We start from the raw sequence: 57,334 nt of genomic DNA on the forward strand, positions 1-57,334 counted from the left end.
GCCTCGGCACGCTGCGTCGCCGCCACCAGTTCTTCCTCGCCGGCATTGTCACGCCCGAACAGGATGTTCTCGCGGATCGAACGGTGCAGCAGCGCGGTATCCTGCGTCACCATACCGATCTGCCGGCGCAGACTTTCTTGGCTCACCTTCGAAATATCCTGGCCATCGATCAGAATGCGGCCGCTCTCCACATCGTAGAAACGCAGCAGCAGATTGACGAGTGTCGACTTGCCGGCACCTGAGCGCCCGACCACGCCGACCTTTTCGCCCGGCCGGATTTCGAGAGACAGGTTGTCAATGATGCCCTTGCCGCGCCCGTAATGAAAACTGACATTGTCGAACACGATGCCAGGCTGCTTCACCGACAGCGTGGCCGCGTTCGCCGCATCGACAAGACCAATCGGCTGCGAGATCAGTTCGGCGGCGTTCTGCACGACGCCGAAATTGCGCATGATACCGTTGAACTGCGTCATCAGCCGGCCGAGCAGAAAATTCAGCCGCAACACCAGGGCCAGCGTGAAGGCGACGGCACCCGAGGTGATCTTGCCCGACAGCCACAGATCGATGCAGAGCGCCGCCATGCTGGTGATCATGATGCCCGACAGAAACGCCATGGACGCCCTCACTCCGGTGATGAAGCGGGTGAACATGATGGTCGTTTTCTGAAAGGTCTCGAAACCCTGGAGCATGTAGCGGTCATTGGCGTCATCATGGCCGAACAGACGCAGCGTCTGGATATTACTGTAGGCATCGACCATGCGGCCGTTCAGCATGGAGGCAGCTTCTGCCGTCTCGCGTGAATGATAGCGGATGCGTGGCACGAAATAGCGCGCCAGCAGCCCGAAGACGGCCACCCAGACGCAGACAACAACGGCCAGACGCCAGTCGAGACTGCCGACCAGAAACAGCATGGAAACGGAATAGATACCGACAAACCAGACGCTTTCCATCAGCGAGGTGACAAGGTCGCCCGCAGATTGGCCGCCCGACCAGACCTTGTTGACGATGCGGCCGGAAAAATCGTTCTGGAAAAAAGACAGCGATTGCCGCGCCACATGCATGTAGGATTGCCACCGCACCATGTTGTAAAAACCGGGCGTGATGATCTGCTGGTCGGTGAGCGCCGTCAAAAGCGTTACCACGAAGCGCACGACGCCGATCAGCACAAGCATGCCGGCCAGTTCCCAGCCGTGCTGCGCAAGAAGCCCACCCCAGCCGTCTTCCGGCTTGATCGTCGCCAGAATGTCGATCAGCCGCCCCACGAACCAGAACAGTGCCGCTTCGATGGCGGCCGTCAGCCCGCCCAGAACCAGCATGGCAAAAAACGGCGCTTTCGCCTGGTTGAGATAGAACCAGATGAATCCGAGCGTCGTTGCCGGCGGACGCAGATCGTCTTTCCGGGCAAAGGGGGAAATCCAGTTTTCGAAAAAGCGGAAGAGACGGGTAATGGCCATGCCAGCGATATAGCGGCTGTACGGCTGCTGGCAAAGGTCAGGACGGCTTACATTTCGGTAAGGTCTAAAACTCTTTTCCTCAAACAGAAACGCCGGCGCGAGGCCGGCGTTTCCCTATTCCATATTGCCGTTCTTAAAAATCCGACCATTCCTGCTTGATCGCCGCATTACCGTTGAAGGCAGAAGCGATGCGGGCGCCAATGGCGCGGGCCGGCGAGGTTACCGGACGCGAGGCCGGGCTGGCGCTACGAACGGTCGACCGTCCCTCGTCCAGCTTGAACTGCCCCAACAATTCCGTCAGCTCAGCGGCCTGCTTGGCAAGGCTGTGGCTCGCCGCCGTCGTCTGTTCAACCATGGCGGCGTTCTTCTGCGTGCCCTGATCCATCTGGTTGACGGCGGTGTTGATCTCGGCAAGGCCGGTCGACTGTTCGCGTGCCGACATCACGATCGTGCCGACATTCTGGTTGATCTTCTGCACGTCGGTGACGATCGCTTCCAGCGCCGTACCGGTCTGGCCGACCAGATCGACACCGTCGCGCACCTTATCACCAGAGGCGCCGATCAGTGTCTTGATCTCGCGGGCAGCGGTCGCCGAACGCTGCGCAAGTTCGCGCACTTCCTGAGCAACGACGGCAAAACCCTTGCCGGCTTCACCGGCGCGTGCGGCTTCGACACCTGCATTGAGGGCCAGAAGGTTGGTCTGGAAAGCGATGTCATCGATGACACCGATGATATTGCCGATCTCGTCCGAGGATTTTTCGATCGCTTCCATGGCGGCAACCGCCTGACGAACGACATCACCGGAACGCTCGGCACCAACGCGTGTGTGCTCGACCAGCTTGCCTGCTTCGCCGGCACGCACAGCCGAATCCTTGACCGCCGTGGTCACCTCTTCCAGAGCCGCCGCGGTTTCCTCGACGGACGACGCCTGCTGTTCGGTGCGCTTGGACAGATCGTCGGCGGCAGCACGGATCTCGTTGGCACCGGCATCGATCATGCGGGCATTGTCGCCGACGGCACGCAGCGCGCCCTGCAGCTTGGCAACGGACTCGTTGAAGTTGAGGCGCAACTGATCGAGTTGGCCGGCAAACGGCTGCTGCAGGCGGAAGGTCATGTCGCCATCGGACAGGCTCTTCAGGCCGCTCGCCAGACCATCGACGGCAAAGGCCACATCGGCTGCTTCGCGTGCCTTCTGTTCCTCGCGGGCAATACGTTCGCGCTCGCTCATGGAACGGTTGGCTTCGGTTTCCTGCTCAAGACGTTCGCGCTCCAGGGCGTTGTCGCGGAACACGGCGACGGCTGCGGCCATATCACCGATCTCATCCGTATTGCCGGCATAAGGAATTGCGACCTTGTTGTTGCCGGCGGCGAGCGTGTTCATCGACGCCGTGATGGCGCTGATCGGACGGGTGACGCGGAAGACGCTAGCGATGGCAGCACCGATCGAAACCAGAACGGCAAACACGATGCCGACCAGTGTCGCGGAGAAGGCGAACTGCGCAGCACCCTTTGCTGCCGCACGGTCATCCTGACCACGCTGGTTATTGTCAGCGATCAGCTGCTGCAGGCCTTTTCCAACATCACCACCCTTGTCGGACATCCGCGCGACAACGGCACGCGCTTCCGATATTCTGGTAGCGGCAACATGGGCGGAAAACTCCTCACCCAGCCGGTCGAAATCGCTAGCCAGCTTCTCCAGTTCGGCAAACTTCGCCTTCGCGGCCGGGATCTTCATCGAGGCCGAATAGGTGTTGAATTCAGCTGCGCGCTTGGCCGTCGTCGCCTCGATCTCACTGAAGAGGGTGGCGCGCTCGGATGCACTGTCGGTCGCCAGCACCATCAGGTAGAGGCGTCTTACATCACCCATTGAACTGTACATGTCGGCGACCATCAGCGACCGTTCCATGCGGCGGCTGATATTGTCAGCCTGGGTTTCCAGCTCCGAAACAGACCGCATGCCCTGCACCCCCTGAAGGACGATCAGCAAAACGGTCAGAGCGAAAAGCGACGGTAGAAGAATTTTGATTTTTACAGATTTCAACATGTGGCGACCCCCGTGTAGATAAGCTCGAACAATTGGAAGTCGGGCTTTTCTCAGGGCCGCCTAAACAAAAAATTACCGATAAATCTAGGCGTTGGATGGTTAACGCTAGAATTCGATGAAATTGCGGTCCTCACAAACGTCAAGCCTGCAGAAACCACCCAAAAACAGGCCAGTAACGATGAAACCTGCATAAACAAAAGTTTAATGCGACAAAACGCCCCCACTTGGCAGTGGAGGCGTTTTGCGTACTTATATTCCGATAGATGGTTACAGCCGGAGCGGGTTACATGAAGGAGACTTCACCCTCTCGAGACAGGTCAGAATTCCGACCAGTCTTCGCCACGTGGTGCCGCTCCGCCAAAGCTGGCCGCAACTTTCTGGCCAAGCGCACGCGCTGGCGAAGGTGACGGGCGCGATGCAGGGGAGACCGGAGCCACCGCCCGAACCGAGGCCTGCGGCGCCGTATCACCGAGACGGAACTGGCCAAGCAACTCGATCAGGCCCGATGCCTCGCGGGCAAGGCTGTGGGTCGCGGCAGTGGTTTCCTCGACCATGGCGGCGTTTTTCTGCGTGCCCTGGTCCATCGTGTTGACCGCGGTATTGATCTCCTTAAGGCCTGTCGCCTGCTCCTGTGCGGTAGTGACGATCTCGGCCACGAGACGGTTGATGTGTTGCACCTCGGAAACGATTTCCTTAAGCGCCATGCCGGTTTCACCGACAAGGGCAACGCCGTTGCGAACCTGCTCGCCGGATCGGTTGATCAGCGTCTTGATCTCCTTTGCCGCATTGGCGGACCGCTGGGCCAGTTCACGAACCTCCTGCGCAACCACCGCAAACCCCTTGCCTGCCTCGCCTGCCCGCGCAGCTTCTACGCCCGCGTTGAGTGCCAAAAGGTTGGTCTGGAAAGCGATGTCATCGATGACGCCGATGATATTGCCGATTTCGGTCGAGGACTGCTCGATCTGCTCCATGGCCGTCACCGCGTCGCGGACGATGGCACCGGAATGTTCCGCACCCGTCTTGGTCTTTTCGACCAGCTGACCGGCTTCTCGGGCCCGGCGGCTGCTATCGCTGACGGCGGTCGTCACCTCTTCGAGCGCAGCGGCAGTTTCTTCCACGGAGGCGGCCTGTTGTTCGGTGCGGCGTGACAGATCATCTGCGGCACTGCGGATTTCATTCGTGCCGGCACTGATCGCATGGGCATTCTCGCCAACCGACACCATCGTCGCCTGCAGCTTGCCCATGGAAGCGTTGAAGTTCGTGCGAAGGATTTCGAGCTCGCCATAGAATGGCGTGGCAATGCGGAAACCGAGATTGCCGTCGGCGAGATTGGACAGGCCGGAACCAAGTCCATCGACCGCCACCTTCACATGACCGGCTTCAACCATCTTCTGCTGTTCGCGAACGCCGCGCTCATGTTCCATCAGGTCACGATTGTCGTCAGCTTCACGCTCCAGACGGATACGCTCGAGCGCATTGGCACGGAAGATTTCGACAGCAGCCGCCATCGAACCGATTTCGTCGCGGCGCTCGATAAAGGGGATCGGGCGTTCATTGTCACCGCCGGCAAGCAACCCCATGGAACGGGTGATGGCATCGATCGGCTTGGCAACCCGGAAGAAGGAAATGCAGGCGGCACCGATGGCGATGATGGCGGCCAGCGCAAGCGCCACATAGGTGCTTGCCAACGCCTGGTCATAGGCGACATCCGCTGCTATCAGCGCTTCATCACTGATTGCCTGATTGTTGGCGGCAGTCGTATCGAGCGCTTCGGTCATCAGTTTTGCAGCATCACGCATCGCGCCGCGATAGACGGTCTGCGCTTCCTCGTGACGGCCGGCCTCGACCAGTCCGACCAGCGTTTTGGCGGCAGCATCGTAAGCGACCACGCCGTTTTGCAGCGTCGCAAACAGCTCACGTGTTTTCGGCAACGTGATCATGTCAGAATATTGTTTGATCAGCGCATCACGCTCGTTCATGCGCGTTGCGATCGTCTGCTCGTTCGCCTTGATCTCCTCGGCATCATTGGCCAGCAGAAGATCGGCGTAGGAGCGTCGAATGACATTGATGGAATGATCCATCTTGGCGATCAGCGTGTTGCGCGGCATGCGCTCGCGGCCGATCTCGTGCACCTGCTGTTTCAGCGTCGCAAGTGAAAAAAGTGCCATGCCGCCCTGGGCAAAGGCAATGACGATAACCAGCCCGAACAGAGCCGGAAGAAGAACCCGAATGCGCATCTGTGACAGGTATCGCATGATCATCCCCTGGAAACGCCAAGGGCGCCGGGACGTTGGGGGGAAACGTCGCGACGCCCTATGGCATGCGATTGCAAAAATCAACGAAGCAAAACCATGCGTTGATATAAGGATGTTCAAATATAAGACTTAATGAATGGATAATGGGGATGACGAGAAATTGCAGATGATTTCGATAAAATCAAAAGTAGTAAAATATTGACATGTAATCACGTCGAGAAAAACGGCTGTATTGTCGAACGTGAAACGCAAAACGGCGGCCGAAGCCGCCGTTTACGTTCAATGCGTTAGCAATAGATCAGAACTCCGACCATTCCTGTCTGGCAGCGGCCGAACCGCCACCGAAAGCAGCAGCGATGCGGTTGCCTATAGCGCGCGCTGGCGACGAGACCGGACGCGCATCGACGGCCGCCACGCGCACCTCCGCCCTACCCTCATCCAGCTTGAACTGCGCCAGTAGCTCGTTCAACGCGGCCGCCTGCGACGCCAGACGATAACTCGCCGCCGTCGTCTCTTCGACCATGGCGGCATTCTGCTGCGTACCCTGATCCATGTGGTTGACCGAGGTATTGATCTCGGTCAGGCCGTTTGACTGTTCGCGGGTCGAGGTCACGATGGATGCGACATTGCCGTTAATCCGCTGCACGTTGGCAACGATCGTTTCCAGTGCCTCGCCGGTCTGATCGACAAGCTTGACACCGTCACGCACCTTTGCGCCTGACGTGGAAATCAGGGCCTTGATCTCACGCGCCGCGTTGGCGGAACGTTGCGCCAGTTCACGCACCTCCTGCGCCACGACTGCAAAGCCCTTGCCGGCATCACCGGCACGCGCAGCCTCGACACCCGCATTCAAGGCCAGAAGATTGGTCTGGAAGGCGATCTCGTCAATCACACCGATGATGTTGCCGATCTCGTTCGAAGACTTCTCGATCGCCTCCATGGCCGTGACTGCCTGTTTGACGATCTCGCCGGAACGTTCGGCGTCAGCGCGGGTATGGTCGACAAGCGCACCAGCCTCCCCGGCACGCAAAGCCGAATCCTTAACGGCCGTCGTTACCTGCTCCAGCGCCGCCGCCGTTTCCTCGACGGACGAAGCCTGCTGTTCGGTGCGCTTGGAAAGATTGTCGGCAGCCGAGCGGATCTCGTTGGCGCCGGCATCGATCATGCGGGCATTTTCGCCAACAGCCCGCAGGGCATGCTGAAGGCCCGAAACGGATTCATTGAAATTCACGCGCAACTGGTCGAGCTGGCCGGCAAAAGGCTGGGCCAGACGATAGGTCATGTCACCACCGGCAAGGCTCTTCAGGCCATGGCCGAGACCATCGACGGCGAAGGCGACATCGGCCGCTTCCTGCGCTTTCTGTTCTTCCCGCGCGATCCGCTCGCTCTCGCTCATGGAACGATTGGCCTCGGCCTCGCGCTCCAACTGCTCGCGCTCGATCGCATTGTTGCGGAACACGGCAACGGCTGCAGCCATCTCGCCCACTTCGTCATGGCGACCGGCATGCGGGATCGGCGCCTGCGTATCGCCAGAGGCAAGAACGTTCATGGCCTTGGTGATGTTGTCGATCGGACGGGCGATGCGGAAAACGCTGAGAGCAGCCGCAGCGACAGCAACGAGCACTGCAAGCACAATGCCGGCCATGGTGGACATTGAAGCAAACTGCGCGGCTGCATTCGCGGCCTGTCGGTCCGCGTTGCCGAGCGCATTGTTCTCTTCGATCATCTGCGTCAGGATGGTGCCGGCCTCGCCGCCCTTCGGCACCATCTGCGCGATGAGCGTCTTTGCTTCATAAACGCGCGACGTGCTGATCAGCTCGATGAATTTTGAGCCCATCGCATCATATTCGCCGACGACCCTCTGCAGATCATCAAACTTTGCCTTGGCGGCGGGCTCGGTGATCTGCGCGCCGAACGCGGTGAAGGCCGCCGCCCGCTCCTGGGTCTTTTCCTGAAGCTGACCAAGCCATTTCTTCTGTTCACCGGCATTGCTGCCGGACAGCGCCATCAAAACCAGACGGCGCACGTCGGCCAGCAAACGATCCATGTTCGCCATGGCAACGGACTGTTCCATACGTCGGCCGAGATTATCCGCCTGCGTATCCATCTGATTGACAGAACGCATGGCCAGACCGCCCTGAAGAATGGCGACGAGCACGACCGAACCGAAGAGAATAGGCAGGAGAAGTTTGATCTTGAGGGATCTGAACATGTAAAAACCGTAGCGTGAGACACAAAAGGAATACACGTTCAGTTCTTTCACCATTCCATAAACAAAGACTTACTTTTTCACTTAGCTTTGGTTGCGGAAAAGCATTTAAGCAACCTCGAAATTACTGCGCAATACAAGACCCGCCGACGTCACGCTCAGCCGCGTCAGATGGAAACGAAAAGGCTCGCAACACTGGAATGTTGCGAGCCTTTCTTCAGGCATGATGTGAAGCGAAATTTACTCCGCGGCCGCATCCTCGGTATGGTCGCCCAGAAAACCGCCGGACTGCCGATGCCACAGATCAGCATAAATGCCGCCGCTGGCGGACAGCTGCTGATGCGTGCCGGTCTCGATGATCTTGCCCTTGTCGAGCACGACCAGACGGTCCATCTCGGTCAAGGTCGACAGTCGGTGGGCAATCGCGATCACCGTCTTGCCTTCCATCAGCGAGAACAGGTTCTCCTGAATGGCCGCCTCAACTTCGGAATCGAGCGCCGAGGTTGCCTCGTCCAGCACCAGGATCGGCGCATCCTTGAGGAAAACGCGGGCAATGGCGATACGCTGGCGCTGGCCACCGGACAGTTTTACGCCACGCTCGCCGACATGGGCATCGAGACCAACCCGGCCCTGCATGTCGGCCAGCGTCTCGATAAACTCCCAGGCCGAGGCGCGTTTCGCCGCGACAATGATCTCCTGATCCGAAGCGCCCGGATGACCGTAAGCGATGTTGTCACGGATAGACCGGTGCAGAAGCGAGGTATCCTGCGTCACCACGCCGATCTTGGCACGCAGGCTTTCCTGCGAGATCCCCGCAATATCCTGCCCGTCGATGGTGATGCGCCCGCCTTCCAGATCGTAGAAACGCAAAAGCAGGTTCATCAGCGTCGTCTTGCCCGCACCCGAACGACCGACCAGACCGACCTTCTCGCCGGCAGCCACATTCAGCGTCAGGTTTTCGACGACACCCTTGTTCTTGCCGTAGTGGAAGCGGATGTTGTCATAAGCGATCGCACCCTCCGGCACTTTCAGTTTTGGCGCGGCCGGCTTGTCGGTAACGTCATGCGGCTTGGTCATCATCTCCATGCCGTCATAGACCGTGCCGATATTCTCGAACAAAGCCGAGACTTCCCACATGATCCACTGCGACATGCCGTTGATGCGCATGGCAAGACCGATGGCGATTGCGATCGCTCCGATGGAAATGGCGCTGTCCAGCCAGAACCATATCGAAAGGGCTGCCACGGCAAACAACGCCGCGCAGTTGTAGAAATAGACCAGCGCCTGGAACATCGTCACTTTACGCATCTGGTCATGCACGGTTGCCAGAAAGCCCTGCATGGCATCACGCGCATAACTTTCCTCGCGACCGGTATGCGAGAACAGTTTGACCGTGGCGATGTTCGTGTAGCTGTCGACCACGCGGCCGGTCATCATCGAACGCGCATCCGCCTGCTGCGCCGAGATTTTGCGCAGACGCGGCACGTAATAGGCAACCGTCAGGCCGTAGACGATGATCCACACGACGAGCGGAATCGCCAGCCGCATGTCGGCGGCCGCGACAACCACAATCATCGAGACAAAGTAGACGGCAACGTAAACGAAGACGTCCAGGATCTTCATCACCACTTCGCGGATGGCAAGCGCCGTCTGCATCAGCTTGGTCGAGACACGGCCGGCAAACTCGTTGGCAAAGAAGGTCATCGAGTGGCGCAGCAGATAACGGTGCATCTGCCAGCGGGCGACCATCGGAAAATTGCCCATCATGATCTGGTGCATGATCAGCGAATTCAGCGTGGCAACGAGCGGCAGCGCCACGAGCACGACCAGCGCCATCATGACGAGTTTCATGCCTTCACGGGCCAAAAAAGTCTCGCGGTCGGCGGTCGACAGCCAGTCGACGATATCGCCGAGAAAGCGGTAAAGCGCCACTTCGCCGAGTGCGATCAGCGTCGTGAGGACCGACATCAGCACCAGCCAGGGCCAGACCGGCTTGGTGTAATGCCAGCAGAAGGCAAAAAGCCCCTTTGGCGGGACGGTCGGGGCGGCATCCGGATAGGGATTGATGCGCCGTTCGAACCAGGAAAACATAAAAAACTCCGTCGGTCAGACGGCTGTTCCGCTTTTTTTGCGTCATCGACGCATGCAAAAGTCGGACAGCCGGAAAGTCAGATATCGTGGCGCTATGACGGCCACGCAACGATCAGGGGGATGAGAAAGCTCGGATGAACCGCGAAACGCTCAGGCGAAAAATGTCCGGACCAGAAGGCGTGTGCGCACGGTCATATCCATGTGGGCCTCCTTGGCTGGCGTTTCGGTTGGCGCAACTTGTACCGACAACACGCGAAAATGGGAAGAGCAAAGCGGTCGCGATTGGCTAAAAAACAACCATCTGCCCGCGTTCGAACCGAAAAACCTGCATCATCAACGATCGCATCGCACGCCCCGCGCAGACACCGCTTGAGCGGAAACACCGTTTTCGCTTAAGGACACTTCCATGACAAACCTGCGCATCGCCCTTTATCAGCCCGACATCCCCGGAAACACAGGCACGATCCTGCGGCTCGCCGCCTGCCTCGGTTTTGGCGTGGACATCATCGAGCCGGCCGGGTTCGATATTTCCGACCGCAATCTGAAACGCGCCGGCATGGATTATCTCGGTTCGGTCTCGCTGGTGCGTCACGTCAACTGGCAGGCGTTCGACGAATGGCGCCGCACCGAAAACCGCCGCCTCGTGCTTGGCTCCACCAAGGCCGCCCTGCCCTATGTCGATTTCACCTATCAGCCCGGTGACATTCTGCTGTTCGGCCGCGAAAGCGCCGGCGTGCCGGACAATGTGCATGACACGGCGGACGCCCGCATTCTGATCCCCATGCGCGAGGGCCAGCGCTCCATCAACGTCGCCATGTCGGCGGCAATGATTGTTGGAGAAGCGTTGCGGCAAACGGGCTTTTGACGATCAATCAGCGGTCGGCAGGCGCCGCATGGTGAATTCGATCTGGTCGCCTTCAAGCTGGCGCCAGCTTTCCACCTCGGTCCAGTAGGCGGCCTTCGGAAAGGCATCGAACCATTCCTTCGCCTTCTCGCGGGCGGCCAGTCGCGAGAGGCAAAAGGTCTCGCGCACGAAATGACCATTTGTCGCAGTCGCCTTTCCCAGGCGATGGCGATCCATCCTGCGCTTCAGGCCGTCGAGCGGCGGGACTTTCATTGTCGTCATGCGCGCTACCTCTGAAATGCAAGGTAATGCGCAATCGCAGGCTTTGCGAGTCGATTCTGAAAGGGTTATAGGCTGCGCAACGATGTTTTCGCGCAGCGCCTTCCGGGCAGCAGCACAGCCGAAAACCGAATAGGACTGCACCGAAAGGAACGACATGGAACGGCCGCAACTCGCAAAGGGCCTGCCCGAGGGCATCGAGGACAAGAAGGCGACCGCGAGAGCGTGGTTCGAGAGCCTGCGCGACACGATCTGTTCCACCTTCGAGGCGCTGGAAGACGAAGTCTCCGGCCCCCTCGCCGACCGCACACCCGGCCGTTTCGTCGGAAAAGACTGGCAACGCGATGGCGGCGCCGGTGGTGGCGGCCGCATGTCGATGATGGAAGGCCGCGTTTTCGAAAAGGTCGGCGTCCACACCTCGACGGTCCATGGCGAGTTTTCGGAGGATTTTCGCAAGCAGATGCCGGGCGCCGACGAGGACCCGCGTTTCTGGGCCTCGGGCATTTCGCTGATCGCCCACCCGGTCAATCCCAACGTGCCGGCCGTGCACATGAACACCCGCATGGTGGTGACATCCAGCCAGTGGTTCGGCGGAGGCGCCGATCTGACGCCGGTTCTCGACCGTCGCCGCACTCAGGAAGACACCGACAGCCAGCTTTTTCACGACACCTTCGAGAAGACCTGCAACAGCCATGCCGGCGTTGCCGATTACGATCGCTATAAAAAATGGTGCGACGAATATTTTTTCCTGCCCCACCGCAACGAAGCACGCGGCATCGGCGGCATCTTCTTCGACTGGCTGACGCCGCAGCAAAGCAACGGCGGTTGGGATGCAAACTTTGCTTTCGTGCAGGATGTCGGTCGCAGCTTTGCAGCCACCTACCCGCAGATCGTCCGCAACAATTTCAACACGGAATTCACACAGGCAGATCGCGACGAGCAACTGGTTCGCCGTGGCCGTTATGTCGAGTTCAACCTGCTCTACGATCGCGGCACGCTGTTCGGCCTGAAGACCGGCGGCAATGTCGAAGCCATCCTGTCGTCACTGCCGCCGATGGTGCGCTGGCCTTGATCAAGATGCTTTGATCATAATTTAGCGATCAATTAACAAAAGCGATATTCAAATCACATCTTCCGGTGCTAGGTTCCTGACGGCTGTCAAAGCCGGTAGCACAGGGAGGATGTCGCCATGGTCGCATCGCAGAGCATACCGCAGCAGCATACAAAGACGGAACGCAACATTGCCACCGAGGAACTGATCAACCGCATGGCGGCTGATCTGAGGGCCAAGGGCGATCCGGATTTTCCGCATTCCTATTACGTCGCACAGGTCCGCCGCCAACTGGCCGGCAAGCCGTCACATCTGCCACCCGCCAATGACGTGCCAAAAGTGCCGGTTGCGCCGACACATGGCTCCGTATTCCACGCATGGGCGCTGGCGGAATAAACCGAGGTAGTTTCGAAACGTCTGCGGCCGGAAACTTCCGGCCGCCTTCGGCGTTTCTACAGCGGGCAAGGTCGTTAAGTCAGTGCCCTGCCCCACCAAGGAGGAAACATCATGAGACTGTTCGAATGCGGAACGCTGGTTCCCGGATGCGAGTGGCATACGCGGGCTGACGAGGATGCCGAAGTGGTGCGCCGTGCCGTCCAGCACATGCGCTCCGCCCATGGCGAAACCGTCATCCGCGAAAACATGGTCGACAATATCAAAGCCCGCGTTCGCGACGAACCGGGTACGAAGGCGGCTTAATCCGCCTTGTCCACCATCTCAGCCAGCCGGGCGGTCAGTGCTGCCCGGTCGAGTGAAAAATTACGCTCGACCCAGAGCGTTTCCAGTTCCGCCAGTAGCGCCCCGACCTTCGGCCCCGGCTCCATTCCCGCAGCGATCACATCGCCGCCACTCAGCGGAAACACGGGCTTCTCAAAGTTTTCGGCTCGCTTCAGCAACACGGAAAGACGCGCCGCCTTGCGCATGGCAACCGGATCGCCCTCGGCATTGGCCCGCACTGATGCCATCGCCAGCTTCAACCGCATCACCAGACCATCGCGGCCGGCGCGGTAGAGAATGCGGTCAAAACCGACATCGGTCACTTCATCGGGCAAAACAGGCGCCGTCGCCCAGCTTTCCAGACGTGCAGCTTCGGCATTGGCCATGCGCAACCGTTTTGCCATCTCGGCAAGGCGCGGCGCATCCACAGGCACGATGGAGGCCAGCCGCAGCAACGGATCAGGTTTCCAACCGAGCGCTGTTTCCGCTGCCACCACGCCATGGATGGAATCGATGCCCCATTTTTCCGTCTCGGGCAGGATTTCCGTCAGCACACCGGTCTGACGCATCCACAACAGCGCACGCGACGGATCGGTGGCGGTCAGCAGCTTTTTCGTCTCTGCCCAGATGCGCTCGGCAGACAGCGTCGACAGCTTGTCCTTGGCGCGGGCAACGGCACGCAGCCCATCAGCATCGGGACGACCCGAACCGTAATAGGCAAAAAAGCGGAAGAACCGCAGACTGCGCAGATGGTCTTCAGCAATACGCGTCGCAGCATCGCCGATAAACCGGATGGTGCGCGTCTCGATATCCTTGAGACCCTCGACCATATCGACGACATGACCGTCGCGATCGGCATAAAGCGCATTGATGGTGAAATCGCGCCGCTCCGCATCGGCCTGCCAGTCGGTGCCGAAAGCGACCTCGGCATGACGTCCGTCGGTGGACACGTCCCGCCGCAGCGTCGTCACCTCAAAAGGCTGGCCATCGACCACCAACGTCACCGTGCCATGCGCAATGCCGGTCGGCACCGACTTGATGCTGGCAGCTTCCGCCCGCGCCTGTGTCTCCGCCGGCAGCAATGTCGTCGCCAGATCGACATCCTGGATGGCCAAGCCCATCAACGCATTGCGCACGGCACCGCCAACGATGCGCGTTTCGCCACCATCGCCATTCAGAAGATCGAGCACACGGACCAGCGCCGGATTGTTGAACCAGTCCTTGTTGGCGATGTTTTTTGGGGTCGGACCGGTCATGCATAAAGCCTTTCGTAGAGCGTGCGCAAAATCCCGGCCGTAATGCCCCAGATATTGCGTTCGCCATAGGGCATCAGGAAAAAATGTCGTTCGACGCCATCGAGAACACGACTGCCGCGCTGGTGATTGGCCTCATCCATTAGAAACGGCAGCGGTACTTCGAACACGTCATCCACCTCGGCCGGATTGAGCTTTAGCTCGAAACCGCGCTTCACCACGGAAAGGATCGGCGTGATTCGAAAACCGGTTGGCGTAAAATAGGTCGGCAAACGTCCGACCGGCTCCACGAACATCCGCGACAGGCCGATCTCTTCCTCCGCCTCGCGCAAAGCCGCCTCTTCCGGCGAATTGTCTTCAGGGTCGATCGAGCCGCCCGGAAAGGCGATCTGGCCGGAATGTTTTCGCAGCGTCGCCGTGCGCTGGGTCAGTATCACGCTCGCCTTCTCGCCATCATCGATAACGGGAATAAGCACGGCGGCATCGCGCAGCTTCAGTTCCTGCGCGCGCGCCACAAACAGCGGATTGAGCGCATGGTCGCCATGCGCCTTCCACGCCTCTTCGAGCGGCATGCCCTTCTGATCGAGCGCGCGGGCACGAAAATCGTCTGCGGAAAAAAGCGGGTATTGCGTCATTTCGAAAGCGCATCCAATTCAGCCTGCGGCATCACGGCAAACACCGCACCACCGGAGCGGATCACAAACATCGCCACGCCATCGATATCCTGCGTCTCGCCCAGCGCGACCAGATCATACATCACGGCACGCGACACCAGCGCCTCCAGCCGGCCTCGCACCAGCAGATACGGTTTCAGCTCGCGGTTCTCGCCCGATATCTCGAATCGCAGCGGATTACCGGCGCCGGCTTCCACCACATCACCGACATTTGTCCGGAAGGTCAGCACGGCAGCACCTTCCCGCTCACCCACCTGCATCTCCACCGCCACGAAGGGCGCATCGATCACACGGATGCCGACCTTTTCCACAGGCGTGACGAGATAGGTCTTGCCGTCCTCGTCCTTGCGCAGAACCGTCGAGAACAGCCGCACCAGCGGCGCGCGACCGATCGGCGTACCCATGTAGAACCATGTACCGTCGGCGTGGATTTCCATGTCGAGATCACCGCAAAACGGCGGATTCCAGCGCTCCACCGGCGGCAGGCCACGCGCGCCCTCGCCCGTTTGCTCGGAAGCATGAGCGATCATCGCCGCAAGACCTGCGGCATCCGCCGCCTGATTTATCCGTGTCGTCGCCATGATTGTGTCCCGGTTCCACCGTTAAGGACAGAAGAGTCACGAGATAGTCATTCATGACGTCCTTGTCAGCCGTCAAACTGGGAATAAGTTCATTGCGATAGTGCGCACCTGCAGCATTGCCGATATGAATGATGAACCGCCATTGCGCAGAAGCCGCGAAAAAACCGATAGATGGAGACCCCAATGGGTGTGATGACGTCCACAGAAACTCCACTCGATGAAAAAGCCATCATCGCCTCCGCCGAAAAGGCGCTGTCCGATATCGCCGCCATTCGTGCGGAAGTCGGCAAGGTGATCTTTGGTCAGGAGCAGGTGGTCGAAAACACCCTTCTCGCGGTTCTCTCCGGCGGCCATGCGCTGCTGGTCGGCGTGCCGGGTCTCGCAAAAACCAAGCTGGTCACCACGCTCGGCACCGTACTCGGGCTCGATGGCAACCGCATCCAGTTCACCCCCGACCTGATGCCCTCCGACATTCTCGGCACCGAGGTGATGGATCAGGACGAAAACGGCCGCCGCTCCTTCCGCTTCGTCAAGGGACCGGTTTTCGCGCAGCTGCTGATGGCCGACGAAATCAACCGTGCCTCGCCGCGCACCCAGTCGGCGCTGCTGCAGTCGATGCAGGAATATCACGTCACCGTCGCCGGCCAGCGATATGACCTGCCCGGCCCGTTTCACGTTCTCGCAACCCAGAACCCGCTGGAACAGGAAGGCACCTATCCGCTGCCGGAAGCCCAGCTCGACCGTTTTCTGCTGCAGGTCGACGTTCTCTACCCCGAACTCGACGCCGAACGACAGATCCTGCTCGGCACGACCGGCATTTCCGAAGCCACGGCATCCGGCGTCATCGATGCCGCCCGGCTTCTGGAAATCCAGTCGCTGATCCGTCAGATGCCGGTCAGCGACAAGATCGTCGATGCCATCCTATCGCTGGTCCGCTCCGCTCGCCCCGGCCATGGCAATACCATGACCGACCGTCACGTCGCATGGGGTCCCGGCCCGCGCGCCGGTCAGGCACTGATGTTGTGCGCCCGCGCCCGCGCGCTTTACGAAGGCCGTCTTGCCCCGTCGCTGGACGATATCGCAGCCCTTGCCGAACCCGTCCTGCAGCACCGCATGGCACTCACCTTCTCGGCGCGTGCCGAAGGCATGACCGTGCGTGATGTGATTTCCGGCTTGGCAAAACAGGTTCGCGGCTAAAACCGTCTCGACCGAAAGGAATACGCGTGGCATCCATCGGTGAGATCGTCGACCAGACGCCGAGCGCAGAAATCCTCAGCCGTGCCCGTCAGCGGGCCATCCTCGTGCCCGATTGCATGGTCGAGGCCCGCCGCATCGCGAATACGGTGATTTCCGGCTGGCACGGCCGCCGCAAGCGCGGCATCGGCGAAAATTTCTGGCAGTTCCGGCCTTATGCGGATGGCGAAAGCCTTGCCCGTATCGACTGGCGCCGCTCTGCCCGCGATGACCATACCTATATCCGCGACAAGGAATGGGAAGCCGCCCATACCGTGTGGCTCTGGGCAGACATGTCGCCGTCGATGATGTACAAATCCACCTATGCCGGCGTCTCAAAGGAAAGCCGCGCTCTGGTGCTGATGCTGGCGCTCGCCGAAGTGCTGGCCCGCTCGGGCGAACGTATCGGATGTCCGGGCATCATGGAGCCGGTTTCGGCCCGCAACGCCGCCGAACGACTGGCGACCGCGCTGGTGCACGCCCCGCCATCCACCGGCCTGCCGCAGACCGAGATGATCCGGGGTGCGAGCGATATCGTGCTGATCGGCGATTTTCTCGACGATGCCGACCGCATCATGCAGCGCGTCGCGCCGCTTGCCCGCCGTGGCCTGCGCGGCCATGTCATCGAAGTGGCCGACCCGGCCGAAGAGATTTTTCCCTACAGCGGCCGCACCGAATTCACCGATCCCGAAACCGGCGAAAAGCTGACCTCGGGCCGCGCCGAGTCCGTGCGCGAGATCTATCGCAACGCCTATCTGGCGCGCCGCGAAAATCTCGGCCAGTCGCTGCGCCGCATGGGCTGGAGTTTCATCGTTCACCGCACCGATCACCTCGCATCGGAAGCCTTGGGCGCAGTCCACGGTTATCTCTCCGGCAATCCACCCCGTATGGTGCCCAATACATCTGCCGGAGTTGGCGCATGAGTGGTTTCGCCTTCGCCAGCCCCGCCATCCTGTTTGCGCTGATCGCATTGCCGGCCATCTGGTGGCTGCTGCGGCTCACCCCGCCGCGTCCGCGCTCAGAGGTGTTTCCGCCGCTGCGCATCCTCGCCACGATTTTGAAGCGCGAGGAAACCCCGGCGCAAAGCCCGTGGTGGCTGACGCTTCTACGCATCCTGCTGGCCACCGCCGTCATCCTGGCGATCGCCGATCCGGTCATCAATCCCCGCAACAATCCGCTCGCATCCGGCGGCCCGCTGGTGATGATCGTCGACAACAGCTGGGCGAGCGCCGAGGACTGGGAACGCCGCGTGCAGACCGCCGACCTGATGATCGGGGACGCAGCCGATGCCGAAACCCCGGTCTCGCTCACCTTCACCGCTGAAGCCAGCCACGACGCCATCCCGACCAGCGCCATCGTCGCCCGCGAACGCCTCGCAGCCGCGCGTCCGAAATCACTCGTGCCGGACCGCCTGCGCGCCGCCCGTGCCGTGACCGAAGCCCTGAACGGCACCCAGCCCGGCACACTCGTTTACCTTTCAGATGGCATCGCCACGCCCACCGATGGCGACATGCTGACGGCGCTTTCCAGCCTGTCACCGCGCGACATGCAGCTGATCGAAGGCGATGGCCAGAAGTCGCTTGCGCTGACCAGCGCCACCAACAATGCCGCCGCCATGTCGGTCGCGGCGACGCGCCTGAAAACCGAAACCGCCCAGAATTTTACCGTCAACGCACTTGACCAGCAGGGCCGTTCGCTCGCAACAGGCACACTCGATTTCGCAGCCGGCGCCAATACCGCGACGGCCACCATCAACGCCCCGTTCGAACTGCGCAACGACTTTGCCCGCCTCTCGGTCGATGGCATCGCCACAGCAGGCGCAACGCATCTACTCGACGACGGTTTCAAACGCCGCCGCATCGCGCTCCTCTCCGGCGACAGCGGTAACGACTTTCAGCCTCTGCTTTTGCCCCTCTATTACATCAGCCGCGCGCTCGAACCCTATGCCGACCTGATCCAGCCACGCGGCGGCGATCTCGCCGCATCGCTGCGCGAAATCCTCACCAGCAACCCCTCCGCCATCGTCATGGCCGATGTCGGACGCCTGCCGGAGGAAAGTTATGCGCCGCTGCAACAGTGGCTCAACCGTGGCGGCACGCTGATCCGTTTTGCCGGCCCCCGCCTTGCCGCCGCACCCGCCGATGATCCTCTGGTGCCGGTGCGGCTGCGCCAAGGCGAACGCGCGCTCGGCGGTGCCATGTCCTGGGCCGATCCGCAGCCGCTCGCCGCCTTCCCCAATTTTGGCCCGTTTGCCGGCATGGCCGCCCCCACCGACATCACCGTGCGGCGACAGGTTCTCGCCGAACCGACACCCGATCTCAACGAACGCACATGGGCCAGCCTTGCCGACGGTACGCCGCTTGTCACCACGCGCGAAGTCGAAGCCGGCCGTATCGTGCTTTTCCATGTCAGCGCCGATGCTACATGGTCGAACCTGCCGATCTCGGGCAATTTCGTCGAAATGCTGCGCCGTTTGGTGCAGTTGTCCCGCGCCGGCGGTGCGGCCGAACCGCAGGCAGGCAATGCCGGCGCCCCGGCCCTGCCGCCCTACCGCCTGTTGACCGCGGACGGCATCCTCTCCACCGAAGTCGGCAGCGCCCGTCCGCTGGCGGCAAAGGTGGGCGTCACGCCGTTTGCCAGCCTCGACAATCCGCCCGGACTTTACGGCTCGGAGGAAGGTTTTACCGCCGTGAACCTGCTGCCCGCCAACGCCACGCTTTCGCCCTTCGATCCCTCGGCTGCATCCTTCCCGATCGTCCGGCAGGGTCTTGCCGGTGGTGAAGCATGGTCGCTGCGTCCCGCCCTGTTTGCCTCGGCCTTCTTCATGCTGCTTCTCGATACGCTGATCGTGCTGTTCATGAACGGTGGTTTTGCCCGCCTGCCCCGCGCCGGTCGTGCCGCAGCCATGCTTGCCGTGATGGTCGGCGCATTAGCCTTCGCCCCGACTGGTGATCTGCACGCCCAGACGCCACCGCAAGAGACTGCAACCGGCACACTGGCCCAAACCCAGCCCCCGGCGGCACCTCAACCGGGCCGGTCCGCACCACCGGCCGCCAGCCAGCAGACACCCGATCCGAACGCGCCGATCGAACACGCCAAACCCGGCGACGAGGCCATCCTAGAGCGCCTCGACACGACCCATCTCGCTTACGTCATCACCGGCGAAGGCGATGTCGACCGCATTTCCGAACAGGGGCTCGATGGCCTCAGCCAGTTCATGACCTACCGCACCACGCTGGAACCCGGCGCACCTGTTGGCGTCGATATCACCAAGGACGAACTGTCCTTCTATCCGATCATCTACTGGCCGGTTTCCGCGACCGCTCCGATGCCGTCTGCCGCCGCCATTTCCCGCATCGACGCCTATATGCGCAGCGGCGGCACCGTGCTGTTCGACACCCGCGACCAGTTCAGCTCGCTTGACGGAAGCGGCGGCACCAGCCCGAACGGCGAGCGCCTGCAACAGATCCTGGCCAATATCGATATCCCGCCGCTGGAGCCGACGCCGAACGACCACGTTCTCGCCCGCTCCTTCTACCTTCTCAACAATTTCCCCGGTCGCTACAATGGCAGCCCGCTCTGGGTGGAGGCCCGTCAGGATGCCCGCAACCAGGGCACGGCGCTCTCCTCATCGGGCGACGGCGTGACGCCGATCCTCATCACCGGCAACGATTTTGCCGGCGCCTGGGCGGTGGATGCGCAGGGCAATTCCGTGCTACCGACCGTGCCGCCGGACGACATGCAGCGCGAACACGCGTTTCGCTCCGGCGTCAACATCATGATGTACATGCTCACCGGCAACTACAAAGCCGACCAGGTGCATGTGCCCGCCCTGCTCGAACGATTGGGGCAGTGACGGTATGAACCTGCAGATTTGCCCCTCATCAGCCAAGCGGTCAGACATGGAATTAGGTGAGCGCTTCTTGCCGATCTCCCCCCTTGAGGGGGAGATGCCCGGTAGGGCAGAGGGGGGTGTTTCTGGCGCAAATGCCGCTTTGATTTCCTTTGCCGCACGGTTGCTCAACCCCCTCTGTCACTTCGTGACATCTCCCCCTCAAGGGGGAGATCGTTGGGAGTCCGCCGCGTCGCGTACTACTCTGCGGCTGAACCGGCCAATAGAGGGAAAACCTCATGACCATCGAATTCGCCCCCTTCTTCGCATGGCCGATCCTCGCCGGCCTTGGCGTGTTTGCCGCAATCCTCGTGGTCCTGAGCCTCTGGCGCGGCCTGCGCGGCGCTTTGCTACGCGCCCTTGCTCTCGTCGCGTTGTTGCTCGCCATCGCCAACCCGCTGCTGACGCAGGAAGACCGCGATCAGCTGTCCACCATCCTGCCTGTCATCGTCGACCGTTCGCAGAGCCAGGAAACCGCCAACCGCACGGAACAGACCAATCAGGCGCTGGAAGGCCTGAAGGAACGCCTGTCGCGTTTCCCGCGCATCGAGCCGCGTATCGTCGAGGTCAACGACAACCCGGATTCAGACTCGCCCTCCACCCAGCTTTTTGGCGCGCTATCGGCAGCCCTCTCCGACGTGCCGCCCGGCCGCGTCGGCGGCGCCATCTTCCTGTCCGACGGCCAGATTCACGACATGCCCGGCATCAATCAGGACCTCGGTTTCGACGCCCCGATCCACGGCCTTATCACCGGCCAGCCGGACGAATTCGACCGCCGTATCGAAGTGGTGAAAGCACCGCGTTTCGGCATTGTCGGCGAACGTCAGGACATGACATTGCGCGTCTTCGACGATGGCCGCAGCCAAGGCGGCTCGGCCGAGGTTACGGTGCGCATCAATGGCGAACAGGTCACAACCCTGCAGGCCGCTCCGGGTGCGGAAACACCGTTCAGCTTCACCGTGCCGCGCGGCGGCAACAATGTCATGGAATTTTCCGTCGCCGCCCTGCCCGGCGAAGTCACCACTGCCAACAACCGCGCCGTCCACGTCATCGATGGCATCCGCCAGAACCTGCGCGTGCTGCTGGTCTCCGGCGAACCGCATGCCGGCGAGCGCGCATGGCGTAACCTGTTGAAATCCGACGCCTCCGTCGATCTCGTGCATTTCACCATTCTGCGCCCGCCGGAAAAGCAGGATGGCACGCCGATCAACGAATTGTCGCTGATCGCCTTCCCCACCCGCGAACTGTTTGTCGAAAAGATCAACGATTTCGACCTGATTATTTTTGACCGCTACAAGCACCGCGGCGTGCTGCCGATCCTTTATTACGATTACATCGCCCAATATGTCGAAAGGGGCGGCGCGCTGCTGATTGCCGCCGGCCCAGAACATGCCGGCGAGGATTCGATTGCCTCGACACCTCTCGAGCAGGTGCTCCCCGCTTCGCCGACCGGCGAAATGCACAATGCCGGTTTTTACCCGCATCTCTCCGCCGCTGGCCAAAAACACCCGGTCACGCGCGGCCTTGAAGGTGCCACACAAAACCCGCCCGCCTGGGGCCGCTGGTTCCGCACCGTCGATGTGTCCCAGCCGCGCGGCCAGACCGTGATGGAAGGCGATGGCGACCGCCCCCTCCTCGTGCTCAACCGTCAGGGCGAAGGCCGTGTCGCCATGCTGCTCTCCGATCAGGGATGGCTGTGGGCGCGCGGTTTCGAAGGCGGCGGCCCGCATGTGGATCTTTATCGTCGCATCGCCCACTGGCTGATGAAGGAACCGGAGCTGGAGGAAGAAGCGCTGACCGCCCGCGCCTCCGGCCGCACGCTGGAAGCCACCCGTCAGACGATCGGCGACGATCCTGGCCCGGCAACGATAAAATATCCATCCGGCAAGACGGAAAGCCTGCCCTTCACCCAATCCGGCCCCGGCCTCTACAAGCTTGAAAAGCGCATGGACGAAACCGGCCTGTTCGAAGTCTCGAACGGCGAGTTTTCGACGCTGGTCCATGTCGGCGCCGTAGATGCGCCGGAGTTCAAGGCCATGGTTTCGACCGAGCAGACGCTCGCTCCTTACGCCGAAAAGACCCGCGGCCTCGTCACCCGTGTCGCCAGCGAGGATGGCATCCGCCTCCCCGATATCCTGCCGGTACGCGGTGCCGTGCGTGTGGCCGATGCCAACCGCATGACCATCCGCATGACCGACGAAACCGTGCTGCGCGGCATCAACACGCTGCCGCTGTTTGCCGGTTTTGCAGGCCTTGCCACCCTGCTGCTTGCAGTTTCCGCCATGTGGTGGCGTGAGGGTCGTTGATCCCAAATGTCCGCCTGTCGCGGCGGACACTTTACGCCTGCCCCAAACCTCTGGTATCGCCGGTCTCTGAGGCAGGACGGAGGATCGGCATGGGCCACGAACTGAGCATACTGGACACATGGGCACCGGAAGACGAAAAGGCTGTCGAGACCGGCCTCGTTGCCTACAATCTCGATCGCTTCGGCCCGCCCGGATTTCGCAAACTCGGCATTTTCCTGCATGATGACGATGGCAAGATCGAAGGTGGCCTGATCGGCCGCACCGGCAGAGGCTGGCTTTATACCCAGATGCTGTTCATCCCCGAAAGCAGGCGTGGCCAGGGACTTGCACGCACTCTGCTGACCATGGCCGAAGAGGAAGCCAGGGCACGCGGCTGCATTGGTGCCTATATCGACAGCATGAACCCGGCCGCCGTGAAAATTTACGAAAAACTCGGCTATACCGCCGTCGGTCAACTCGGTCCGTTCGCCGGCGAATACGACATCACGTGGCTCGCCAAACGTTTTTGAATCCTACGCCACTTCCAGTTCAGTTGTCTTCACCGCGCAAACCCTCTTCTTTCCAGCCACACCGGTGCAAGCGATGCTGTCACGTATCTGCTGGCGCAGCCAGGCATTGGCGCGGTCGCCATCGGCGTGGTTAGCCCACACCATGCTGACCGCCGGAAAGCTCAGGGGCACCGGTAGCGGGCTGACCTCCAGCCCGAGCAGCGGCGCATAACGCTCGGCAATCCGGCTCGGCACCGTCGCGATGACCGGGCTGATCTGCGCCGCCGAGAGAACCGACATGTAACCGGGCGCCGCCGTCACCACGTTCAGTTCGACGCCCGCCAGATCCAGCGCATCCTTGATGCAACCCTGCAATGTCTCGTTCTGGGTGATCGTCGCATGTTCAGCGGCCAGATAGTCATCGATCTCGATCGGGTTCGACAGCGAAAGCAAGGCCGGATTGTAGCAGGAGGCGAATTTTACATCGTAGAGCGGCTCGAATGAGCGTCGGCTGGTTTTTGTATAGGTGCAGCCGACCGCGAGATCGATACTGCCATCCTCCAGCGAAGGCTCCATCGCCTCATAGGGAAAAACGCGTGCCAAAACCTTGATGCCGGGCGCCAGCTTTCGCAGCCGCGCCGTGAGGTCGGGGATCAAAAGCAGCTCGATTTCCGGCGACATGGCAATGCGAAACGTCCGCTCCTCGGTGGCGGGATCAAAAGCGAGGCCACCCGTCAGCGCCAGTTGCGCCTGCCGCAAGGCCTGTCGCACCGGCACCGCAAGGCTGCGGGCGCGCGCCGTCGGCTGCATCACCTGCCCCACGCGGATGAACAACTCGTCCTGCAAAAGCACCCGCAACGTCGAAAGCGAATGGCTCATCGCCGGCTGCTGGATTTTGAGCCGCTTTGCGGCCTTGGTCACACTGCCCTCGGAGATCAGCGCGTCGAAGGCGACGAGAAGATTGAGGTCGAAGGAGCGTAGATTGAAATGATCGATAGTTGCCATGAGCCGGATCGATTTGATTGCTGATAGGCCGATACATACGTGCTCTGCAGGTCAGTTCAAGACCATCCAACCTTTATCTGGAGCTTTCCATGCAGACCCGTCGCGACCTTCTGAAATCCTCCGCCGGCATCGCCCTTGCAGCAAGTGCCATGACCGCTCTGCCTTCCGTCGTCTTTGCCAGAGCGCCGGTCGTCGGCAGGCAGGCGGCGAGCTTCTATCGGCTGAAACTCGGCAGTTACGAGATCACCGCGCTCTCCGACGGCACGGTCAAGCTGCCGATGTCGAAAATCTATCGCAACATCGCGGAACAGGATGCGGAAGCCTATCTCACAAACCATTTCCAGTCAGGCGAAAGCGAGACCTCGGTCAACGCCTTCCTCGTCAATACCGGTGACCGGCTCGTCCTCATCGATGCAGGTACCGGCGATCTGCTAGGACCGGCGCTTGGTAAGCTCGTCGCCAATATCGAGGCCTCCGGCTACAAGACCGCACAGATCGATCATGTCATTCTCACCCATATCCACGCCGACCATTCCGGAGGTCTGGTCATCGACGGCAAGCGTGTTTTTGAAAACGCCATCCTGCATGTGAACGCGCGGGAAGCAGAATTCTGGCTGAAGGCCGATGCAGCAGCCAAAGCGGACAAGGTGCTCGGCCCGCAGGTCGCGCAGGCCGAAAAATGCGTCGGCCCTTATGTCGAGGCAGGCAAGTTTGAGACCTTTGGCGATAATGCGGCACCGATCCCCGGCTTCGGCTCGGTTCTGCATGCCGGCCATACGCCCGGCCATAGCGGCATAATCGTCGAGAGTGAGGGCGAAAAAATCATCTTCTGGGGCGACATCGCCCATGGCGCCGTTTTGCAATACGACCAGCCGGAAGTCACGGTGGATTTCGACGTCGACCAGAAAGAGGCCGCCAAGGCCCGTGCCATCGCCTTTGCGGACGCGGCAGACCGGAAATATCTGGTAGCAGGCGCACACCATGCCTTTCCGGGCATCGGCCATGTGCGTCGGGATGAGACCAATTACGAATGGGTGCCGCTGGTCTATAAAGCCACGTACTGAACCGGAACGGGCACCGTTCTACGACGGTGCCCGCATAGAATCACGCCAGCGAAACATCCTTGGTTTCGGCATCAATCATCAGCGCTGCCGCAGCAGCAACCACAAGCAGACCGGCGAAGATGCCGATTGCCAGAACCAGCCCATCGGAAATTACCAGCGCCATCAGCGATGGTGCGAGCAGACCGGCAAGACGCGCCATCGCCCCCGCCGCCCCCATGCCGGTGGCACGCGAGGCTGTCGGATATAGCTCCGGCGTATAGGCGTAAAGTGCGCCCCATGTCCCGAGAAGCGCGAAGCTCATCAGCAACAAAGCGGCGCCGATCATGAGGTCGCCGTTGCCGACCACGAACAGTAGGCAGCCGAGCGCTGACAACAGGCAGAAGGTCACCAATGTCGGTCGCCTGCCCCATGCCTCGACACCATAGGCAGCCAGAACATAACCCGGCAATTGCGCCAGCGCGACCAGCACGAGGAACCCATAACCGCGCACGAAACCAAAACCATCGGCCGCCAGTTTCGGCGGCATCCAGGTGAAGACACCGTAATAGGAAATCGACACGAGGAACCAGATCGCCAGCATCATGATGGTGCGTTGACGCAGTCTTGGCGAAAACAGGCCGACACTTTTCACCACAGGCGGCGGCGTGAGGCTGATCTCCGGCCCCATTTCCGGTTTGCCGTTACCTCTCAATATATCGTTGATAACCCGCTTCGCCTCTTCCCCGCGCCCGCTGCGCAAAAGATATAGCGGCGATTCCGGTACCAGAAATCGTAAGCCAATGCCCAGAATGGCCGGCACGGCGTTGATGGCGAGAATATAACGCCAGCCATCTTCCAGCCCGGCAAGGCTGGTAGCCCATGCCGTCAACGCAACGATCAGCGTGCCGAGCGCCCAGAAACCCTCAAGCATAACCAGCCAGCGACCACGGTTTTTGGCGGGCAGGAACTCGGCCATCATCGCGTAATCGACCGGCAAGGTCCCACCGACGGCAAAACCGGTCAGGAAACGCAGCACGATCAGGCTGGTGAAATCAGGAGAAAAGACCGCCAGAGTGCCGAAAATCGCATCACAGCAGACGGTGAAGATCAGCACACGGCGACGGCCATATCGATCCGCCAGCTTGCCGCAGACGGCAGCGCCGATCAGCATGCCGAGAAAAAACAATGTACCGGCCTGTAGCGCCTGCGGCACCGTCAAACCAAAACTTTTGGCAATCGAGGCGGCAGTGAAACCCACCGCCAGAACCTGCATCGCATCCGCCGTCCACACGAGGCCGAAAATACCGAGCAGGCGGCGCTGGTAGGCACCCGTTCCTGCTCGATCCAAAGCCGCTTCGATGGAAATTCCCGTCATTCCAAAGCCCCTCCGGCGTGCATTATCCGTCGGCGACGTTTCGCCTGACGTGATGCGCGGCAAGATTTAGAGGGTTTGTTTTACGGGCGCCAGCCGATTTTGCCTTTCAGCCGTTCGGTCAGGTCGGATGCCATGGGCACGATCAGCACGCGGCCGGGATCAACCGGGCCTGGAAACTCCAGCGCGCCATAGGGCACCTTCTCGAAACCCAGCGGCATGTAATAGGGCGGATCGCCGACAAGGATCACGCCTTCCGAACCCTTACGCCGCGCTGCCTCGATGGCAATGCTCACCAGTTCCCGACCGATGCCCATGTTCTTGTGGGAGGGCCGCACGGCCAGAGGCCCGAGCATATGCGCCTTCACAGCTCCGGCCAGTACCGGCGTCATGCGCACGGAACCGATTGTTTCACCGTAATCGGTGCAGACGAAGGAAAGCGACCGGTCATGCGGCCCCTGTTCGCGGATGCGTGCCGCCGCCTTGACGAAACGGCCGGGACCAAAAGCCTCGGCATTGATCAGTTCGATGACGTCATCATGCGATGCGTCTTCCGTCAGGTATACGAGGTCGTGCTTTGCGAGGATTTGCGGAGCCATGGTGAACCGAAGCCGTAGAGAAAAGAGCGGACAGGACAAGTGATCTCGTTGACGCTTGATAAGCGTCTTGTCGAAAGATCAGCGTCGTCGCAGGGCTCTTGGCTGGGTCATTAATGTGTGGTTCCCGAAAATTGTGAAATGCCGGTTAGCAGGTTTTTTTTCGTCCGTCCAATGTAAAAACACAGCGTTCGCAATTTCACGCCTCGATATCCGCGACGGTTGGCGTATCTACACCTGAAAGGCAACGAGGGATTTCATTATGGGCATGCTCGTCGACGGTAAGTGGCAGGACGTGTGGTACGACACCAAGGCCACCAAGGGTCGGTTCGAACGATCACAATCCCAGTTCCGCAACTGGTTGACGGCGGATGGTACTGCCGGTCTCTCCGGTACGAGTGGCTTCAAGGCCGAACCCGACCGCTATCACCTCTACGTTTCCCTCGCCTGTCCGTGGGCGCATCGCACGCTGATCTTTCGCAAGCTGAAAAAGCTCGAAGACCTGATCTCGGTCTCCGTTGTTGATTACCTCATGCTGGAAAACGGCTGGGAGTTCAAAAAACCGGCGGGTGCAACCGGCGACGATCTCTATGGCCTCGACTACCTCTACCAGATCTACCTGAAGGCCGATCCGACCTATTCCGGCCGGGTAACGGTGCCGGTTCTGTGGGACAAACAGCAGCAGACCATCGTCTCCAACGAGAGTGCCGAAATCATTCGCATGTTCAACACCGCCTTCGACGGACTGACAGACTCGACGGATGATTTTTACCCGCAAGCGGCACGCAAAGACATCGATGCGCTGAACTCCACCATCTACGCAGCGGTCAATAACGGCGTCTATCGTGCCGGTTTTGCGACCACACAGGAGGCCTATGAAGAGGCCGTCGTCAAACTATTCGAAACACTGGACATGCTGGAACAACGGCTCTCTTCAAGCCGCTATCTGTTCGGAGATAGGACCACGGAAGCCGACTGGCGGCTGTTCACCACGCTCGTGCGTTTCGATCCGGTTTATGTCGGCCATTTCAAATGCAATATCCGCCGCATCGCCGACTACCCCAATCTCTCGGGCTATCTGCGCGATCTCTATCAGCAGCCGGGTATCGCCGACACGGTCAACATGGAGCATATCAAGGGCCACTACTACCGCAGCCACAAGACGATCAACCCGACCGGAATCGTGCCGGCCGGGCCTGATATCGACCTTTCCCTGCCCCACACACGCGAAAGTGTAGCGAAGGCCAGATGATGGCGCCCGAACCGGGCAGCAAGGTTTTGATCAGTTGAGCGCGACGCGCGACTTGCGGCGGCGCGCCAGTTCCTCTCTCGCTTCTTCCAATGCCAGACCTATGAAATAGGCCAGCATCACCTCATGTTCCTGCACTGCCAGCTTGTGCGTCGCCATCAGGTGGTCGATCGCCATTTCGATTTTACTCATATCCAGCTCCCCGTTTATTAGGACATGATGATCAACGAAAGATGCAGTTGCAAGCAACCAGCAGGTGAACATGTATCAGCTTAAATATCCTACCAGTAGTCTTCAACTTTCGTTTCGCCGGATAATTCTTTCAAACGCTTCAAAGTTGAATTGGTCACGCCTTCCGGCAAAGCGTCTATCGAGTAAAAACCGCTCTCCGCTATCTCCTTGTCAGGTAAACGCACGGAAAACTGTTTAACATTGACACGATACAAAAGAACATGATCGCGTTTACTGGCATTTTTATTGAAATAGGTTGAAAAAAGCTGGGGAACTCCAAGAATTTCGAGATTTCCTTCTTCGCGAAGTTCTTTAGCGAGCGCCGCCCGCACGGTTTCACCTCGCTCCACACCGCCACCGGGAAGATACCAGCCCGGCAAATAAGTATGGCGCACGAGAAACACCCTGCCCTCCTCATCGAAACAGGCGGCCCGCACCCCCAGCGTCATGCTGCGTGTCAAAAGAAAATAACGATGCAGCAGCCACACCATGATCCGTGTGCTTTTACGGGAAATTTCCGGGACGCCTTCATCACTCATACGCTTGCTCCTTGGGCCGGACGGCCCTATGTCATGACCCCATGTACAGGTTCGCGCATATTTCCGACATCCATCTCGGGCCGCTTCCGCAGTTAACCTTGCGCGAGCTTTTTTCCAAGCGGATAACCGGCTTCATCAACTGGCACCGCAACCGGCGCAAGCATCTGCTTGTCAACACGCTCGACCTGCTCCTCAGCGATATACGGGACCATCATCCCGACCACCTGATGATTACCGGCGACCTCGTCAATCTTGCGACCGAGATTGAAATCCGACTTGCGGGTGAGTGGCTGGAAAGCGTCGGCGAACCGTTGGCCACAACTGTCGTGCCGGGCAATCACGATGCCTATGTACCCGGCGCCCACGACAAGTCGGTGAGGCGCTGGTACCCATTCATCGCCGGTGACGACAGTCCAAAAGACTGGCCGGACGACGACCACGTTTTCCCGACCTACCGTCAGCGCGGACCGATCGCCATCATCGGCTGCTCCACCTCCCTGGCAACGCCACCCTTTTCCGCTACCGGTTTCTTCAGCTCGCGTCAGGCCCGCGAAACGGTGGAGCTTCTGAAAAAGGCGGGCGAGGAAGGCCTTTTCCGTGTCGTCCTCATCCACCATCCGCCGATCAGGGGCGCAGCGGCGCGCCACAAGCGCATGATCGGAATACGCCGCTTCAACGCGGCCATGTCCATGGGCGGTGCCGAACTTATCCTGCACGGGCACACCCATCTCGACACCGTACATTTCCTGAAAACCCATAGTGGTGGGCAGATACCGGTCGTCGGCATTGCATCGGCCTCGCAAGGCCCGGGCGGCCACAAACCGCGAGCCGCTTACAATCTCTTCACGCTGACCGGCGAACCCGGTACATGGAACCTGATCTGCGAACGGCACGGCCTGACCGAAACCGCCGATGCGATTGCACTCGACCACACGCGGCTATTTTACGGACACGACCCGAGGGAAACGCCCGTTCCGATGCCACAAGTGGTGCCGCTGCCATCATCATGACAGCCTGGCGAAAGCCAGAAATGTTTTTATATCGCAAATTCTCCCCATTCGCCTGCCAGTTTGCCACTCCAACGCATCGGACGGACATGACACTGCAGCCAGACCTGACGGACATCAGACGTGACCTCGTCTCCCTTTTGCCGCGGCTTCGACGCTTTGCGCTGGCGCTCTGTGGGCAACCGGACATGGTCGACGAACTGGTCGGGGATGCCTGCCTGCTTGCGGTCTTGAAGGCACCGCATTTCGAAAGCGGCAGCCGGCTTGAAAGCTGGGCTTTTTCACTGATCCATTCGGTCTGGCTGGAGCAATCGAAGAAACGTAAACAATCGAGCGACGAGGCTGCTGCCCATAACGGCTTTGCGGGATATCACGCCATCCTCGACCTCCCGGACGGCACTGCGACAAGCTTCCTTCTGGTCTGCGTCGAGGACCATACCTACGCGGAATCGGCGGCCATCCTTGGCATTGCAGCCGAAACGGTCGCCGCCAATGTCGTGAGCGCACGCCGGCATTTTTCCGCCCAAGTCGCCGACAATGCGGAGCGGAGAGCCTGATGCCCTCCTCCCAGACTGTGAGCATCGATTCGCGCCTCTCTGCCGCTCTCGACGGCGAACTCAACGACGCCGACAGAACAGAGATGGAAGCCTTGCTGGCCGGCAATGATTTGCAGGCGCGCGATGCGCAGGAGACACTGCGCCGCGGCAATGAGTTTGGCCTGCATGCCTTTGCCGAGGTTCTTCGCGAGCCGGTTCCACTGACCTTGGTGCGCACCATCAAGACGGCGACACCACCGCGCAAGGCGGTCCGCCTGCCGCAGGCGCAACGCCCGGAACTACCGTTCAAGCCGACGCGCCGTCAGGCGATCATAGGCTGCGTCATGGTTGCGCTCTTTGCCGGCGGTATCGGCTACATGATCGGCAGCCGCCCGCAGATGCAGACTTTTGCCGATCTCGCCATGCCGGTCACCAGCGGCTGGCTGGAAGATATCGCCACCCATCACAGGGTCTTTTCCCGCCAAACCGATCACCTCGTTGAAGTGCCGGCATCGGACAGCCCGCATCTCGTTGATTGGTTGATGGCGACCACCGGCGTCTCCTTCCGCGTTCCCGACCTCAGCGCCGACAAGCTTGAGTTTCTCGGTGGCCGCCTGTTTTCCGCAGCCGGCAAACCCGTCGGCCAACTCGTCTATCGCGACGAGGACGGTGCCATCATTTCGATCTGCTTTGCCCGCAATCTCGTCGGCAACGATCAGAACATGGCCGAACAGATCCGCGACGATATCGGCTTGATCGCCTGGCATCGCGATCAGACAGATTACGTCGTCACCGGCGCCTCCTCCGATGCCAATCTGGACAGTATCGCCGCCAAGGTCGCCGGCCGCATCTGAAGCCTCATTCACCTAATGACAAAACGGCCCGGGATTGCTTCCGGGCCGTTTTGTTTAGGTTTGACTTCGAAGGATCAGCGCTCGGCAATCACGCGGTTCGCCGCCGAAACGATCGCCTCAAGCGAGGCTGCCACGATATTGGTGTTCACACCGGCGCCAAACAGCTTTCCACCCGGGTGCTGCATCTCGACATAAGCGATGGCCGATGCGTTCGAACCGTGCTGCAGCGAGTGTTCGGAATAATCATTTACCGACATGTCGATGCCGAGATAGGTCGACAGCGCATTGATGAAACCGTCGATCGGACCCGTACCCTTGCCTTCGATCGCCTTCACCACACCATTGTCGGTGATCTCGGCGGAGACGACACGCACGCCCTTATGCTCGAGGCCTGCCGGAAAGGTCTGGTGATCTACGAACCTCAAGCGGCCCTGCGGCTGCTCGACATAACGCTCGATGAAACGATCATAGATGCGCTTCGAGGAAAGCTCCTTGCCCTCTTCATCGGTGATGCGCTGGATCTCTTCACGGAACTCCACCTGCAGGTTGCGCGGCAGGTTGATGCCGTAATCCTGCTGCAGGATATAGGCGATGCCGCCCTTGCCCGATTGCGAGTTGATACGGATGATCGCCTCGTAGGAACGCCCGACATCCTGCGGATCGATCGGCAGATACGGCACTTCCCAGACCGGGTGATTGGCGACCTTGATCGCCTTCATGCCCTTGTTGATGGCATCCTGGTGCGAGCCGGAAAACGCCGTGTAGACCAGTTCCCCGACGTAAGGGTGACGTTCCGGAATGACCATCTCGTTGGAATATTCGTAGACGTCCTTGATCCGCTCGATATCCGAGCAATCCAGTTCCGGATCAATGCCTTGCGTGAACATGTTCAGAGCCAGCGTGACGACGTCGACATTGCCGGTGCGTTCGCCATTGCCGAACAGCGTGCCCTCGACACGGTCGGCACCGGCCATCAGCGCCAGTTCAGTCGCAGCAATGCCGGTACCACGGTCATTGTGCGGGTGCAGCGAGATGATGACGTTTTCGCGGTTGTCGATATTGCGGCACATCCATTCGATCTGGTCGGCATAGATATTTGGCGTCGCCATCTCGACGGTGGATGGCAGGTTGAGGATCAGCTTGTTGTCGGCCGTCGGCTTCATTTCGGCGATGACGGCGTTGCAGATCTCCAGCGCCACTTCCAGTTCGGTGCCCGTAAAGCTCTCCGGAGAATATTCGAACCGGTAACCGCCACCGGCCTTGGCCGCCATGTCGGTGATCATCTTGGCCGCATCGACGGCGATCTGCTTGATGCCATGCACATCCTTGCCGAACACCACGCGGCGCTGCAGTTCCGACGTCGAATTGTAAAAGTGGATGATCGGCTTGTGTGCGCCTTCCAGCGATTCGAAGGTACGGGTGATCAGTTCCGGGCGGCACTGCACCAGCACCTGCAACGACACGTCTTCCGGCACGCCGCCCTCTTCAACGCACCAGCGAGCAAAGTCGAAATCGGTCTGTGAGGCGGAAGGGAAACCGATCTCGATTTCCTTGAAACCCATGTCCAGCAGCAGCTTGAACATGCGGGCCTTGCGGTCATGGCCCATCGGGTTGACCAGCGACTGGTTGCCGTCGCGCAGATCGACGGAACACCAGATCGGCGCCTTTTCGATGGTCTTGGAAGGCCAGGTGCGATCGGGAATGTTGATCGCGGGGTAAGCGCGGTATTTTACGCCTGCCGACTGCATGCCCTTGGTGGATGCGGAAATCTTGCTGTCCATGTCTTTCGTCCTTCGCGTCTTATCCGCAGGAGCAGTCTGCTCGATTCCGTCAACGGCAATCCGACTGCGGATTCTGGACCTTATGGTCCTATTTCATTTCAGGGATTTGATGCGAGGAGCTCTTACGCCGGCGGGCTTTGTCGGCCGCCGGGCGCTCCTCAACGGACCCGGCAACCGAGTGTAAGGTCGAGGCTAAGAAGCGAGAGAGGCGCGAAAACCGTCGCCCCGGCAGCGGTGCTGCGGGCTGCAAAACGGTCAAACATGATCGCGCCTGTCATGGTCATGAGCGAATCTATAGCGGCGAGGAACGGATGTGGCAAGAACGGCTTTTTGACTTTTGGTACGCCCCAACCAACCTACCAGCGCCGGCCTCTCAGAAAAACGATCGCCGATGCCATCAGAAAGGCGATGGAAAACACGCTCCATATTGCACCGCCCGACGTCAGGTTGGCGCCATCGGGCGTCATGCAGCTCGACTGCGACGCGGCGATACAATCGCGCCAGAGCCAATAACGATCAAAGAACAGCCAGCCGAAAGCGAGACCAATCGCCAAGAGGAGAAGTCCGGCAAACGACCGCCGCATCAGCGTTTTCCAAAACCCTTGGACACACGCATGAGCCACAGCATCAGCCCACCGGCCACCAGCCCCCAGAACGCCCCGGAAATACCGGCAAATGTCGTCCCTGACGCAGTCACCAGAAAGGTGATCGCCGCCGCTTCCCTTGCTGCCGGATCATGAAACGCCGCATGTGCCGCATTCGACAGCGCCCCGATCAGGGCAAGCCCCGCCACGGCCTGCAACAGGATCGGCGGTGCAAGCGAAACGAAGGCGATAATGCCGCCGGCGATCAGGCCAAGCACGATATAGGCGCCACCGCCGATAACCGCCGCCCAGTAACGGCGTTTCGGATCGGGATGCGCATCCTCGCTCGCACACATCGCAGCGGTAATCGCCGCAAGATTGACGGGCACGCTGCCGAAAAAGGCGATGATGGCGGAAAAGACGCCGGTCGAAGCAAATAGCGGTCCGGGCGGTGGCTCGTAACCATGCGCCTTGAGAATGGCGATGCCGGGAATGTTCTGCGACGCCATGGTAACGATGAACAGCGGCAGCGCCACCGAGACGACACCATGCCATGTGAATACCGGCGTCACGAATTCCAGTTGCGGATGAATGGCTGCCCCGACCCGCGCCATAGCGTCCGGCGGCAGGTCGACACCGAAGATGAGCACGAGAACGAAAGCCGCCAGCGCCGATGGCACCGCGCATAGCCGCCAACGGGTCACCACCAGCATCCATGCCAGCACGATCGGCAGGCCGAACCACGGATTGAACGCCACTGCCTTCACCGGCGCAAGGCAAAGGCCGAGCAGAATGCCGGCAAGCATGGCATTGGCCAGCGGCGTCGGGATCAGCCGCACCGCCCGCCCAAACGCCGGCAACAGCCCTGTCAGCGTGATCAGCAGCCCGCAGATGACGAAGGCACCGACTGCCGCTGGAAACCCGCCTTCGATCATGCCGGTCGTTGCCAGAAGGGCACCACCCGGCGTCGTCCATGCCATCATGATCGGCATGCGATGACGAAACGAAAAGAACACGGCTAACACGGCCTGCGCCACACAGACGGCCAGCAGCGCGGATGCCACCTGATCCGGCGTCGCGCCCATCGCGCCAAGTCCCTGCACGATAACGGCAAACGAACTGACGAACCCGACAAACGCGGTCAGCAGGCCCATCAGCAGAGCGGGTACGGAAAAGTCTTTCAGCATATGGCAGGATCCGTCTCTAGAAGGAGACAGCAGGAGCACAGGATTTGACGGCAGGCAAGTCCGCCCGAAGACGCCGGGGTACGCCCCCGAACAGAAAGCTTTTCCACAGCCGAAAACATCAGCGCCGCCTTATACGTGCGGGCATATCAGTTCCGACAAACAAACATCAGAATAAATTAAATTCTCTACCCGATATTGCCGGCATATTTCATCGAACATTTGGATGTTTCTATTGTCGTCGACGACCACGCTCAGAACGCTCTTTTCCGGCCGTCTGCATCACTTCGGTTACTTTCTGCCGACAGTTCTGGTCATGGCGATCGTGAGCTTGGGTATCCTACGCGTTGTTCAGGATGAGCATGAACGTTTCATGTCCGCGCAACGGCTCACGGCATCGGAACAGCTGGGACAGGTCGCGGCGAGACTGGAAACCAACATCCATGGCAACGTCAATCTGATCCACGGCCTTGTCGCCGCGATATCGGCCAATCCGTCGATCACACAAACGCAGTTTTCCACGCTTGCGGAAAAGATCTTTGCCAACCCCTCGCAATTGAAGAACGTCGCGGCCGCACCCGATCTGGTCGTGCGGATGATCTACCCGTTGGCCGAAAACAGGCAGATCATCGGCCAAGACTATCAGGCGGACGCGAAGCGGTCCGGATCGGTTTTCGAGGCCATCAAACGCCGGAAGGCGACACTCGCCGGGCCGGTCAAACTGGTTCAGGGCGGCAGCATGGGCCTGTTTGCGCGTTATCCCGTCTTCTCCGCCTCCAATGGCCATTTCTGGGGCGTAGTCTCCACTGTGATCGATGTTGACAGACTGCTGCACGACAGCAATGTCGGCACCGAATGGCAAAAACTCGACATCACCATTGCCCGTCGTCCACATCCAATGGCCAAGGATGCCTTCTTCGGCGATGTCTCGCTGTTCTCGCAGGATACAGTGCGCGCGACGATCGAGCTTGGTTACGACACGTGGTACCTGGCAGCAGTGCCAAAGGCTGGCTGGCAGACCACACCGCCGCAGATCGGCAGGCTTTATGCCTATGCCACCTTGATCGGCATCGCCGTCATCGTCCCGATGATCTGGGTCGGCCTGTTGATGCGCCAGCGCCATGGCCATGTCGATACGCTGGAGCAGCGCGAAGAGGAACTCGAAGGCCTGCATCATCGACTGGCGCTCGCCCTTGAAGCCTCGGAAGTCGGCGTGTGGGAATACGAACCTTCCAGCAAGCGGATGTTCTGGGACCGCCGCCTTCGCGAGCTCTATGCCGCGCCGGAGGAACGCGACGTCTTCACTTACGAAGACTGGCGCAAACGCATTCACCCTGATGACATGCAAGCCATGGAAACCCTGATCCTGAACAGGGAGGAGAATTCGGTGCCCTCCACACCCGAATTCAGGATTGTCACGCCGGATGGCGAAATCCGCCATATCCGCTCGAACGGCAAGTCCTACACGACCAAGGGCGGCATCGAGCGACTGGTCGGCGCCAATTGGGATGTCACTCGCGATATCACCCTGCAGACGGAACTGCGCGACGCCCGCACCCGCGCCGAAGCACAGAACGAACAGTTGCGCGCCACCCGTCGCACGCTTGAACATCAATCCCTGCACGATGCGCTGACCGGATTGCCGAACCGTCGTTTCCTCGACCAGTTCATGGATGCATCCGGTTCGCCCTCCCCCAATCATCGGCTGGCCTTCATCCATTTCGACATGGACCGCTTCAAGGAAGTCAACGATACGCTCGGCCATGCGGCTGGCGACGAGGTGCTGCGGCAGACCACGAGCCGCCTACAAACCCTTCTCCATGGCGATGAAATCGCCTCGCGCATCGGCGGTGATGAATTCGTTATCGTCACCAGCGGCGCAGAACCGGAAGAGCGTGCGATGGAATTGGGACGAGCCATCGTCAAGGCCTTGGCAACGCCCATCGTCATCGATGGTCACGAATGCCATGTCGGCTGCAGTGCCGGTGTCGCGGTGCAAACGGCGGCGGGCGAAGACCCGAAACAGCTGCTGATCAATGCCGACGTCGCCCTCTACGAGGCCAAGAAGCGCGGCCGCAACCGCGCCGAAATCTTTTCCGAAAACCTGCTTGCCGCCGCGATCCATACAAAGCGCAGTTCCGACGAACTGCTGGTTGCGATCGAAAACGACGAGATCGTGCCATTCTTCCAGCCCCAGTTCGATGCCCGCACGCTGGATATTGTCGGCGTCGAAGCCCTGGCACGCTGGCAACATCCGACCCGCGGTATTCTCACGCCCGACAAGTTCCTCGATATTGCCGAGGGCCTGCATCGCTCCGGCGATATCGATGCCATCATCCTGCAGAAGGCGCTGTTTCAGGCCACCCGCTGGCGCGCTCGTGACCTCAACATCCCGCATGTATCGGTCAACATTTCGGCGCAGCGCCTGAAGGACGAGACCCTGCTGGCGCAGGTGGAGAGCCTCAACATTCCCAAGGGCAGCCTGTCCTTCGAACTTCTGGAATCGATTTCTTTCGATGGTCAGGACAAGGCACTGCGCTCGGTTATCGGCCAGTTGAAGGAACTCGGCATCGATATCGAGATCGACGATTTCGGATCCGGTCATGCCTCGATCGTCAGCCTGCTCGATCTCGACCCGAAACGCCTGAAGATCGATCGCCGCCTGATCATGCCGCTGCAGGCCTCTGGTTCGCAGCACCGCCTGGTGGCCTCCATCATCGAAATCGGTCGCAGTCAGGGCATCGAGATCGTTGCGGAAGGTGTCGAGACGATGGAGCATGTCGAGATCCTGCGCAATCTCGGCTGCCATGCCTTGCAGGGATATGCCTTCGCAAAACCGATGTGCGCCGAATCCTTCGTGCAGTTTGTCGAAAACTGGCAGGGGGAACGTGGCGACCTGTTTTCCCACATCCGCCATTCGGCCTGATCAGCCGTCACCTACAGGCATAAAAAATCCCCCGTCAGCGTTGCTGGCGGGGGATTTTTATCATTCGTTCGATGCGAGCTGGATCAGATTTCCGACTGGCTCGTGATGATCTTGGAAACCAGACCGTATTCGACCGCATCTTCGGCGCCGAGCCAGTAATCGCGGTCGATGTCCTTTGCGATCTTTTCTTCCGACTGGCCAGTGGCCTTCGCAAAGATCTTGATCAGGCGCTGGTTCATCTTGATGATTTCGCGGGCCTGGATCTCGATGTCGGACACCATGCCGCGCGTGCCGCCGGACGGTTGATGAAGCAGGAAGCGGGTGTTCGGCAGAGCGATACGGCGTTCCTTCGGAACCGAAACGTAGATCAGCGCGCCGGCGGATGCGACCCAGCCGGTACCGATGATCCAGACCTTCGGCTTGATGAACTTGATCATGTCATGGATCGAATCGCCCGATTCCACGTGACCGCCTGGCGAGTTCACGTAGATGCGGATGTCTTCGTCGCTGGCAGCAGCAAGGGCAACCAGCTGGGTGCAGACCTTCTGCGCCAGTTCCTGGGTGATGCCGCCATAGATGAAGATCGAGCGGGACTTGAAGAGATTGGCTTCAGTCTCCTTGCCGAGCGGCAATTCCTTCGTCTTGTCGTCTTCGTTTTCGTCGTTCATCAGTGTCTCCAGCATGGACGTGTCGATACCGGACATAATGCGTTCGTGTCGTTAAAACAATGTGCGAATAGGCTTAAGGTGAATTCCTTATCATCGGTTTATCCCCGGCATTTTGCCCATGGACGCCGAAATCCGATCTCCCTAATCTTGCCCACAGACCGGCTGCGCCGTCATCGTCACAGCGGCCCGGGCATCAAGGGGAGCAACAATGTCCATATTCAAACGCCTTTCTCTCACCGCCGGCATTTTCGCAGCGGCCACGGCACCCGCCTTCGCGCATCTCAATCCCGAAGAACATGGATCCTTCATGGCGGGATTTTCGCACCCGTTGTTCGGGATGGATCATATCCTGGTCATGGTCGCGGTCGGCCTATGGGCAGCGCAGATTGCGCAGGGCAGCGATAACCGCCGCGCACTCTGGACGGTTCCGGCAGCTTTCGTCGGCACGATGGCGCTGGGTTTTGCCGTTGCCGTGTCCGGCATCGACCTACCCTTCGTTGAACCCGCCATCCTCGCATCGGTCATCGCGCTCGGTCTGTTCGTCGCCATGGCGGTCAGATTGCCGGTTGCGGCATCGGCCGCCATTGTTGCAATCTTCGCGCTGTTTCATGGTCACGCCCATGGCGGTGAACTTGGCACCGCCGGCGCACTGCAATTCGGCCTCGGCTTTGTGATTGCCACCGCCCTTCTGCATGTCGCAGGCATAGCGCTCGGCCTCGGCATCGCCCGGTTCAGCCCCTACATTGCGCGCGGCCTCGGCGTTGTCACCGCCCTTCTCGGCCTGTCTCTGGTATTCGGCTAAGCGCTCATTTCGCCGCACCCCAGATTACCGAAATGTAAGGGATCGTCGCTTTGAAAAGCCACGATCCCTTCCTAGTTCAGGTGATATATCATCGCCAAGGAGGCAGATATGTCACCCGAAGAACACCAGCTTCTCACCACATTGTTTGACCGCGTCGAGACCGCATCCTCCACCCCGCGTGATCGCGATGCGGAAGCACTGATCGAGGAACGGACACGTCGGCAACCCTATGCCGCCTATTACCTCGCGCAAGCCGTCATCGTTCAGGAAAAAGGACTGGAAGCAGCCTCTCACCGCATTCAGGAACTGGAGGCGCGTGTGCATGACCTTGAACATTTCGGCGGCGGCCAGCGTCAGGAAAACGGCGGTTTTTTAAGCTCCATTTTCGGCAACAGCGACCGGCCGCGGCAGGATAACGACGTCGCCGGGCCATGGAGCAACGAGAAGCCGGACCGCATTGACGTTCCGAACCAGGGCTATCGCGGCAACAGCGTTTACGACAATTCCGACTATCGACCGACGCAGCAGGCAGGTGGCCCGTGGAGCAGTGGCCAGTCATTTGGCGCTCAGCCCTCTGCACCGTCTGCCGGTGGAAGTTTTCTGCGCGGTGCTCTCGGCACGGCTGCGGGCGTCGCCGGCGGCATGCTGCTCGCCAATTCACTCTCCGGCATTTTCGGCAATCATGTTTACGGCCTCGGCTGGGGTTCTCCGACGGAAGGCGCCGCAGCCTTTGGCGGCGCACCGACCGAAGAAACGGTCATCAACAACTATTATGGCGATACCACCGACGACAATGACGGCGAGAAGGCATCCAACGATGGTCAGGATGATAACGACATCCGGCAGGCCGATTATGCTGACAATGACGATGACGGCACGTCGGATTTCAGTTCGGACGATTTCGGTTCGAACAACGACAGTCTCGACATCTGAGAAAGAGAAAACGGATGGCATCCGCCGCATCGGTTGCCATCCGCCCGGCGCCCCCGCCTATTTCCTCTTCACTTATATACAAAACGCTCGCCCCGCGCATTGATCAACGCCAGATCCGTGCCGTCCAGCGTAACAATCCGGTCGCAGCGATAACCGCCGCGATCGAACGTGACGCAAACCTGACCATCGGCAATCGTATAGTTTCCCGTCGAAGCCGTGCCGTAACTGTAGCGGCCATCCGTCGAGTAGGTCATGACGCCGATCAGCGTTCGCCCCACGGCCGCTCTTTCAATCTCGGCCCTTGTGGCAGGACGTTCGACGGGCTGGATTGTCAGGACGGACTCCACAGGAAGCACGGAAAAAAGCATGCCTGCGATCAATTCAAGCATTCGGGTTCTCTCTACGCCACCTGCGCGACAGTAGAGCTTAAAAAGACCCTCGTCGCATCCCCTGCATTGGGGAGGCGACATTATTTTAGATCATTGTGTTTCAAGCGTCACAAACCGGACGCGTCACCGACTGCCTTCAACCGCGGCCACGATAGGTCGGAACGCCCTGATCCGGCAGCCAGACACCAGCCGGAACGTCGCCGGTCTGCCAGAACACGTCGATCGGAATGCCGCCGCGCGGATACCAGTAGGCACCGATCCGCAGCCATTTCGGGTTGAGCAGGTCGACGAGGCGCTTGGCAATATAGACCGAGCAATCCTCATGGAAGGCGCCGTGATTGCGGAAAGACGTCAGAAACAGTTTTAGCGACTTCGATTCCACCAGAAAGGCGTCCGGAATGTAATCGATAACGATATGCGCGAAATCCGGCTGGCCGGTCATCGGGCAGAGCGAGGTGAATTCCGGCGCGGTAAAACGCGTCACGTAATTTACGCCCTGATTGCTGTTGGGCACACGCTCCAGCACGGCCTCTTCCGGGCTTTTGGGTGCATCCACCTGCTTGCCGAGCTGCGACAGCCCGCTGACATCCGTCATCGTCATTTGCCTGTTCCTTCGATTTCGACAGTCTGTCCATGCGCATGTTCGCCCTCGGGCTCGACATGGATCGCCAATGTGGCGCCGGGAATAACCTCTTTGATCGCATCTTCCAAGCGGTCGCAGATTTCATGCGCCTCACGCACGGTCATTTTTTCCGGCACGACGAGATGAAAATCGATGAAGGCGGCTGCCCCGGCCTGTCGCGTTTTCAGGTCATGGACATCGAGCGCCCCACCGCAATGTAAAGCAATCGCTTCGCGCACCGCCGCCTCTTCCTCCGGCTCCAGCGCCTTGTCCATCAGCCCGCCCAGCGAATGGGTGATGACCTTGTAGCCCTGCCAGAGAATGTTGATGGCGACAAAGATCGCGAGCAGCGGATCGAGAATGGCATAGCCGGTGAGGACGGCGAGAACCAGGCCGACAAACACGCCGGCCGACGTCACCACATCCGACATGATATGCTGGCCATCCGCCGTCAACGCCACCGAGCGATGCGCCCTGCCTGCATGGATCAGCTTGGTGGCCCAGACAGCGTTGATCGCGCCGGCAATCGCATTGATGCCAAGACCAAGCCACGGCGCTTCCGGCATGGCGGGCGCCATCACCGCCTGCCACGCTTCCTGAATGATCAGAAGCGCTGCAACGACAATCAACACGCCTTCGAGGACCGCCGAAATATATTCTGCCTTGTGATGCCCGAACTGGTGGTCATGGTCCGCCGGCCGCTGCGCATACCGGATAACGAAATAGGCGATGAAAGCGGCAGCGACATTAACGAGCGATTCCAGACCATCCGACAGCAACGCCACCGAGCCGGTGACCCACCATGCGGACAGTTTCAGGCAAAGCACGCCGATCGAAATCGGAATGCCCCACATTGCCAGCCGCTCGACGGTTTTATCGTCCTTCACCACGTCCGAATTCTCCAAATGCGTCTGCGAATGATTTGCAGGACGCCATCCCTGAAACGACGAAACCGCCGCAGCGAGATGATCTCGCTGCGGCGGTTTCGAATTGAACGGTGATATGGCTCAAGGCCGATGATTTGTCAAAAGGAATGCGTCAGCAAGGCATTTGACACATTACATAACAGGTTATATATCGCGTTATAAATCAGATTGGAGACCCTATGCTGCACGATATCGTTCGTGATTTCGGACATCTGACTCTCGGCACACGCTTGCGCCGCGTCGGAGAGATGCTGCAGGCAAATACCCAGCAGATCATGCAGGCACATGGTGTCGATCTGCCTGCCGCACATTACCCCTTCCTCGCCGCGCTTGACCGCAACGGCGCATTGAGCGTCGGGGAACTGGCCGATGTCATCGGCATCACCCAGCCCGGAGCGACCCGGACGATCGGCCAACTGGCGGAAGCCGGTTTTGTCGAGATCGCGGCCAGCGAGACCGACCAGCGTCGCAAGCAGGTGACATTGACCGAGAGCGGCGAAAAACTGGTGGCGTTTGCCAAGGAAAACATATGGCCGGGCGTCGAAGCCGCTGTCCGCGACATGTGCACCGGGCTGGAAGGTTCCTTTCTGGATCAACTCGCCGCCATCGAGGATGGGCTGAAAAAACACCCACTGATCGAACGATACAACAGCAAAAACGAACCGCCATCGGACCGGAAACAGACATGAGCCATATCCTCGATCGCCCGGCATGGAACGCGCTGGAAACGGTCCATGCGCATCTTGCAGAGGGCACGCCTCTGGCGAAGCGTTATCCGTCCTCGATCGTGCCTTTCGCCGCAACGATGGACGACACGCCGGAAAGCCTTGCGGCTCTTGCCGAGCTTGGACAAAATTTCGAAACGCTGGCTCTGGTTGAAGCGGCGCCGATTGTCGTGCCCGGTGGTTTCGACATGCTGATCGACAGCATGCTTCTGCAGATGGTCGCAGACCGTCCGTTCGAGCGCGTGAGCGATCCCCGTGTCGAAGCGCTCGGTGAAAAGGATGCGGACGACATGCTGGCGCTCGCTACATTGACCAGACCGGGACCGTTCACGCTGGGCGCCCAGAAACTGGGACAATTCTGGGGTATTCGCATCGACGGGCAGCTGGTCGCCATGGCCGGCCAGCGCCTGCGGCAGCCCGGCTATGCCGAACTCAGCGGCCTGTGCACGCATCCGGATTTGCAGGGGCGAGGACTGGGCAAGACAATGCTGCGCTATGCAGCCGGTGAAATATCCGCGGCCGGCGACACGGTCTATCTGCATTCCTACAGCCACAACCTGACGGCCGTCTCTCTTTACAAGGCGATGGGTTTTGAACCGCGCCGTGAGATGTATTTTCGTCTGGTCAAGCGAGCCCAGCAGGCTTAAGTCAGGATCATCGCCATCAGCACGCTATCGATATAACGGCCATCGATGCGGATGGCATCGCGCGCAAGTCCCTCATGCGCGAAGCCAACCTTTTCATAAAGAGCGATGGCTCGAAAATTGTCCGCATGCGCATGCAGTTCCACGCGGTGCATGCCGGTGGCCTTCGCCGCCTCGATGGTGGCAAGCATCAGTTTGCGCCCCAATCCCCGGTCGCGATAACCGGGGATGATGCCCATGCCGAGCACACCGCAATGCGCCTGTGCCGCGCGGGCACCACGGCGAATATCGCACCAGCCGACCACCTTGCCATCGGCCACCGCCACCATATGCGGATGCCCGGCCGCGATATTGTCGCGAACGAAAGACAGCATCGCCTCGACAGGCGGCGCCTCGGTAAACACCAGATATTTTCGCTCACGCGCGACCATGTCGAGGGCCTCGCGAAAACCCTCGACATGGTCTTCACGGATCGCCTCGATAACGATGTCGCTTGTCATGGCCATGCCTCCTCGCATTGGCAAAGTCCTGCAATCACTCGACAACGAGCCCACTCCTCTCAACATCTTTCGACGTGACAACGGCCACGAGACGACCGGTTACACTCTTCACCGGCACAAAGCCGTTATCGCCAAGCTGGTCGGGGTATCGGCTGTCGGCTGAGTTGTGCCTGTTGTCGCCCAGCACGAAATAATGCCCTTGCGGCACATGAAACGGCCCGGCGTCATCCGTTTCAACGGTCGACGGTTTTTCCGTCATGCCGATGCTGTAACGACGGCCCTCCGGCGTCGTTTCCGTCAGAACACGGGCAGCGCCGCCGCCGAGCACCTCGAAAGATTGCCCCGTCGCCGCCTGAGAAAACGCGCGTCCATCGACAAATACAACGCCGCCTTTCAACTCGACGGTTTCGCCGGGTAGGCCGATCAGCCGCTTCACATAGGTTACGGGCTTGTCTGAATAGGCGGTCTTCGCATCGAACAGAATGATATCGCCTCGCTGCGGCGTCTCGTCAGCGCGATAGGCTTGGCGGGCGATCAGTTCCCGTTCACGCACGGTCGGCGCCATCGATGAAGAAGGCTGCACCTGCATCTTCAGACCGCAATTGTCCTGCTTGAATTTTACCGCGTCGCAATCGGCAGGGACAACGGCAGATATGCCGGCGGCCGTTTTTCCGAGTGACATTTCCAGCCGCCGGGAATCGGTCTCCCAAATACCGATACTCCCCAGCAACACCGGATATAAAGGCCGAAGGACCTCGACAAATCCATCGATGCGTTCAGCTGCCGGTTCGGCAACCGCTGGCAGAGGCACAAAAACCAAGCCTGCCAGCAGCATATTCCAATGCAATCCTGAGCGCACATCGATCTCCCGTCAAATCTGCGAGGGATCTAGGTCAGCGACACCGTTTTGCCACCCACCGAAACGCGTCAAACAATCACGCCGCCTTCGTCTCGCGCTTCCGTGCCAGATGCGCCACGACATTCTCGATCATCCGCATGCCGGCATCGCCGCCCAGTGACATGATCGATTCCGGATGGAATTGCACCGCCGCGATCGGTTCCTTGGCGTGCTCGATGCCCATGATCGTACCATCCTCGCTTTCGGCGGTGATGATGAAATCGCGGTCGAGCGTCGCCGGATCGGCAAAGATCGAATGGTAACGGCCAACCGTCACTTCCTTGGACAGACCGGAAAACACGATGCCCGGCTCCAGCACGCGGATGCGCGACGGCTTGCCATGCATCGGAATGGCGAGATGACGCAACTCGCCGCCATAGGCTTCGGCCAAGGCCTGCAGGCCGAGGCATACGCCGAAAATCGGCAGGTTGCGGGCACGCGCCGCCTTGATCGTCGCCTTGCAGTCAAAATCCTTCGGGTTGCCCGGACCGGGGGACAACACGACGAGATCGGGATCGATACGGTCAAAGATTTCCTGCGGCACCGGTGTGCGCACGGTCGAGACCTCGGCACCGGTCTGGCGGAAATAATTGGCGAGCGTGTGGACAAAACTGTCCTCGTGATCGACCAGCAGGATTTTCACACCTTCACCGACCTTGGCGACGTCTCGGCCGACCTTGCCGGAATTGCCGGCACGAGCATCACGGATTGCGGAAATCATGGCGGATGCCTTCAGTTCGGTTTCGGCCTCTTCCTCTTCCGGGTTACTATCGTTGAGCAACGTCGCCCCTGCCCGTACCTCGGCAATACCGTCCTTGATGCGGATGGTGCGCAAAGTCAGACCCGTATTCATGTCGCCGTTGAAGCCGACCATGCCGATCGCGCCGCCATACCAGGCGCGCGGGCTGCGTTCGTTCTGCTCGACAAACCGCATCGCCCACAGTTTTGGCGCACCGGTGACGGTCACGGCCCAGGCGTGGGAGAGGAAACCGTCGAAGGCGTCCATGTCCGGCCGCAGACGGCCCTCAATATGGTCGACCGTGTGAATGAGACGCGAATACATCTCGATCTGACGGCGGCCAATGACTTTTACCGAACCCGGCTCGCAGACGCGGCTCTTGTCGTTGCGATCGACATCCGAACACATGGTCAGTTCGGACTCATCCTTCTTAGAATTCAGCAGTTTCAGGATCTGCTCGCTATCGGCGATGGCATCCTCGCCACGCTTGATCGTACCGGAGATCGGGCAGGTCTCGATGCGACGGCCCGACACACGCACGAACATTTCCGGCGAGGCGCCGACCAGATATTCCTGATGACCGAGATTGATGAAGAAGGAATAGGGCGACGGATTGATCGCCTTCAGGCGATTGGAAATCTGCGACGGATTGCTGTCGCAACGCTCCATGAATTTCTGGCCCGGCACGACTTCAAAAAGGTCCCCACGGCGAAAACTTTCCTTGGCGCGCGTGACGAGCGCCGCATATTCGCCCGGCTTGTGGTCGCCCTTTGGCGGGATGACATCGGTGCGCTGGAACGGATCGGGCGCAATCTCCGATGCCTTGCCCTCGGTCGTCACACCATCCTTTGAAAAATCGTAGCGGTCGACCCAGGCCTTTGCCGCATGGTGGTCGACGACGAGAATCTCGTCCGGCAGAAACAGAACCATGTCGCGCTGGTCTTCCGGGCGCGCCATCGACAGCTTGATCGCATCGAACTGGAAGGCCAGATCGTAACCGAAGGCACCAAAAAGGCCGATGGCGCTGTCCGCATCCGAATAGAACAGATCGACCACCGCGCGCAGGACCGTAAACACGGTCGGCATTTTCGAGCGTTCTTCCTCGGTAAAGGCGCGGGTCGGCTCATTAACGGTGAGGTCGAGGCGGCGGGCGCTGCGTTCACCAAGCGTCAGGTCGGCTTCCTTCGCGAGACGGTCGGCGACGAAATCGAGAAGCACTTCACCGCGACCGTTATAGGCTTCGATCCAGACCTTTCCGCCATTCGAGGAGAAACCCAGCGGCGGATCGGCAATTGCGGTATCCCAACGGGTGTAACGGCCCGGATATTCGTAATTGGAGGAAAACACCGCGCCGCGGCGTTCGTCCAGCCGGTCGACATAGCTGCTGATCGCAGTCGCATATTCCGCCGGCCGACGCTGGCGGCGAACGTTGATGCCGCCCCGCGTCGAATAACTTTCCGAACCGTCGTCTTCGATAACCGTAACCATATTCCGCCTCTGAAGTGGGTGCCCTTCCCATTCGGCGGCTCAACAAAAAAGCCGCCTCGTGGTTCGGGCGGCTTGTCGTCGTCTTGTCGATGGACATGACTGGTCAAGGCCGCGTTAGCGTGCCCACCACCAGTTAGCAATGTTCATCGAGTTGATCATGGAGCGAATTGTTAGCGTGGCTTTGAAAACCATGCAAGCGGATTCCTGCCGCAATTTTATTGCCGTTTCGATGCGACCAAATCAGCGCCGTTTGCGTTTCCCTCCTCGCCGGACATCCGAAATCGGGTTGCCGTAGATGAAAGGACCGATGAAGGATGAAGCAAATCCTTTGCATTTTTGCCTGCCTGCCGCTTGCTCTTGGGGCAGCAATGCCTCCGCACGCTCCGGTTCCAGCCGTCGAGCGAACGGACGCCGTGCCCATCAATGCCTTCGACCGTTTCATGAAGGATATCGGGGTCAAAAAGCAATCATCCCGACCAAAATCCTCTGAGCGACGTCGGGCACGCCCGCCGCGTGCAAAAAGCGCGGTGCCGGCTGCACCGGCCTTGGCGGTCGTTCCGGTTCCGACCCCGAAGCCGGGCGACAATGCTGCGCCTACGACAGCAGGCGAAGAGAAAAAGCCCCTGGAACCACAGGGCACGGAAACACCAGTGACACGTCCGGCAGTGCCCGAGAGCGCAGAAAAACCACCGGTCACGACCGCCGAGCCCCCAGCTCCGCCCACCGAACAGCCGGACGCGGTAGAAGTTCCAAAACCCCTTCCCAAACCGGAGGTGCCGGCACCGGACAAGGCGGCCGAACCGGAAGACGCAGGCACAGGCACGACCGAACAGAAAGCGGACGACGCCAAGCCTACCTCCAAAGAGGATGAGCCCAAGGCCGAAGAACCGCAAAAAGCCGACCAGCAAAAGCCGGAGGACGACAAGAAGAACGAAGAGGAAAAGGCCGAAACCCCTCCCCCTCCACCGCTCGAAAAGGAAGATCCTGAAGAGTTGAAAGCCTGCCTCGCCGATCTGACGGCGCTCGGAACCAAGTTCGAGACGATCCCCGCCATCACTGGCGAGGAACCGGGCTGCGGAATAGAACAACCGATCGCGGTGAAGGAAATTCTACCCGGCGTCGACACTGGTGGCGCGCAGATGCGCTGCGAAACTGCCCATGCGCTGGCCACCTGGATGAAAGACAACGTCCAGCCGGCGATGAATGTCGCCATGCCGGGCCGCAAGGTTACCGGCATCGTGCCCGGCTCCACCTATGCCTGCCGCCTGCGCAATAGCGCCTCAAGTGGCAAGGTGTCGGAACACGCGCGTGGAAATGCCATCGATGTCGCCGCCTTCAAGCTCGACAATGGCGAAAAATTCGAGATGAAACCGCGCGAGGAGGATTCAACGCTCGAAGGCGCTTTCCAGCGTGCAGCAACCGCCGCAGCCTGTCTGTATTTTTCCACCGTGCTTTCACCCGGCAGCGATGCGACCCATCAGGATCACCTGCATCTCGACGTGCTCGATCGCAAGAACGGTTACAGGTATTGCCGATGACCGGCCAAGGCCTCAGCCAATCGATACTGCGTCATCCTCGGGCCTGTCCCGAGGATCTAACTACGCCAATGATTTCCAGCCATTGCAGATCCTCGGCACAAGGCCGAGGATGACGGCGGAGGCGTGCGGCCTCAAAACAGCCCTTCGATATAACCTTGATCGTTGAGAACAATCCGCTCGGCCGCCGGCGAACGCGGCAGGCCCGGCATGGTCATGATCTCACCGGTAATGGCAACAACAAAACCGGCGCCGGCCGACAAGCGCACTTCACGCACCTGCACGACATGGCCTTCAGGCGCACCGCGCAGTGCCGGATCGGTCGAGAAGGAATATTGCGTCTTGGCCATGCAGACGGGCAGGTCGCCATACCCCTGCTCTTCCCAGACTTTCAGCTGGTCACGCACCGCCTTGGTCGCCGTCACTTCGCCGGCATGATAAATCTTGGCGGCAACGGCCTCGATCTTTTCCATAAGCGGCATGTCGTCGGGATAGATCGGCTCGAATTTGGCCGTGCCAGACTGCGCCATTTCGACGACCTTCCAGGCCAGTTCCTCGATGCCGGCAGACCCTTCCGCCCAGTGACGGCAGAGGATCGCCTCGGCACCCAGATGGGCCACATAGTCCTTCACCGCCTGAACTTCGGCATCGGTATCGGAAATAAAGTGGTTGATGGCAACGACGACCGGCACGCCGAATTTGCGGACATTGGCGACATGGCGGCCAAGATTGGAGCAGCCGCGCGTCAAAGCCTCGACGTCCTCGCGACCGAGATCGTCCTTGGCAACGCCGCCATTCATCTTGAGCGCACGTACGGTGGCGACGATAACAGCGGCATCCGGCTTCAGGCCGGCCTTGCGGCACTTGATGTCGAAGAATTTTTCAGCGCCGAGGTCAGCACCGAACCCGGCTTCCGTCACCACGTAATCTGCGAGCTTCAGCGCTGTCTTGGTGGCGATCACCGAATTGCAGCCATGCGCGATATTGGCGAACGGGCCGCCATGCACGAAGGCTGGATTGTTTTCCAGCGTCTGCACGAGGTTGGGCTGCATGGCATCTTTCAAGAGAACCGCCATGGCGCCGTCGGCCTTCAGGTCGCGGGCAAAGACAGGTGTCTTGTCGGTGCGGTAGGCAACGATGATGTTGCCAAGACGGCGCTCGAGATCTTCGAGATCGGAGGCCAGGCACAGGATCGCCATGACTTCCGAGGCAACAGTGATATCGAAACCGCCTTCACGCGGAAAACCATTGGAAACGCCGCCGAGCGAGCCGACGATTTCGCGCAGCGCACGGTCGTTCATGTCCATGACACGGCGCCATGTCACGCGGCGAACATCAATGTTCAGTTCGTTGCCCCAATAGATGTGGTTGTCGATCATCGCGGCGAGCAGATTATGCGCCGAGGTGATTGCGTGGAAATCGCCGGTGAAATGGAGATTGATATCCTCCATCGGGACGACCTGCGCATGACCACCGCCAGCGGCGCCGCCCTTCACGCCGAAGCAAGGACCAAGCGACGGCTCACGAACACAGATCATCGCCTTCTTGCCGATCCGGTTGAGGCCATCTCCGAGACCCACCGTGGTGGTGGTCTTGCCTTCGCCCGCAGGTGTGGGGTTGATCGCTGTCACCAGAATAAGTTTGCCGTCTGGTTTTTTCGATTGTGCGTTAATGAATTCCGCACTGACCTTCGCCTTGTCGTGACCGTAAGGAACGAGATTTTCGGAGGCTATGCCGAGCCGGGCACCGATCTCGAAGATCGGCTTCTTGGTGGCGGCACGCGCGATTTCGATGTCGGAAGTTACGGTCGGCAAAATGGATCTCCTTGGAATGGCGAGCGCGGAAAATCGCTGAAACGGGCTGATACGGCAAGGCTTCACGCAACGCCATCCCCATCAATCACAAACAGCTATTAAACGATCGGAAAACATGATCGAAAGAATCGCCGGCCGTTATATTTCTGCGAATACAGAAAAAGTGCTCTTGAGCCGCGAAACCCATTTGCACCACTCAACATAAATCGCTGAAATAACATGAAATTTTGAGCAAAAGCCCACCGACGTTCTTTTTAAAGCCTTAAATCTGAAAAAATATGCTGGTGTCACAGCTTTTTTGGTATATTCGTTGCGCCCCAACATAACTGGGTGTCATGTTTCGGGACCACCATGATCACACTCGAACGGCAGGCGGCTTTGAACAAGGAAATATCCTTGTCGGAATCGCATGCAAACGTCATTTCGGCCTTGAAAAAGGTTGCCGTCGAATTCGGCTTCCGGCACGTCACGCTGCTTGCGTCGCCGGACCCGGACGATATTCTTCTGGCACCGTTGGTCGTCGAGACCACCTGGCCGCGCGATTACATTCGTGAGTTCGATCGGCGGCGCCTGATGCGGCGCTGTCCCCTTGCGTCCATTCTGCTTGGCTCTGCGCTCCCCGTCAGCTGGTCTGTCGGCCATGCAGACAACCACAATCTGCAATTCGACGAACAGACGTTGGATCTGCTGCGGCGCTACGATATCGTGACGAGCGCTGCCATGCCGCTGCATTCGGTGGATGGCAACCGCTTCATTATGCGCTTCGACGGAACACGACAGCCATTGTCGCAATCCGAATTGAACGAATTGGGCATGATCGCCTTGCATGCCTTCGACGTCTTTGACCGTCTTCGCCGTCATGAACCACGCCCGACAGCACCCGCCCTGACGGCGCGTGAACTCGAAGTCGTTCGCTGGACCTCGCAGGGAAAAACCTCGAACGAGATCGGCAATATTCTCTCGTTGTCGGATCATACGATCAACGCATACCTCACCAATGCCATCCGCAAACTCGATTGCGTCAACCGTACGCAGTTGGTAGCTAAGGCAATCCGGCTGAAGCTGATTGCCTGAAGCCGGCATTAGCATGCATCAAGGAGCACTGTTTTGCCGTTCTGGGTCGAGCAGGAACATCGCGATAACAATCAGCACAGGGCAATCGGCATCAGTGATGCGGAAGCCGTGGAACTGATCACAGCCTTTCGGTTATTCGGCTCATGGCGATTTGATCTCGACAGCGGCCATATGTTCGCAAGCTCCGATTTCAGCGAACTCTTTGGTCTCCATCACAATGACGGTCCGATGGACATGACGGAAGTATCGGCACAGATACACCCGGATGATCTCGGCTTCATGATGTCCACATTCGAACGCGCCAGCGTCGACAAGCGCACCTATCACAGCATCTTTCGCGTTGGTGCCGAAGGCGAAACCTACCGCTTTTTGCGCTCGGTTGGCATGTTCCGCGAAAAGGCCGGCACCTCGGGCGAGGTCGTCGGCGTCACTTACGAATTTTTCCCACGTCGCAGCGGCACTGCCTTCGTGTCGGAAGAAGAGCGCTGGCCGCTGGGCAGCCCAGGCCCGCAAGATATTCCCGACGAAAAATGAGGGCGGGTCGATTGCGGTAGATGCAGCGAGCAGACGGGCGCCCGCATGCGGTTTCAACACCCAATTCAGATATCTTGAACCGGACAGTTTCTCCCGCAGGGCGCGAGAAATTCGGATCACTTGCGTAATCTTATTCAACTCGTTGTCATAATTGCTATAAGCGGCGTTAAACACATGAGGGGCTAGACGAAGAAGTGGGACCTAGGAAAATTGATCCGGAGCATATCCTGGACGCAGCCGAGCGCGTTATTTCGCGTACTGGTGCTGCCAGCCTGTCCATCGATTCCGTTGCGAGGGAAGCAGGCGTCAGCAAATCGCAGGTCGTATACGACCACAAGACCAAATGCGCTCTTCTCGAGGCCTTGGTCGAACGGCAGATTCGCAGGGACCAGCAGACAACCGATTCCTTCGTACGGGATTGCGCCATAGCAGGTTCATCGCATGCGCAACTGTTCGGGAGACTGGTTGCCGCGCGCAAACGTCCACATCAACGTGACCGGTCGATCGCCATGGCAGTCAGCGTTTCGCTGGGTCGTGACGAAATTCTCCAGAAGATCATGCGCGACTGGATGACAAGCGAGTTGGAGGCCGTCTCAAACGGACCAAAGCCGACAGCCGCACGCATGGCTTATTTCGCCCTGACGGGTTTCAGCTGCATCGAACGCTTTGATTTCCACACATGGACGGATGCGGAGCGCACCGAAATCCTTGAGGAAATCAGGGCCGTTTACACCACCTATCCGGCCTGAGTCGCGCTTCCCCAGCCATTCCGCAATCTTGCGCACGTCGAAACCGCAAAGCCGCCCTTCCAGGGAAAAAGGGCGGCGAGGATCGACATGGAGGAACGTGCCGACACTTTTCCGGCCATCCCGACAAAGATCGGGTTTGCATGCCCGCCGAAAAAGTCGCGATCCTTCGATCGCTCGCTCTTCATCACACAGCAAAGCGCAACACGCCTCCACGATAAGAACGATCGTTCTAAACTTCAAGATACCTTTTCCAACACAGGCAGAAACTCACGCCCTCTAAAGCGCGGAAAAAACAGGCAAAAACTCACGCGTTCGGCGAAAATTTCGTCGTATCAATCAAAAATTGCTGAACAAATGTTGTGTTTTTTCTGCCACGCCGATCAGGCGAAGACAAAGCTGCAGCGATCAAACGCAATTCAAACATTGCAGAAAGAACGATCGTTCGTAAGTTGACCAAACTGTGTCGAACAGGCTTCGACTCGGATCATACAGGGTGCATTCCCGCCCCGCACCGTCTTACTGGAGTTCAACTGATGAACATCAAGAGCCTTCTTCTCGGCTCCGCCGCTGCCCTCGCAGCGGTATCCGGCGCACAGGCCGCCGACGCTATCGTCGCTGCCGAACCGGAGCCCATGGAATATGTTCGCGTCTGCGATGCATTCGGCACTGGCTACTTCTACATTCCGGGCACCGAAACCTGCCTGAAGATCGGTGGTTACGTCCGTACCGAAGTCGGCGGCCGCAGTGATTTCGACATCGACGGTCTTGGCCGAGTTCAGGATGGCGGCTACCGCACCAACACCCGCGCCCAGCTTCGTCTGGAAGCCAAATCCGACACCGAACTCGGCACGCTGGCTTCGCGCGTGACCCTGCGCGCCAACACCAACGACAGCTCGCGCGGCGACGACTTCTACCTCGAAGAAACCTACCTGGAACTCGGCGGCCTGCGCGTTGGTCAGTTCTACAACTACTTCGACACGGGCCTGCCGGGCGAAACCGTTCTGCATGACGCCGGCCCGCTGGGCGGCCTCGTTGACTATCAGGCAACCGACACTCTGAACAACGGCATCCGCTACACCTTTAACGGTGGCGCGTTCATGGGTTATGTAGGCGTCGACGCCTTCAACTCGGAAGCTGGCTGGAAGACCGGTTCCTACGTTAACGCTGATGGCGATTTCGTTGAATCCAATGACGACGAAATCGGCGTCAACGGTCTTGTTGCAGCCAAGCTCGGCGGCGTTTCCATCGATGTCTTCGGCGGCTACGAATTTGACAACGAAGACGGCGTCATCGCATCGACCCTGACTGCCGAAATCGGCCCCGGTTCGCTCGGCGTCTTCGGCGTTTATTCCACCGGCCCGAACCGTTACTGGGATTACTCGGAATGGACCATCGGCGCTGAATACGCCATCAAGGTCTCCGACAAGTTGTCGATCGCTCCGGGCGCGCAGTACTGGGATAAGATCCTCCCGGTCGCTGGCGACTACGAAGGCGGCAGCGCATGGCGCGTTGGCGTAACGGCCGACTACGAAATCACCAAGGACCTCGCCTTCAAGGCAACCGTCAACTACACCGACGTCGACATCGACACCGGCGTTGCTGGCGACGGCGACCGTTGGGACGGTTTCCTCCGTCTGCAGCGCAATTTCTAATCTGATCTCTGTGATCTGATCGGAAAAGCCCGGCAATTTGCCGGGCTTTTCTGTTTTGGGGCTGCGATAAAACCTCACGTAAAGGCAATGTTGCCGTGTTGCCGGACAACCTGTCCGGGACAGGCACGGCGCGGTTTAGCGATCCAGAACCGAACGCACTTCGACAAGGTTCGAACGGACGCGCAACATGTAGAACCCCATGGTCGAAAGATGTGTCGGCATGATCATGCCATCTTCACGACCATTGGAAATGATGGATGGCTGGATACGTAATGCTGCCTTGAACTGGCCAAGCGTATCGGTCCACAGCGGACCCAGATTGCGCTCGCGAATGACCTGGCTGAAATCGGCACCGGCAGCCGAAAGCACGGCGTAATAGCCGTAAAGCTGCCCATAGGCGAACCAGAAGCGGTCGTCAGCGCGTGTATCGAACCAGCCGCCATTGTGGTTTTCCGAACGCTCGCGCAGGATCGCCGTCGTGCTACCGAGGTCGTTGGCGATACGGTCGACAAACTGGACAAGATTGTCGGCCCGGCTGTCGAAAGTGGTGACGCAGGCCGCCAGATCGACATTGAACTTCTTCATGCTGTTGATAGCAGCGCGGTAATAGCTCGGCGTCGGCGTCTTGGGGCCGAACGGGGTCAGGCCGAAGTACCAGGAATATTCATCGAACTGCAGATTGTTGCGGGCATCCTGCAGATTGGTGTCGATAGCCGACGTGCCGCGCACACGTGCGAGTGAATCCACCAGTTCGACGGTCGTGCGACGAAGCGCCTGGTTCACGCCGCGCTGGAAAGATGCCTTGTTGTCGAAAAACGGCGTGTGATCCCAGTCCACCCCGAAGAAACCGAGCCGGTAGAGCAGCATGGAGGAAATCCAGGCATTGCTGTTGACATTACGGTTGGTCAGATCGGCTGCGACATCGACGATTGCCGAGGACTGGCACTGGCGCGGCGGTGTCACCGCCCCAGCGGGGGCATCAGCACTTGCGGGCGCAGGCGTGGTCAGCGTCTGGCCAGCCGGCACCGTCCGCTCGGAGAAACGGTAGCTGTCGACGAAATCCGGATCGAAATCGGTCCAGACCTGCGTCTGATAAAAGAAATAGCCATAAAATCCGAACAGGATTGCCAACAGGCCGATGACCGTGCCGCGGATCGTCCAGTTACGGCGACCATACCAGCCCCGCGCCGCCATGAACGGCCACCCGATCCGCGCGAAAACCAGCCCGAAAGCGCGGGAAAGGCCTGCGAGGACACGCCGGAAAAAAGCAAGGATCGGATTAAGCATAGGCGGTTTCTGCTCCTTATTGGCCGTCAGATCAGGCGGATGCCGGCTCTGGTCGAGGATGGTGTTCTAATGCCGGGCCGGCATTGCCGGAACGCGCCTGCGCGTTGAAGCGATGCACGAAACGGTCGTCGACGGCGAGCTTTCGCCGTTCCACCTCATGCATCGACAACATGTTCTTTTCGGACAGCGTCAACAGTGGTGAAAGCGCCGCACGCGCTTCGACGGAAAAACGCTCGGCAAGAGATGCCCCGTTCCGCCCCGCCAATGCTTGCAGGACGACGAGACCGCGTTCAGCCTCGATACTCAGCTTGTGGTAGAGGCTGTTGCCATCGGCCTCATGGCGGATGATCGCCTCGACAAGCTCCTGCCGGTCGCTGAGTTGCCGTGCCACACTGGACGTCGCCTCTTCCTGTGCTGATTTCGCCTGTTCCAGCCCTTCGGAAAGATCATTTTCGATCAGCGCAAGCCGGTCTTTCATGATCTGGCGATGAGCGCCGAGCGCCATCAACAGGCGCGCGGCAGGCTCGAGAGAGGCAACAAGGCGGCTTGCCAGAACATCGTCACGGCGCTGAATATCCGTAGGTATGCGATGGAGGCGCAGGCGACGCAAAAGCGTTTCGAAAGTGGAAAGGATCTCAGTGTCGCTCGCCTGCGCGATGATGTGACGAATGTCGTCATCAAGTCGCTGCACGAAGCGCACAACAGGAGAATTCGCGCCAAATGCGGCATCGATCTCGCTCACGACATTCGCGAAATCTGCGTCCGCTTGGCGATCGTCGGTGATGGCGGCCGGATCGGCAACGCCGTTTGCGTCGTCGTCCTCAAGTCGACTTGCAAGCTTCGGCATACATGCAGCAACCGCATTTTCAACGTCGGCCAGCAGCGCCAGCGTGGCGGAAAGCTCGTTGTCAGCAGAATATCGTTTCGCCATGCGGCCGCCCCTTGTATTTGCCCGCTAGACATAAGCATGGACGAACAAAATACCAGAGGTTTCGCTCCGGCGCGGCGATCGCTTCTGCCCTGCCGCGCCGGATATCATTCTGTTATATCGATCAGAGACCGAGCTTGGCGATTTCC

53 protein-coding genes (2 of these 53 cut by a window edge) are annotated in these 57,334 nt (G+C 59.7%); 25 read left to right on the top strand and 28 right to left on the bottom strand.

Annotated features, from left to right (window positions below; translation table 11 throughout):
- The 5 genes from GAO09_RS27050 to GAO09_RS27070 form a co-directional block, all read right to left on the bottom strand.
- Positions 1 to 1,454, bottom strand: partial view of an ABC transporter ATP-binding protein gene (locus GAO09_RS27050; RefSeq protein WP_153359689.1) — the 5' portion only. Its footprint begins 406 nt before the window's first position; only the first 1,454 of its 1,860 coding nucleotides appear in the window; the start codon lies at positions 1,452 to 1,454; its stop codon lies beyond the left edge, outside the window.
- 133 nt (positions 1,455 to 1,587) lie between these two features.
- On the bottom strand, positions 1,588 to 3,498 hold the full coding sequence (locus GAO09_RS27055; RefSeq protein WP_153359691.1) for a HAMP domain-containing methyl-accepting chemotaxis protein: 1,911 nt from the start codon (positions 3,496 to 3,498) through the stop codon (positions 1,588 to 1,590).
- A 317-nt stretch (positions 3,499 to 3,815) separates the two neighbouring features.
- Positions 3,816 to 5,753 carry a methyl-accepting chemotaxis protein gene (locus GAO09_RS27060; protein WP_153359693.1) on the bottom strand — a complete coding sequence of 646 codons (1,938 nt, stop codon included), beginning with the start codon at positions 5,751 to 5,753 and terminating at the stop codon, positions 3,816 to 3,818.
- A gap of 298 nt (positions 5,754 to 6,051) precedes the next feature.
- A complete protein-coding gene (locus tag GAO09_RS27065; RefSeq protein WP_153359695.1) occupies positions 6,052 to 7,965 on the bottom strand; it encodes a methyl-accepting chemotaxis protein in 1,914 nt (637 codons plus the stop codon).
- Positions 7,966 to 8,202: 237 nt separating this feature from the next.
- Positions 8,203 to 10,053: an ABC transporter ATP-binding protein gene (locus GAO09_RS27070; RefSeq protein ID WP_153359697.1), complete on the bottom strand. Its 1,851-nt coding sequence runs from the start codon at positions 10,051 to 10,053 to the stop codon at positions 8,203 to 8,205.
- 406 nt (positions 10,054 to 10,459) lie between these two features.
- Between GAO09_RS27070 and GAO09_RS27075 the strand changes: the two genes are divergently transcribed.
- Positions 10,460 to 10,918, top strand: coding sequence for a tRNA (cytidine(34)-2'-O)-methyltransferase (locus GAO09_RS27075; RefSeq protein WP_153359699.1), 459 nt, complete (start codon positions 10,460 to 10,462; stop codon positions 10,916 to 10,918).
- Between the two features lie 3 nt (positions 10,919 to 10,921).
- Here GAO09_RS27075 and GAO09_RS27080 read toward each other — a convergent pair whose 3' ends face one another.
- The gene (locus GAO09_RS27080; protein ID WP_153359701.1) at positions 10,922 to 11,179 is read right to left on the bottom strand and encodes a hypothetical protein; all 258 of its coding nucleotides are present in this window, start codon (positions 11,177 to 11,179) and stop codon (positions 10,922 to 10,924) included.
- 154 nt (positions 11,180 to 11,333) lie between these two features.
- Here GAO09_RS27080 and hemF point away from each other — a divergent pair, with 154 nt between their 5' ends.
- The 3 genes from hemF to GAO09_RS27095 all read left to right on the top strand — a co-directional run bounded on the left by hemF (position 11,334) and on the right by GAO09_RS27095 (position 12,926).
- Positions 11,334 to 12,248, top strand: a complete 915-nt coding sequence (gene hemF, locus GAO09_RS27085; protein ID WP_153359703.1) for an oxygen-dependent coproporphyrinogen oxidase — start codon at positions 11,334 to 11,336, stop codon at positions 12,246 to 12,248.
- A gap of 117 nt (positions 12,249 to 12,365) precedes the next feature.
- Positions 12,366 to 12,623 carry a hypothetical protein gene (locus tag GAO09_RS27090; RefSeq protein WP_153359705.1) on the top strand — a complete coding sequence of 86 codons (258 nt, stop codon included), beginning with the start codon at positions 12,366 to 12,368 and terminating at the stop codon, positions 12,621 to 12,623.
- 111 nt (positions 12,624 to 12,734) lie between these two features.
- Positions 12,735 to 12,926: a DUF1059 domain-containing protein gene (locus tag GAO09_RS27095; protein WP_153359707.1), complete on the top strand. Its 192-nt coding sequence runs from the start codon at positions 12,735 to 12,737 to the stop codon at positions 12,924 to 12,926.
- On the opposite strand, the gene GAO09_RS27100 is transcribed toward GAO09_RS27095, so the two are convergent.
- Genes GAO09_RS27100 through GAO09_RS27110 form a run of 3 tightly spaced genes read right to left on the bottom strand, consistent with a single transcriptional unit; the run spans position 12,923 to position 15,452 of the window.
- A complete protein-coding gene (locus GAO09_RS27100; RefSeq protein ID WP_153359709.1) occupies positions 12,923 to 14,200 on the bottom strand; it encodes a CCA tRNA nucleotidyltransferase in 1,278 nt (425 codons plus the stop codon). The genes GAO09_RS27095 and GAO09_RS27100 overlap by 4 nt on opposite strands.
- On the bottom strand, positions 14,197 to 14,832 hold the full coding sequence (locus tag GAO09_RS27105; protein WP_153359711.1) for a CoA pyrophosphatase: 636 nt from the start codon (positions 14,830 to 14,832) through the stop codon (positions 14,197 to 14,199). Before GAO09_RS27105 ends, GAO09_RS27100 begins: the two co-directional genes overlap by 4 nt.
- Entirely contained in the window at positions 14,829 to 15,452 is a 624-nt protein-coding gene (locus GAO09_RS27110; RefSeq protein WP_153359713.1) for a DUF1285 domain-containing protein, read from the bottom strand. The genes GAO09_RS27105 and GAO09_RS27110 overlap by 4 nt, the downstream gene beginning before the upstream one ends.
- Positions 15,453 to 15,635: 183 nt before the next feature.
- Between GAO09_RS27110 and GAO09_RS27115 the strand changes: the two genes are divergently transcribed.
- From GAO09_RS27115 to GAO09_RS27140, 5 genes are all read left to right on the top strand, one after another.
- Entirely contained in the window at positions 15,636 to 16,649 is a 1,014-nt protein-coding gene (locus tag GAO09_RS27115) for an AAA family ATPase (protein ID WP_153359715.1), read from the top strand.
- 26 nt (positions 16,650 to 16,675) lie between these two features.
- Positions 16,676 to 17,608, top strand: a complete 933-nt coding sequence (locus GAO09_RS27120) for a DUF58 domain-containing protein (protein ID WP_324184666.1) — start codon at positions 16,676 to 16,678, stop codon at positions 17,606 to 17,608.
- Complete coding sequence (locus GAO09_RS27125; protein WP_235938528.1) at positions 17,605 to 20,541, top strand: DUF4159 domain-containing protein; 2,937 nt, start codon at positions 17,605 to 17,607, stop codon at positions 20,539 to 20,541. The genes GAO09_RS27120 and GAO09_RS27125 overlap by 4 nt, the downstream gene beginning before the upstream one ends.
- A 275-nt stretch (positions 20,542 to 20,816) precedes the next feature.
- On the top strand, positions 20,817 to 22,883 hold the full coding sequence (locus tag GAO09_RS27135; RefSeq protein WP_153359717.1) for a hypothetical protein: 2,067 nt from the start codon (positions 20,817 to 20,819) through the stop codon (positions 22,881 to 22,883).
- Between the two features lie 89 nt (positions 22,884 to 22,972).
- Positions 22,973 to 23,392, top strand: coding sequence for a GNAT family N-acetyltransferase (locus GAO09_RS27140; protein WP_153359720.1), 420 nt, complete (start codon positions 22,973 to 22,975; stop codon positions 23,390 to 23,392).
- Between the two features lie 3 nt (positions 23,393 to 23,395).
- On the opposite strand, the gene GAO09_RS27145 is transcribed toward GAO09_RS27140, so the two are convergent.
- Positions 23,396 to 24,376 carry a LysR family transcriptional regulator gene (locus GAO09_RS27145; protein WP_153359722.1) on the bottom strand — a complete coding sequence of 327 codons (981 nt, stop codon included), beginning with the start codon at positions 24,374 to 24,376 and terminating at the stop codon, positions 23,396 to 23,398.
- Positions 24,377 to 24,465: 89 nt separating this feature from the next.
- On the opposite strand from GAO09_RS27145, the gene GAO09_RS27150 reads away from it, so the two are divergent.
- Positions 24,466 to 25,440: an MBL fold metallo-hydrolase gene (locus tag GAO09_RS27150; protein ID WP_153359724.1), complete on the top strand. Its 975-nt coding sequence runs from the start codon at positions 24,466 to 24,468 to the stop codon at positions 25,438 to 25,440.
- A gap of 40 nt (positions 25,441 to 25,480) precedes the next feature.
- Here the strand turns inward: GAO09_RS27150 and GAO09_RS27155 are convergent, their stop codons facing one another.
- A complete protein-coding gene (locus GAO09_RS27155) occupies positions 25,481 to 26,794 on the bottom strand; it encodes an MFS transporter (protein WP_153359726.1) in 1,314 nt (437 codons plus the stop codon).
- Positions 26,795 to 26,874: 80 nt separating this feature from the next.
- Entirely contained in the window at positions 26,875 to 27,390 is a 516-nt protein-coding gene (locus tag GAO09_RS27160) for a GNAT family N-acetyltransferase (protein WP_153359728.1), read from the bottom strand.
- A gap of 259 nt (positions 27,391 to 27,649) precedes the next feature.
- On the opposite strand from GAO09_RS27160, the gene GAO09_RS27165 reads away from it, so the two are divergent.
- Positions 27,650 to 28,639, top strand: coding sequence for a glutathione S-transferase family protein (locus GAO09_RS27165; protein ID WP_153359730.1), 990 nt, complete (start codon positions 27,650 to 27,652; stop codon positions 28,637 to 28,639).
- A 30-nt stretch (positions 28,640 to 28,669) separates the two neighbouring features.
- Here GAO09_RS27165 and GAO09_RS27170 read toward each other — a convergent pair whose 3' ends face one another.
- Positions 28,670 to 28,828, bottom strand: coding sequence for a hypothetical protein (locus GAO09_RS27170; RefSeq protein WP_153359732.1), 159 nt, complete (start codon positions 28,826 to 28,828; stop codon positions 28,670 to 28,672).
- 89 nt (positions 28,829 to 28,917) lie between these two features.
- Entirely contained in the window at positions 28,918 to 29,406 is a 489-nt protein-coding gene (locus GAO09_RS27175; RefSeq protein WP_153359734.1) for an NUDIX domain-containing protein, read from the bottom strand.
- Between the two features lie 41 nt (positions 29,407 to 29,447).
- On the opposite strand from GAO09_RS27175, the gene GAO09_RS27180 reads away from it, so the two are divergent.
- The 3 genes from GAO09_RS27180 (at position 29,448) to GAO09_RS27190 (ending at position 31,803) form a co-directional block, all read left to right on the top strand.
- A complete protein-coding gene (locus GAO09_RS27180; RefSeq protein ID WP_153359736.1) occupies positions 29,448 to 30,416 on the top strand; it encodes a metallophosphoesterase family protein in 969 nt (322 codons plus the stop codon).
- A gap of 86 nt (positions 30,417 to 30,502) precedes the next feature.
- The gene (locus GAO09_RS27185; protein WP_209018866.1) at positions 30,503 to 30,970 is read left to right on the top strand and encodes a sigma factor; all 468 of its coding nucleotides are present in this window, start codon (positions 30,503 to 30,505) and stop codon (positions 30,968 to 30,970) included.
- The gene (locus tag GAO09_RS27190; RefSeq protein WP_153359741.1) at positions 30,970 to 31,803 is read left to right on the top strand and encodes an anti-sigma factor family protein; all 834 of its coding nucleotides are present in this window, start codon (positions 30,970 to 30,972) and stop codon (positions 31,801 to 31,803) included. The genes GAO09_RS27185 and GAO09_RS27190 overlap by 1 nt, the downstream gene beginning before the upstream one ends.
- A gap of 74 nt (positions 31,804 to 31,877) precedes the next feature.
- Here the strand turns inward: GAO09_RS27190 and leuA are convergent, their stop codons facing one another.
- From leuA to GAO09_RS27205, 3 genes are all read right to left on the bottom strand, one after another.
- Positions 31,878 to 33,584 (bottom strand): 2-isopropylmalate synthase, encoded by a 1,707-nt coding sequence (leuA, locus tag GAO09_RS27195; RefSeq protein WP_153359743.1) that lies wholly within the window; start codon positions 33,582 to 33,584, stop codon positions 31,878 to 31,880.
- 356 nt (positions 33,585 to 33,940) lie between these two features.
- Positions 33,941 to 34,168 carry a hypothetical protein gene (locus GAO09_RS27200; protein WP_153359745.1) on the bottom strand — a complete coding sequence of 76 codons (228 nt, stop codon included), beginning with the start codon at positions 34,166 to 34,168 and terminating at the stop codon, positions 33,941 to 33,943.
- Positions 34,168 to 35,355: a benzoate/H(+) symporter BenE family transporter gene (locus tag GAO09_RS27205; protein WP_153359747.1), complete on the bottom strand. Its 1,188-nt coding sequence runs from the start codon at positions 35,353 to 35,355 to the stop codon at positions 34,168 to 34,170. The genes GAO09_RS27200 and GAO09_RS27205 overlap by 1 nt, the downstream gene beginning before the upstream one ends.
- Positions 35,356 to 35,587: 232 nt before the next feature.
- On the opposite strand from GAO09_RS27205, the gene GAO09_RS27210 reads away from it, so the two are divergent.
- Positions 35,588 to 38,278, top strand: a complete 2,691-nt coding sequence (locus GAO09_RS27210) for a bifunctional diguanylate cyclase/phosphodiesterase (protein ID WP_209018867.1) — start codon at positions 35,588 to 35,590, stop codon at positions 38,276 to 38,278.
- Positions 38,279 to 38,361: 83 nt separating this feature from the next.
- On the opposite strand, the gene GAO09_RS27215 is transcribed toward GAO09_RS27210, so the two are convergent.
- On the bottom strand, positions 38,362 to 38,946 hold the full coding sequence (locus GAO09_RS27215) for an ATP-dependent Clp protease proteolytic subunit (protein WP_153359751.1): 585 nt from the start codon (positions 38,944 to 38,946) through the stop codon (positions 38,362 to 38,364).
- Positions 38,947 to 39,160: 214 nt separating this feature from the next.
- On the opposite strand from GAO09_RS27215, the gene GAO09_RS27220 reads away from it, so the two are divergent.
- Both GAO09_RS27220 and GAO09_RS27225 read left to right on the top strand, forming a co-directional pair.
- Positions 39,161 to 39,748 carry a HupE/UreJ family protein gene (locus GAO09_RS27220; protein WP_410767684.1) on the top strand — a complete coding sequence of 196 codons (588 nt, stop codon included), beginning with the start codon at positions 39,161 to 39,163 and terminating at the stop codon, positions 39,746 to 39,748.
- Positions 39,749 to 39,856: 108 nt separating this feature from the next.
- Positions 39,857 to 40,681, top strand: coding sequence for a DUF2076 domain-containing protein (locus GAO09_RS27225; protein ID WP_153359755.1), 825 nt, complete (start codon positions 39,857 to 39,859; stop codon positions 40,679 to 40,681).
- Between the two features lie 68 nt (positions 40,682 to 40,749).
- Here GAO09_RS27225 and GAO09_RS27230 read toward each other — a convergent pair whose 3' ends face one another.
- The 3 genes from GAO09_RS27230 to GAO09_RS27240 form a co-directional block, all read right to left on the bottom strand.
- Positions 40,750 to 41,070 (bottom strand): hypothetical protein, encoded by a 321-nt coding sequence (locus GAO09_RS27230; RefSeq protein WP_153359757.1) that lies wholly within the window; start codon positions 41,068 to 41,070, stop codon positions 40,750 to 40,752.
- Between the two features lie 136 nt (positions 41,071 to 41,206).
- Positions 41,207 to 41,671, bottom strand: a complete 465-nt coding sequence (queF, locus tag GAO09_RS27235; protein ID WP_153359759.1) for a preQ(1) synthase — start codon at positions 41,669 to 41,671, stop codon at positions 41,207 to 41,209.
- Positions 41,668 to 42,546 carry a cation diffusion facilitator family transporter gene (locus tag GAO09_RS27240; protein WP_153360552.1) on the bottom strand — a complete coding sequence of 293 codons (879 nt, stop codon included), beginning with the start codon at positions 42,544 to 42,546 and terminating at the stop codon, positions 41,668 to 41,670. The genes queF and GAO09_RS27240 overlap by 4 nt, the downstream gene beginning before the upstream one ends.
- A gap of 251 nt (positions 42,547 to 42,797) precedes the next feature.
- On the opposite strand from GAO09_RS27240, the gene GAO09_RS27245 reads away from it, so the two are divergent.
- Both GAO09_RS27245 and GAO09_RS27250 read left to right on the top strand, forming a co-directional pair.
- Positions 42,798 to 43,307 (top strand): MarR family winged helix-turn-helix transcriptional regulator, encoded by a 510-nt coding sequence (locus GAO09_RS27245; protein ID WP_153359761.1) that lies wholly within the window; start codon positions 42,798 to 42,800, stop codon positions 43,305 to 43,307.
- On the top strand, positions 43,304 to 43,990 hold the full coding sequence (locus GAO09_RS27250; RefSeq protein WP_153359763.1) for a GNAT family N-acetyltransferase: 687 nt from the start codon (positions 43,304 to 43,306) through the stop codon (positions 43,988 to 43,990). Before GAO09_RS27245 ends, GAO09_RS27250 begins: the two co-directional genes overlap by 4 nt.
- On the opposite strand, the gene GAO09_RS27255 is transcribed toward GAO09_RS27250, so the two are convergent.
- The 3 genes from GAO09_RS27255 to GAO09_RS27265 all read right to left on the bottom strand — a co-directional run bounded on the left by GAO09_RS27255 (position 43,987) and on the right by GAO09_RS27265 (position 47,612).
- Positions 43,987 to 44,487, bottom strand: coding sequence for a GNAT family N-acetyltransferase (locus tag GAO09_RS27255; protein ID WP_324184663.1), 501 nt, complete (start codon positions 44,485 to 44,487; stop codon positions 43,987 to 43,989). The two genes, GAO09_RS27250 and GAO09_RS27255, sit on opposite strands and share 4 nt — an antisense overlap.
- Positions 44,488 to 44,521: 34 nt before the next feature.
- On the bottom strand, positions 44,522 to 45,169 hold the full coding sequence (lepB, locus tag GAO09_RS27260) for a signal peptidase I (protein WP_209018868.1): 648 nt from the start codon (positions 45,167 to 45,169) through the stop codon (positions 44,522 to 44,524).
- A 253-nt stretch (positions 45,170 to 45,422) separates the two neighbouring features.
- Positions 45,423 to 47,612: an anthranilate synthase gene (locus GAO09_RS27265; protein WP_153359770.1), complete on the bottom strand. Its 2,190-nt coding sequence runs from the start codon at positions 47,610 to 47,612 to the stop codon at positions 45,423 to 45,425.
- Between the two features lie 314 nt (positions 47,613 to 47,926).
- On the opposite strand from GAO09_RS27265, the gene GAO09_RS27270 reads away from it, so the two are divergent.
- A complete protein-coding gene (locus GAO09_RS27270) occupies positions 47,927 to 49,150 on the top strand; it encodes an extensin family protein (RefSeq protein ID WP_235938530.1) in 1,224 nt (407 codons plus the stop codon).
- A gap of 131 nt (positions 49,151 to 49,281) precedes the next feature.
- Here GAO09_RS27270 and GAO09_RS27275 read toward each other — a convergent pair whose 3' ends face one another.
- On the bottom strand, positions 49,282 to 50,961 hold the full coding sequence (locus tag GAO09_RS27275) for a formate--tetrahydrofolate ligase (protein WP_153359772.1): 1,680 nt from the start codon (positions 50,959 to 50,961) through the stop codon (positions 49,282 to 49,284).
- Between the two features lie 396 nt (positions 50,962 to 51,357).
- On the opposite strand from GAO09_RS27275, the gene GAO09_RS27280 reads away from it, so the two are divergent.
- The 5 genes from GAO09_RS27280 to GAO09_RS27300 all read left to right on the top strand — a co-directional run bounded on the left by GAO09_RS27280 (position 51,358) and on the right by GAO09_RS27300 (position 54,970).
- A complete protein-coding gene (locus GAO09_RS27280) occupies positions 51,358 to 52,035 on the top strand; it encodes a helix-turn-helix transcriptional regulator (RefSeq protein WP_410767658.1) in 678 nt (225 codons plus the stop codon).
- Positions 52,036 to 52,068: 33 nt separating this feature from the next.
- Positions 52,069 to 52,569, top strand: coding sequence for a PAS domain-containing protein (locus tag GAO09_RS27285; RefSeq protein ID WP_153359776.1), 501 nt, complete (start codon positions 52,069 to 52,071; stop codon positions 52,567 to 52,569).
- Between the two features lie 194 nt (positions 52,570 to 52,763).
- On the top strand, positions 52,764 to 53,318 hold the full coding sequence (locus GAO09_RS27290) for a TetR/AcrR family transcriptional regulator (RefSeq protein WP_324184662.1): 555 nt from the start codon (positions 52,764 to 52,766) through the stop codon (positions 53,316 to 53,318).
- An 87-nt stretch (positions 53,319 to 53,405) separates the two neighbouring features.
- Positions 53,406 to 53,771 (top strand): hypothetical protein, encoded by a 366-nt coding sequence (locus tag GAO09_RS27295; protein ID WP_153359778.1) that lies wholly within the window; start codon positions 53,406 to 53,408, stop codon positions 53,769 to 53,771.
- A gap of 80 nt (positions 53,772 to 53,851) precedes the next feature.
- Positions 53,852 to 54,970 carry a porin gene (locus GAO09_RS27300; protein WP_153359780.1) on the top strand — a complete coding sequence of 373 codons (1,119 nt, stop codon included), beginning with the start codon at positions 53,852 to 53,854 and terminating at the stop codon, positions 54,968 to 54,970.
- A gap of 135 nt (positions 54,971 to 55,105) precedes the next feature.
- Here the strand turns inward: GAO09_RS27300 and GAO09_RS27305 are convergent, their stop codons facing one another.
- The 3 genes from GAO09_RS27305 to GAO09_RS27315 form a co-directional block, all read right to left on the bottom strand.
- A complete protein-coding gene (locus GAO09_RS27305; RefSeq protein ID WP_153359782.1) occupies positions 55,106 to 56,257 on the bottom strand; it encodes a DUF2333 family protein in 1,152 nt (383 codons plus the stop codon).
- A 31-nt stretch (positions 56,258 to 56,288) separates the two neighbouring features.
- Positions 56,289 to 57,188 (bottom strand): hypothetical protein, encoded by a 900-nt coding sequence (locus tag GAO09_RS27310; protein WP_153359784.1) that lies wholly within the window; start codon positions 57,186 to 57,188, stop codon positions 56,289 to 56,291.
- A gap of 121 nt (positions 57,189 to 57,309) precedes the next feature.
- Positions 57,310 to 57,334: the 3' portion of a pseudoazurin gene (locus GAO09_RS27315; RefSeq protein WP_153359786.1), read on the bottom strand. 428 nt of this gene lie beyond the right edge of the window; 25 of the gene's 453 nt are visible here — the last part of the coding sequence; the start codon falls outside the window, past its right edge; it ends in the stop codon at positions 57,310 to 57,312.

Origin of the sequence: Endobacterium cereale (assembly GCF_009617585.1) — a bacterium.
Taxonomy (GTDB): Bacteria; Pseudomonadota; Alphaproteobacteria; order Rhizobiales; family Rhizobiaceae; genus Neorhizobium; species Neorhizobium cereale.

Bases quoted from the DNA above. Each gene is read 5' to 3' on its own strand.
- GAO09_RS27180 (WP_153359736.1), top strand. From the start codon at position 29,448: ATGTACAGGTTCGCGCATATTTCCGACATCCATCTCGGGCCGCTTCCG.
- GAO09_RS27295 (WP_153359778.1), top strand. From the start codon at position 53,406: ATGGAGGAACGTGCCGACACTTTTCCGGCCATCCCGACAAAGATCGGG.
- GAO09_RS27185 (WP_209018866.1), top strand. From the start codon at position 30,503: ATGACACTGCAGCCAGACCTGACGGACATCAGACGTGACCTCGTCTCC.
- GAO09_RS27300 (WP_153359780.1), top strand. From the start codon at position 53,852: ATGAACATCAAGAGCCTTCTTCTCGGCTCCGCCGCTGCCCTCGCAGCG.
- GAO09_RS27055 (WP_153359691.1), bottom strand. From the start codon at position 3,498: ATGTTGAAATCTGTAAAAATCAAAATTCTTCTACCGTCGCTTTTCGCT.
- GAO09_RS27115 (WP_153359715.1), top strand. From the start codon at position 15,636: ATGGGTGTGATGACGTCCACAGAAACTCCACTCGATGAAAAAGCCATC.
- GAO09_RS27240 (WP_153360552.1), bottom strand. From the start codon at position 42,546: ATGTGGGGCATTCCGATTTCGATCGGCGTGCTTTGCCTGAAACTGTCC.
- GAO09_RS27095 (WP_153359707.1), top strand. From the start codon at position 12,735: ATGAGACTGTTCGAATGCGGAACGCTGGTTCCCGGATGCGAGTGGCAT.
- GAO09_RS27215 (WP_153359751.1), bottom strand. From the start codon at position 38,946: ATGAACGACGAAAACGAAGACGACAAGACGAAGGAATTGCCGCTCGGC.
- GAO09_RS27110 (WP_153359713.1), bottom strand. From the start codon at position 15,452: ATGGCGACGACACGGATAAATCAGGCGGCGGATGCCGCAGGTCTTGCG.
- GAO09_RS27080 (WP_153359701.1), bottom strand. From the start codon at position 11,179: ATGACGACAATGAAAGTCCCGCCGCTCGACGGCCTGAAGCGCAGGATG.
- GAO09_RS27100 (WP_153359709.1), bottom strand. From the start codon at position 14,200: ATGACCGGTCCGACCCCAAAAAACATCGCCAACAAGGACTGGTTCAAC.
- GAO09_RS27250 (WP_153359763.1), top strand. From the start codon at position 43,304: ATGAGCCATATCCTCGATCGCCCGGCATGGAACGCGCTGGAAACGGTC.
- leuA (WP_153359743.1), bottom strand. From the start codon at position 33,584: ATGGACAGCAAGATTTCCGCATCCACCAAGGGCATGCAGTCGGCAGGC.
- GAO09_RS27265 (WP_153359770.1), bottom strand. From the start codon at position 47,612: ATGGTTACGGTTATCGAAGACGACGGTTCGGAAAGTTATTCGACGCGG.
- GAO09_RS27270 (WP_235938530.1), top strand. From the start codon at position 47,927: ATGAAGCAAATCCTTTGCATTTTTGCCTGCCTGCCGCTTGCTCTTGGG.
- GAO09_RS27200 (WP_153359745.1), bottom strand. From the start codon at position 34,168: ATGCGGCGGTCGTTTGCCGGACTTCTCCTCTTGGCGATTGGTCTCGCT.
- GAO09_RS27075 (WP_153359699.1), top strand. From the start codon at position 10,460: ATGACAAACCTGCGCATCGCCCTTTATCAGCCCGACATCCCCGGAAAC.
- GAO09_RS27230 (WP_153359757.1), bottom strand. From the start codon at position 41,070: ATGCTTGAATTGATCGCAGGCATGCTTTTTTCCGTGCTTCCTGTGGAG.
- GAO09_RS27205 (WP_153359747.1), bottom strand. From the start codon at position 35,355: ATGCTGAAAGACTTTTCCGTACCCGCTCTGCTGATGGGCCTGCTGACC.
- GAO09_RS27090 (WP_153359705.1), top strand. From the start codon at position 12,366: ATGGTCGCATCGCAGAGCATACCGCAGCAGCATACAAAGACGGAACGC.
- GAO09_RS27125 (WP_235938528.1), top strand. From the start codon at position 17,605: ATGAGTGGTTTCGCCTTCGCCAGCCCCGCCATCCTGTTTGCGCTGATC.
- GAO09_RS27065 (WP_153359695.1), bottom strand. From the start codon at position 7,965: ATGTTCAGATCCCTCAAGATCAAACTTCTCCTGCCTATTCTCTTCGGT.
- GAO09_RS27070 (WP_153359697.1), bottom strand. From the start codon at position 10,053: ATGTTTTCCTGGTTCGAACGGCGCATCAATCCCTATCCGGATGCCGCC.
- GAO09_RS27310 (WP_153359784.1), bottom strand. From the start codon at position 57,188: ATGGCGAAACGATATTCTGCTGACAACGAGCTTTCCGCCACGCTGGCG.
- GAO09_RS27255 (WP_324184663.1), bottom strand. From the start codon at position 44,487: ATGACAAGCGACATCGTTATCGAGGCGATCCGTGAAGACCATGTCGAG.
- GAO09_RS27160 (WP_153359728.1), bottom strand. From the start codon at position 27,390: ATGGCTCCGCAAATCCTCGCAAAGCACGACCTCGTATACCTGACGGAA.
- lepB (WP_209018868.1), bottom strand. From the start codon at position 45,169: ATGTCACTCGGAAAAACGGCCGCCGGCATATCTGCCGTTGTCCCTGCC.
- GAO09_RS27245 (WP_153359761.1), top strand. From the start codon at position 42,798: ATGCTGCACGATATCGTTCGTGATTTCGGACATCTGACTCTCGGCACA.
- GAO09_RS27155 (WP_153359726.1), bottom strand. From the start codon at position 26,794: ATGACGGGAATTTCCATCGAAGCGGCTTTGGATCGAGCAGGAACGGGT.
- GAO09_RS27305 (WP_153359782.1), bottom strand. From the start codon at position 56,257: ATGCTTAATCCGATCCTTGCTTTTTTCCGGCGTGTCCTCGCAGGCCTT.
- GAO09_RS27175 (WP_153359734.1), bottom strand. From the start codon at position 29,406: ATGAGTGATGAAGGCGTCCCGGAAATTTCCCGTAAAAGCACACGGATC.
- GAO09_RS27190 (WP_153359741.1), top strand. From the start codon at position 30,970: ATGCCCTCCTCCCAGACTGTGAGCATCGATTCGCGCCTCTCTGCCGCT.
- GAO09_RS27150 (WP_153359724.1), top strand. From the start codon at position 24,466: ATGCAGACCCGTCGCGACCTTCTGAAATCCTCCGCCGGCATCGCCCTT.
- GAO09_RS27170 (WP_153359732.1), bottom strand. From the start codon at position 28,828: ATGAGTAAAATCGAAATGGCGATCGACCACCTGATGGCGACGCACAAG.
- hemF (WP_153359703.1), top strand. From the start codon at position 11,334: ATGGAACGGCCGCAACTCGCAAAGGGCCTGCCCGAGGGCATCGAGGAC.
- GAO09_RS27105 (WP_153359711.1), bottom strand. From the start codon at position 14,832: ATGACGCAATACCCGCTTTTTTCCGCAGACGATTTTCGTGCCCGCGCG.
- GAO09_RS27145 (WP_153359722.1), bottom strand. From the start codon at position 24,376: ATGGCAACTATCGATCATTTCAATCTACGCTCCTTCGACCTCAATCTT.
- GAO09_RS27060 (WP_153359693.1), bottom strand. From the start codon at position 5,753: ATGCGATACCTGTCACAGATGCGCATTCGGGTTCTTCTTCCGGCTCTG.
- GAO09_RS27165 (WP_153359730.1), top strand. From the start codon at position 27,650: ATGGGCATGCTCGTCGACGGTAAGTGGCAGGACGTGTGGTACGACACC.
- queF (WP_153359759.1), bottom strand. From the start codon at position 41,671: ATGACGATGACGGATGTCAGCGGGCTGTCGCAGCTCGGCAAGCAGGTG.
- GAO09_RS27225 (WP_153359755.1), top strand. From the start codon at position 39,857: ATGTCACCCGAAGAACACCAGCTTCTCACCACATTGTTTGACCGCGTC.
- GAO09_RS27135 (WP_153359717.1), top strand. From the start codon at position 20,817: ATGACCATCGAATTCGCCCCCTTCTTCGCATGGCCGATCCTCGCCGGC.
- GAO09_RS27140 (WP_153359720.1), top strand. From the start codon at position 22,973: ATGGGCCACGAACTGAGCATACTGGACACATGGGCACCGGAAGACGAA.